The sequence below is a fragment of the Metabacillus flavus genome, from assembly GCF_018283675.1.
Taxonomy (GTDB): domain Bacteria; phylum Bacillota; class Bacilli; order Bacillales; family Bacillaceae; genus Metabacillus_B; species Metabacillus_B flavus.
On the sequence record NZ_JAGVRK010000001.1, the window covers coordinates 1146507 to 1204177 of the forward strand.

Below are 57671 nucleotides of genomic sequence, written 5' to 3' on the forward strand. Positions count from 1 at the left end.
CAGCGAGGCAGAAGGTTTGAAAGGAGCGGCAGCTAAAGCACTCGAGCTGCTCAAGGAAAAGCATGAGCGCTTTGAGAAGCTTGAAGAGCAGCGCCTTGATCTATCCGGTAAAATTGCTGATCTTGAAAAATTGCAGGCTGTTTTTAAGGGGAACAGCTTCGTCGAATATATTGCAGAAGAACAGCTTCATCATGTAACAAGAGCTGCTTCGGAGCGTCTCGGACTGCTTACAAGGCAGCGCTACGCTATTGAAGTGGATTCCCAAGGCGGCTTTATTATGAGAGATGATGCGAATGGAGGAGTCAGAAGACCTGTATCAAGTCTTTCCGGCGGAGAAACGTTCTTAACCTCCTTAGCACTGGCATTATCGCTTTCCACTCAAATTCAGCTGCGGGGAGAATACCCGCTGCAATTTTTCTTCCTTGATGAAGGATTCGGAACGCTTGATGCCGACCTGCTTGATACGGTTGTGACCGCCCTTGAAAAGCTGCAGTCCAATAACCTTTCTGTCGGTGTAATCAGCCATGTTCCGGAGCTCCGGGCAAGGCTTTCAAAAAAGCTGGTAGTAACACCTGCTGATCCGGCAGGGAGGGGAACGGCGGTCGCACTGGAAACTTTGTAAACGAGGTGACTGGATGTGGGGAAAAAACTCGTAGGGAAATGCAGGCTGTGCCGCAGAAATGACGTGGAAATAACCATTCATCACCTCATTCCGAAAGAAATGGGGGGAGCTTTTTTAGAAACCGCCAATTTGTGCATCCCATGCCATAAACAGATTCATGCTCTTTACACAAACGAAGAGCTGGCAGCCAGACTTTCAACAATTGAAGATCTCCAGAGAGATGAGAAGCTTTCCAGGTTTATTAAATGGATTCGCAAACAGCCATCCACTAAGCTTATTCAGACTAGAAAATCAAATGAACGGAAAAAAAAGAGGTAACTCTGGCGGAGTTTCCTAAAGGCAGGATTCCGATTCAAATACACTGAAAAAGAAAGAGCACCAGCAGCGGTGCTCTTTTTTTCAGTTATTCGCAACAATATTCTGATCTGCCACATCCGGATCAATCATATTGGTTGCACTGATTCCGTTATTTAAAATCCAGAAGTCACCCGTGTTTCCTCCGCCAGAGCCTGCAGCTGATTTGGAAGAACTTTTTGGAGATAAATAGAACGTATCACCAAAGTTCACGACTCCGCCGGAAACGGTATTGATCTTGATAGGGCCGACGATGGCTGGCATGGCAAACACCCTTTATTATCTAAGTCATATGACTAGTATATTCAGTCTTCGCCGGATTGTTCTTCAGGATCCAAAGCGCCGCTCGGCCGGAAGAGCTGGCGGGTGTGCTTAACGCGTGCTTCCATGTCAATCAGATCGGTTGAACCGATATGAAAAACAGCGGACGTTGAGACGGCTATTATTTTTACAAATTTGGTGCGGATAAACGGTTTTTCATGAATATAGGAGGTCACAACATTCTCTGACTTGATGGGCCTGGGGATAGGCAGCTGAAAAAGATCGTACTTACTGAAGTCCCCCTCATTATCATAAAACACTTCCGCTTCCCGCTGTACAGCAAATACGTTTGCTTTTGGCAAAATCTCTCTGGAATCTCCTATATTAAATATAGAGGAAAACCCAAGAATGTTTACATAGGCGGCATCAACGATTGAGTTTCGATTGTACATAAATTACTGCGGCGCCAAAGGAACGAATGGTCCGATAATCAATGATTCCGGAGGAGTATCAAACACGGCAGAAGCACCAACATTATTCACATCTCCAATTAAAAAAACGGAAGAAGTGGCGACAGCGGTCACCCGGCAAAACACAACGTTGATATCCTTGTTTATAACCGTAAAATTCATGGCTGTTCTCCTTTCACTTCTACAGGAAGATATTTAATAAAGTGGTCAACGGATTGCGCAATTTCCTCTTTTACCCTTTGAGTAATTTGATCAGCTTGAGAATCCGGATCGCCCTCATGGAAATTTGCGGTTTTCATATAATACTGAACCCTGGTATCGATCTGTTTGCGGATGTCTTCGATAACCATTTTTCTCTGTTCATCATTCAGCTTTCTTGAGTGACGCTGCTCCTGGGCTTCGAGCATGTTAAGGCACTCTTCGCTTAAGTACGTATTCAGCTGGTCAAGCGCAAGCGCATAGGTTTCGCCGTTATATTCACGTTCGAGCTTCCCTACCTGTTGGCCTTTTTGAATAACTTCAAAGTTTTCAATCGGTTCAGGATCTGTTGGGTTTAATCCGATATTCAATGTTCCTTCCAATGTTTCCACTTTCAGCTGGTCAAATTTATATTCGATTTTTTCGATGGTAGTGGACGGTTTATCCTTCAATGCCTGGAGGTCGGTGGACATTTGCTGAATCATCGATTCAAGCTGCTGAATTTTGTTCTGCTGTGATTGAATACAAGCACACAGCTGCTGCAAATAAGTCCCGACATCATTTCCGTAGTACAAGACAAACACCTCGCAATCCCGATCTATCGTTACTGCATCCTATGACGGAATGACAAATTGGGTGAATGCCTATTTTTATCTGGATGGCGGAGGAGCGAGCGGGACAACCGGGCGTGAAAGAGCCTGAGATAATTCAGCCCGCCGTGTTGCGGGAGGTGCCGCTTCAAAAAATCCGCCTGTATTGTATAAATTCGAAAGAGATTTTATATACCCGGCACTGCCGATTTGAAGGACGGAGGAGTTATTGACGGCGCCAACGCGAAGATAGTTGATACATATGGTTTGATTGATATAAAAATTCATGAAGTCCCCCCTATGCATTTCCGGCAATCGGCTGATCTACGATATCCTGGTCAAACGTGTTCGTCACACTGTTCTGATTGAAGATGGTCATCCCATCGCCTGTATTAAACGAACCGGCTCCGGAAAAGGTTTTAACACTGCTGACAGGAGCAATTGTAAATACGTCTCCGATATGAAGAACACTGCTTGTTCCGACACTGTTGACTTTAAATACACCGACAATTGCTGGCATGGCTAACATCCTTTTCATTTTCTTGAAGGGTTGCAGGCGTACATGTAGAATTTCATGGAGTACGAATTTAATTCATCATATGACAGCGGCGGAATCTTGTGATAAACGCGGAGGAGGAACCTAATTTGACGAATATGAAAGCAGCCTCCATTTCAAAGGGCGAGCGGATTCAATCGCTGGACGTTCTGAGAGGATTTGCTCTATTAGGTATATTAATGGTGAACATTTTTGATTTTTCAGGACCGCAGCTTTATCGCTCCTCATTGGTTCAGAGCAGCGGGGGTCTGGACAGGCTCGTTGAAATTCTCGTCTTTGTCCTGGCGCAGGCAAGTTTCTACCCTCTTTTTTCATTTCTCTTTGGTGCAGGGGGAGTTATGTTTTACAAACGGATCGGAGGGAAGGGGCTGTCTCCGGAGAGGTTTTTTGCCAGAAGGATGACGGCGCTTCTGTTTATAGGGGTGCTGCATGCGTTCTTTATATGGCACGGGGATATTCTTATCAGTTATGCTTTGATCGGTTTTTTATTTATGCTTTTTATTGGGAAGTCCGCTAAGGCGCTCGCTGTATGGAGCTTGTCGCTTATTTTTATTCCGAACATCCTTTTTAGCCTTTTGCTTGCTGGATCGGGAAATGTTCCTGAAACAGATATGAATACCGAAAGAATAACAGCTGTATACCAAAATGGAAGTTTTTCAGAACTTATGGTTCAGAGAGCGGCAGACTGGTTTTATGTAAATAATCCGATTATGGCCCCATTCCTGGTCCTCTCTATTTTGCCGATGTTCCTGCTTGGCGGCTATGCAATGAAACGTGGATGGTTTGAACGGAGTCCATCTGAGGAAACCATAAAGAAGTGGTTAGTTACTGCGGTCATTACAGGTCCATCCGGGATCCTTTTGAAACTGATGCCTGTTCTCTTTCCTCAGTCTGGATTATGGAGCTATCTTCATCAGTCAATTGGCGGCCCGTTGCTCACGATGTTTTACATTACAGCTATTCTGGCTATGGTTCATAAATTTGGATTTAAAAAGGTTTACAGCCCTTTTGCTTATGCAGGGAGGGCGTCGATGTCTAATTACCTGCTGCAGTCACTGATCTGCACCTTGCTTTTTTATTCATATGGATTTGGATTATACGGTACTGTGACTTCTTTCCAGGCAATTTTAATCGGTGCCGGGGTTTATATCATCCTTATGACGGCCAGTTATTTTTGGTTTAAGCGGTTTGAGCAGGGGCCGGCAGAAAGATGGTGGAGATGGTTCGTGTATCGGAAATCATGAACAGGAAAGTACATTGCCATCATTAAGAGAAAACTTTCAGCGTGCTTGAGATTTCCGGTGACCGCTTCGCTGAAGGTTCGAGTGCCGCTGTTTGATTTCCTGCAAAAGAAGATGATCGAGCTCTTGACTGCATTTAAGCGTCACATCGGAATTCAGTCCAAACTTTTGAGCAAGGTCAATTAATGTTTTTCTTTTGGATTCAATTTCATTAAAGGCCATTTCGTCTCCAACTTTCAAAGGTACTTTTCCGTTTATTCCAAAGCTGCTGGCAAGCCGTCCTTTTAAAAGCAGGGAAACCGGTTGCAGAAACGTCATTTCATGACCAAACAGCCTGTCCTAAAAAATGGATAAGCCTATTATACAATGGAAAATGAATAAGGGGTCAGTTTCGATAAAAAAACATAAAATGTTACAAAAATTTACAAGGAGGTCTTGAATGTGCATCTTTCATCAAAGACTCCTAAATCGTTTTTAACGAAGACCGGGGGATTCTTAAAGGACTATGACTATTCGTTAAATCCTTATACGGGCTGTGCGTTTGGCTGCTCTTATTGCTATGTAAGAAGACTGCCGGTTTCCTTATTCAGAAAAGAAGAATGGGGTACGTGGGTGGATGTAAAAAAGGCAGGCAGGGAGAGTTTTGCCAAAGAGCTGAAAAGGGCTAAGAGCAAAGGGCCCGTCCGGATTTTTATGTCATCCAGCACAGACCCCTATCAGGGGGAAGAAGCGAAAGAGGAAATAACGAGAACACTGCTTTCGGCGATGGCTGATGAGAAACCGGACTTTTTATTTGTTCAGACGAGAAGTCCGCTTGTGACGAGGGACATTGATTTGTTCCAAGAGCTTAAATCCCGCATACTGGTCAGCATAACCATCGAAACAGACAGGGATGAGATTCGTAAAGCATTTGCCCCCTCTTCACCTCCTTTGGCAGCCAGGCTGAAGGCGCTCAAGCAATTATCGGATGCAGGAATACCCGCTCAGGCCGCCGTTGCTCCGATGCTTCCCTTTACTGATCGTTTTCCTGATAGGGTAAAGCAAGTAACAGGCCTTGTAACGCTTGACGATTTTTTCCAGGGTGATGGTGCAGGGGGGAAACGTTCAGCCTCTCTGGGTGCGCGAGACATCCTGGTTCAGCTGGGGGAAGAGGATTGGTTTGATCCAGAGCGGATTGAAATGGAACGGAAAAAGTTTGAGGGGGTTTTCGGCAAAAAGAACGTGCGGATCAGCCAGGATGGGTTCGCGCCGTTCCGCTGAAGCTTGACTGAAATAGTTTCTCACCTTCTTTATAAAAGACGTCTGTTAGAAAGCAGGAAGGATTCAAGCTAAGGAATGTCGAAATGGTAATAAAGAATGAATAATATGTCTGCTGAAACAAATGTCAGCTAACTAAAATTTGTGTTCGCGGGATAGTGGATTTTGAGAAGAAAGAATGGCAATGGGGGGTTTTTATAATGAAATTTGCAGCAGCCAGACTGAATGGCAGAACGTTTATCGGGCTAATCCGGGAAGAGAATCAAATTTTTGATCTCCAAAGAGCAGAAAAGAAATTTTTTGAAATGGAAACCATCCCTGCAAATCTCGAAGACTGTATTAAGGAAGGGGACAAATTCATCAGTCAGGTTCAGCATTTGGAACAAAGACTTCAGAAGTCTGAAGATCATCAGGAGCTTGTTTATTCTCTGTCTGATGTAGACTTGCTTCCTCCTATACCGCGCCCGAAGAAAAATGTCTTTTGCGTTGGGAAAAATTACAGAGACCACGCAGTAGAGATGGGAAGCGAAGCAGATATTCCGAAATTTGTGATGCTCTTCTCTAAAGCGCCTACATCTGTAATCGGACATGGAGATTTAGTCGATCCGCATATCCATCTCACTCAGGAACTTGACTATGAAGGTGAGCTCGCTGTGATTATCGGGAAAAAAGGAAAACAGATTCCGGTTGAAGAGGCGCTTGATTATGTATTTGGCTACTCCATTGTGAACGATATTACGGCTAGAGATTTGCAGGCCAATCATAAGCAATTCCTGCTCGGCAAAAGTCTGGATACATCGTGTCCTTTTGGACCATTCGCTGTACATAAATCAGCTATACCGGATCCTCATGATCTTCAGATTGAAACGCGCGTTAACGGGGAAGTCCGTCAAACCGGACATACCGGAGATATGATTTTTTCCATCGCATCCATCATCTCTACCATATCCCAGGGGACGACGCTTGAACCTGGAGATATCATTGCTACCGGTACACCGAGCGGAGTGGGCAAAGGATTTAATCCGCCGAAATTCCTGAAGTCAGGCGATATGATTGAAATTTCCATCAGCGGCATCGGAACGTTGCAAAATGGTGTGAATTAATTAGAAAACTCCCTCGTGGCACAAAGCCTAAGAGGGAGTTTTTCATTTTGAACAAGCTCCCCGGTGCCGGAGAGCTTCGCCTATTAGGAAAGAACGTTGAATACCTTTTCGATTGCCCAATCCAAATCTTCTTTAGAAATGGTAAGAGGAGGGGCAAAGCGGATGACAGTGTCATGCGTTTCTTTGCAAAGGAGGCCTTCTTCCTTCAGTTTTTCGCAATAAGGACGCGCTTCTTCATGAAGTTCCACGCCGATGAAAAGTCCTTTGCCGCGTACATCTTTAATAAGAGGGTTTTTAATCTCGCGTAATTTTTCCTGGAAATAGTTTCCTAGTTCAAGAGACCGGTCAGCGAGCTTTTCGTCGATCAATACGTCAAGGGCTGCTATGGAGACTGCGCAGGCAAGCGGGTTGCCTCCGAATGTAGAGCCATGGGAACCAGGATTGAAAACACCAAGAATGTCCTTATTAGCTGCAACACAGGAAATAGGGAAAACCCCTCCGCCTAATGCTTTACCGAGAATATACATATCCGGCTCGATTTGTTCCCAATTGCACGTGAACATTTTTCCTGAACGGCCCAGACCGCACTGGATTTCATCTGCCACAAACAAAACGTTGCTTTCTTTGCAGATCTGCAGCGCTTTTGTAAGGAAGCCCTCTTCCGGAATATTGATCCCAGCCTCACCTTGAATCGGCTCAATGATGAAGGCTGCCGTATTTGGAGTGATAGCTGCTTCAAGAGCATCCAAATCGCCGTAAGGAATAACCTTAATTCCTGGAAGCATCGGTCCGAACCCGCGCTTATATTCCTCGCTTGAGGACATGGAAACAGCAGCCATTGTCCGGCCGTGGAAATTATCTTCGCAGACGATGATTTCAGCTTGATCTGTAACGACGCCTTTTACATCATATGCCCAGCGGCGTGCTGTTTTAACAGCTGTTTCGACCGCTTCCGCTCCTGTATTCATTGGCAGGACCATATCTTTTCCTGTAAGCTGAGCTACTTTCTCATACCAGGGTCCGAGCTGATCATTATGGAAGGCGCGGGATGTTAGAGTAATGCGGTCAGCCTGATCCTTCAGTGCCTGAATGATTTTCGGATGGCGGTGCCCCTGGTTAACGGCAGAATAAGCACTTAGCATGTCCATATATTTATTGCCTTCAGGATCCTCAACCCAAACACCTTCTGCTTTTGATATGACGATCGGAAGCGGATGGTAGTTGTTGGCTCCAAATTTTTCGGTTTGTTCAATTACATGTGAAGTTTTAGTCGTCATGAGTTTCCCTCCGTTTTGTAAGAATAGAAGTTACAGCGCTTTCAATTATTAGAAAATTACTATCTATCTATACAATATCTTAGTAGTGGCTGGATGACAATAGACGTGATTTTCGAGCAAATAAAGCCATTCAGCAGGATTGAATAATTATCCGATTTATCCCTTAATTATTGCTGGTTTACAGTTCGTTGGTCGAATATTTATCCAATTTTGATGCCAAGGACTTTTTCAATCTGATAGTATTTAATATAGAATAGAAGACATTTTTATCCTGATTATCAAGTGCTTCTTTGCCTGTATGTTTCATGGTAAAATAAAAAGTGTAGAATTTTGACAGAACAGGAGGGGATTAGAATGATTCATTTGCACATTACATCGTGGATACTTGGACTCGTTTTATTTTTTGCGGCTTACTTTTTACATACTTCCGGAAGCGCGAAGCCATTTAAAATCGTTCATATGATTTTAAGAGTGTTCTATATTTTGATTATTATTTCCGGAGTGACAGTCCTTTTAAGTGTATCGGTACTGAATGCGGAATACATCATTAAGGGGCTATCCGGGCTATGGCTTATTGCTTCGATGGAAATGATCCTTGTGCGCTTAAACAAAGGCAAGCCTGTCCGCGGATTTTGGATTCAATTCATCATTGCGCTTGTACTTGTTCTGCTGCTTGGCTGGCGTCTGCCTCTTGGCTTTCTTCATATGTAAAATAAAAAGTCTGCTCCTGCAAAATCCAGGGGGCAGACTTTTTATTTTTTTAGCATTAAGATTGATCGCTTTCCGTGGCTGGTTGTAAATTCGAACCTGTCCAAAATTTCGTCAGTGGGCATACAATGATGCTGGACACCGCAGATGCTGTCTTCGTTATCAAATTGATAAAAAGAGGTACAGGCGGTTTTCAATTTCTTGTTCGTAAACAGCAGATGATTATAACAGTATATACAATCATATATAGAGTAGCCGAGCTGGTTCAGTTCACCTGTAAACCGAATGAACGAGTCATCGTCAAGCGAACGCAGCAGTTGTTCAAAAGCAAATGGCAGTCTGCGTCTAATCCGGATCATGTGGCTGTCCGTTAAATATAATTCCTCAGTTTCAGCCTTTATTTTTCCCTCTGAAAGCCAGATCGCCTGTGTCCATTTCCCATCATGAAATACGTGCATTTCACTTAAATCCATTACATCGACAAGCTTGCCTTCATCTGCGTCTTCTTCGAAAAACAGCCATTCTCCTTCAAAGCAGCAGATGGTGCCGGTCATACAAGACCTTTCCTGTGTATGGAGCAGTTTTTTTCTTAATGAAGAAGCCACTTCGTTACCTCCAAGAGCATAATATCTTTCCCGCATTAACGGGCAGTAAAAATCCATAGACCTTAAAAAACCAAGAGGGACAGGTGATAAACTGCCCGTAAAAGCCCGATTGGTTCAACTAACCATGAGGGGGATAAAGAAAATCCCCCTCATGGAAGTTTCACTGTATCCCGCATTAACGGGCAGTAAAAATCCATAGACCTTAAAAAACCAAGAGGGAAAGGTGATAAACTGCCCGTAAAAGCCCGATTGGTTCAACTAACCATGAGGGGGATAAAGAAAATCCCCCCTCATGGAAGTTTCACTGTATGTACTAACCTTTTTACCCTTATTCGGCTATCTTTATGCAACAAGTTCTTCATGAGGACAATTCAATCATTCATACACTGTGAATAGAATAGGTACATCGCAGAAGCAATCAGTGAAAAATGCTTGGAGGAGATGACGGATATGTGCGGTATTACGGGTTGGGCTGATCAGAAAAATAGTCTTGCAGGGGAACGAAGTGTTGTATCGGCCATGACGGAAACTCTCTCAAAAAGAGGGCCGGATGACACGAATTTATGGTGGCAGCCGAATATATGGTTTGGTCATAAACGGCTGACCGTAGTGGATCCCGCGAGCGGTGTCCAGCCAATGAGCAAGGAAAGGGACGGGAAAGAGTACACCATCTGCTACAACGGTGAGCTATATAATACAGAAGATATCCGCAAGGTTTTGCTCAGCAAAGGCTATACATTCAGAGGGCACTCCGACACAGAGGTTTTACTTGCTTCCTATATGGAATGGGAGGAAAACTGTTTAGAGTATCTTAATGGTATTTTTGCTTTCGGTATATGGGATACAACAAAAAACCGTCTTTTTCTCGCAAGGGACCGTATGGGGGTTAAACCGCTTTTTTACAGATATGAAGACGGTTCGCTTCAGTTTGGATCTGAATTAAAAGCGATTCTTGCCCACCCTGATGTGAAAGCTTCTATTAATAGGGAGGGACTCTCGGAAATAATGGGACTTGGTCCATCGAGGACGCCCGGGCATGGGGTTTATGAAGGAATTAAAGAACTAAGACCTGCCCATGCAATTGTTTACAGCCGGGATGGATTGAAAACCTGGCGCTACTGGAACGTGAAAAGCAAGCCGCATACTGATTCTTTTGGGGAAACCGTTGAAAAGGTAAGGTTCCTTTTGACTGACGCTGTTACCCGCCAGCTTGTATCCGATGTTCCGCTATGCACGTTTTTGTCGGGAGGACTGGATTCAAGTGCGATAACAGCCATTGCAGCGGAATCCTATAAAAAAGAAGGAAAAGGCCGGCTTCATACATTTTCTATTGATTACGAGGAAAACGAGAAATTTTTTAAAGCCAATGATTTTCAGCCAAATTCAGATGGTCCATGGATTCAAAAAATGACCGATACGTTTCATACGGAGCATCACCGCAGCGTGATCAGTCAGGAAACGCTGGCTCACTTTTTAACGGAAGCGGTAGAGGTAAGGGATTTGCCTGGAATGGCAGATATTGATTCCTCGCTTCTCTGGTTCTGCAGAGAGATTAAAAGTGATTTTACGGTGGGCCTTTCCGGAGAATGTGCAGATGAAATTTTTGGAGGGTACCCATGGTTTCACCGGCCTGGAGAATCCGATGTGTTTCCGTGGATGAGATCCACTGCGGCAAGAACGGATTTGCTCAATGATAAATGGAAAAACAAGCTCAATCTTGCTGAGTACGTGAAAGCAAGATTTGATGAGACCGTCGCTGAAACACCTGCACTTGAAGGAGAGAGTGAAACGGACGCGAAACGGCGCGAGTTATTTTACTTAAATATGCTATGGTTTATGACCACTCTGCTTGATCGCAAGGACCGGATGAGCATGGGAGCAAGCCTTGAAGTGAGGGTACCGTTCGCGGACCACAGGCTTGTGGAGTATGTGTGGAATATCCCATGGGAAATGAAAATGCACGGGGACCGGGAAAAGGGAATTTTAAGAAAAGCACTTGAGGGGGTGCTGCCGGAAGAGGTTCTGTACCGGAAGAAAAGCCCGTATCCGAAAACATACCACCCTGCCTATACAAAAGCAGTCCGAAACATGCTTGAAGAGAGCTTGAAGCATAAGAATTCAATCCTGCACGAATTGTTCCAAAGAGAGAAGCTCGACAGGCTAATTGAAACAAACGGGAGCGACTTTGGCACACCTTGGTTCGGCCAGCTGATGAGCGGACCCCAGCTTCTTGCACACCTTGGGCAGATTCATGTATGGGCAGAACGGTATAGAGTGAATATTAACGTATAGATTCAATTGAAACGCCTTGCCGGTCTCTCAGCATGGCGTTTTTTTGTTTCTAAATCAGTTATCTAATGCAAATTCTTCCATATTTATAACATTTAAAGGTACATTCACCTGAATGCACTCAATTGTGCAAGGGAAGCATGGTACTGGATGGATATTCGTTGTGTTTTTTTGGGTTAATTCGTATAATGTTTGTATAACTAATGTACAATTCAGGGGGACGACCCATAATGGCTAGGAAAATCATCGTAATCGGCGCAGGTCCAGGCGGAATGGCTGCCGCTCTTCAGCTGGCAGGAAGAGGCTATGACGTTCATGTTTACGAGAAGCAAAAATACATAGGAGGCCGCAACTCATCATTTGAAATGAATGGGTTCACCTTCGATTTGGGACCAACCTTTTTAAGCATGGTACACCTCGCAGAAGAAATATTCGAAGAGTCGGGAAAGAATTTATATGACTATCTTGATCTTAAAGAGATCGATGATATGTATGAACTGATATTTGATGACAAGAGCCTCCATATGACAAGGAATCCTGAGGAAATGAAGCGCAGAATTGAGGCTTTTGCTCCTGGAGACGGGGACGGCTATCTTTCCTTTATAAAGGATACGGAAAAAAAGATGGACCGGCTCACACCTATTTTGCAAAGCAGGATGGACCGCTTCCGTCATTATTTGAGCTGGAGAGTTCTGAGAGCGATTCCGAAATTGACGCTGACCAAAAGTCTGTATGATGTACTCTCTAAATACTTTCATGATGAAAGGGTGAAGCTTGCCTTTACCTTTCAGTCCAAATATTTAGGCATGTCGCCGTGGGAATGTCCCGGAGCATTCTCCATCCTTTCTTATATGGAGCATGCCTATGGAGTTTTTCATCCGATCGGCGGTGTGAATCAGCTTCCAAAGGCAATGGCAAAAGCATTTGAAGAGCTCGGCGGAACGATCCATCTAGGGCAGGGAGTTGACAAGCTCATGATGGACGGCCGCAAAGTAAAAGGAGTGAAGCTCCAATCGGGTGAAGAAGTTCCGGCGGATGAAGTGGTGATTAACGGAGATTTCGGCCACGCGGTTACAAACTTAGTGGAAGAAGGGTCTTTGAAAAAATATGCGAGACAAAAGCTCGATAAAAAGAAATTCTCTTGTTCTACTTTTATGATCTACCTTGGAGTGGATAAGAAATTTGATCTTCCGCATCATACGATTCTTTTTTCGGAAGACTATAAGAAATATGTAGAAGAAATAACCAAAAGCTATTCGCTGCCTGAGGATCTTTCCATCTACGTCCAGAACGCGAGCGTAACGGACCCAACCCTTGCTCCTGAAGGTAAATCTGCTCTTTATATTCTTGCCCCTGTTCCAAGCAACATGAGCGGAATCGACTGGGATAAAGAGAAAGGGGCATTCCGGGATCTTATGCTGAAAACCCTGCATGAGCGGACGGAATTTAAGAATTTGGAAATGCATATTGAAGCGGAAAGAATTCTGACTCCGAAGGATTGGGAGAACGAAATTTTTGTATATAAAGGAGCAACCTTTAATCTGGCTCATAATTTGACTCAAATGATGGTTTTAAGACCACACAATGAGTTTGAAGAGCTTGAGCACGCCTGGCTGGTAGGAGGCGGGACCCATCCGGGAAGCGGTCTTCCAACCATTCTGGAATCGGCAAGAATAACCGCAAACATGATTCATAAAAAGCATGGAGGAAAACCGGTTTCCTTCAAATCTGAGAAAAGGCTGGGGAAAGCACTATGAAGGCAGCAATAGCAGGCGGCGGCATAGGCGGCCTCATAACAGCTTTATTGATGAAAAAGAACGGGTTTAATGTTACTATATTTGAAAAGAGTGACAGGCTTGGAGGCAGGCTCGCCTATGTAAGAGAAGGAGAGTACAAGGTGGATGAAGGACCAACGATTGTTCTTCTGCCTGAAATGCTTCAAAGCATTCTCAGGGAAGCGGGCATAACCGATCAGGAGTATGAGCTTGTTTCGCTCGATCCTCTTTATAAACTCCATTTCGCAGACGGAAGCACCTACTCAAAATTTTCAGATTTCGAAAAACAGATGACGGAATTAAAAACGAACTTTCCAGGAGAAGAAAATGGCTTCAGACGGTTCATGCAGGACATGGATACCCGATTCCGGCTTGGCCAGGATCAATTTCTTGAAAAAACGTTTGTGGACCGCCGATCCTTTTGGACTCAAAATAACGTTCGAACACTTGTAAAGCTGAAGGCTTACCGGAATGTTCATCAGTCTTTGAAGGCGTATTATTCGGATGAACGGCTGAGACAAGCCTACTCTCTGCAAACCTTATATATCGGAGGGAATCCGTTTGATACACCAGCGATCTATTCGCTCGTTTCCTACAGTGAGCATAAACACGGTGTGTATTATATGAAGGGCGGATATGCACGCCTTGTTGAGGTGCTGGAAGAGGCACTAATTCGAACAGGAGTAATCATACGGAAAAATGCACTTGTGCAGTCCGTGAAGTCTAACGGTGTGAGAGCTGAAGGCCTATACGTGAATGGGGAATTCCATGAAGCAGACTACTTGATCATGAATGGGGATTTTCCTTCCATATCCCATATGCTCGAGCCTCATACTCCAAAAAAAGACTATGTCCCATCTTCCGGATGTCTGCTCCTTTACATGGGTCTGGACAAAGTATATACCGAAGCGAATGTTCATCAGTTTTTCATGGGTTCGGATTTTCAGGAGCATATGCGCCAGATTTTCGTTTCGAAAGAAGTGCCTTCTGATCCGTCGATTTATGCGTTCCATCCTTCTATTATCGATCCAACTCTTGCACCAGAAGGGAAAAGCGTTCTGTACGCTTTGATTCCTGTTCCATCAGGGGGCCATATTGACTGGGAGCAGCAAACTGAATTCACGGAAAGCATCATCCAAAAGCTGGAGGCAAGAGGGTTTCCTGGATTAAGAAATCATATAGTCTGGAAGAAAGTAAAGACTCCGAATGACGCGAAAAGAGAAGGACTGTTTGAAGGCGGCAGCTTTGGGCTTGCTCCATCACTTTTCCAGTCTGGCGTATTCAGGCCTCAGGTCAAGCCTTCCAAATTGGAAAATGTGTACGCAGCAGGCGCTTCCATTCACCCGGGGGGAGGCATACCGCTCGTCATGCAGGGAGCAAAAATGATGGTCTCCGTATTATTAGAGGATGCGAACAAACATAAAGGGGTGAACTTAAGTGGAAAAGCTGAAAGCAGCGTACGCACAATGTGAAGAACTCATAAAGATTCATTCCAAATCTTTTCATAAAGCATTTTCTCTGCTCCCCGCAGAAAAGAAAAAAGCGGTCTGGGCTGTTTATGCTTTTTGCAGGACGGTTGATGACATCGTTGACGAAGGAACAGAACCTGAAAAAGAACTTCTTGCCTTTGAAGAAGATTTTAAACGCTTTTTAAATGGCGAGCATGACCGCAGCCACTACATATGGCTTGCTCTCGAAGATACGTTCAGCCGTTTTGATATGGATGAAGAAGCATTCTGGGACATGATCAAAGGGCAGCGGATGGATTTAACGAAGACACGATATGAAACACTTGAGGAAGTATTTCAGTATTCCTATCATGTAGCAAGTACAGTCGGTCTCATGATTTTACCGATTATTGCCCCAAGAAAAAAGAGCACGCTTCGTAACGGTGCAATCGCTCTTGGAATAGCAATGCAGCTGACCAATATTCTAAGGGACATCGGAGAAGACCTCGATCGCGACCGCATTTATCTCCCGAAGGAAGTAATGGATCAGTTCGGCTATACGAAAGCTGAATTGGAGTCCGGTGTCATTAATGAATCCTTCATATCTGTATGGGAGTATCTTGCGTTTGAAGCGGAAGCCTATTATGAGGAAGCAATGGACACAATTGATGAGTATCCGCTTCATTCCAGAACACCGGTTAAAGCAGCGGCTTTCTTCTACAGAGCTATTTTGAACAAGGTGCGCAGCAATAACTACAGGGTGTTTGGAGAGCGCAACTACGTTACACAGGATGAGAAAATCTCCATATTGTCACAAATGTAAAGGAAGCGTACAGGAGACGCTTCCTTTTCTGTGCTAAAATCAAACGGATTATATTGGCTGCAGGAGGTATCTTTCATGACCCACTATCACATTACGAGCTGGCTGATTGCTGTGCTTCTCTTTTTTGCTGTCTATTATTTACATAAGCATGGCAAGGTTAAACTTGCGTCCATCCTGCATGTATTTCTAAGAATCACATACTTCTTTGTACTTGCAACCGGATTTTTTCTGGTGTCGCAAATCAGTATTTCTTTCGGTCATCTGGTGAAAACGGCAATTGGCGCCCTGACTGTCGGCTTCATGGAAATCATTCTTGTTCACCAGAAAAAAGGAGAGACGTATAAACCGCTTTGGGTAATCTGTATGTTTCTGCTAGGGGCAGCTTTGCTGCTTGGATTTTATTTGCCGCTTGGAATTCATTTGTAGCCTCTTCCAATGCTATGGGATTAAAACCTAATAAAAACAAAGGAATAATCAATCTAACGACAGAATATGAAAATTTAAGAAGAATAAAGGGGGCTGCATATATGATCCGCAATAAATCCAGCTGCTGATTTTGACCCTATTCGCGCGGTCCGCCTTAATCCTCCTTGTAATAAGGAAAAAAAGAGGAGGGCGGAGCGATGAAAAATACCGGAAAACTGCTTGCTGTTTCGATTTGCGAGGGACTGGTTTTTGCCTATGTAATTGAGCGGCTTTTTGCCGAGTCACGGGGATTGTCCGTTCTGGAAATGCAAAACCTGATTATATTTTACGCGGTAATCAGTGCATTGCTGGAAATACCGTGCGGAGCTTTAGCGGATATTTGGAAAAAGAAGTATGTGCTCGCAGCCGGTCTTTTTATCTGCTATTTTGAGTTTGTGGCTTCTATTTTTGCATATGATCTATTCGGGTTCAGCTTAGCTTACTTAGCAGCTGCAATTGGCGGTTCTCTAAAGTCAGGGGTCATGGAGTCTATTCTTTACATGTCATTGAAGGAACATGGCAGGGAAGAGGAGTATGTGAAGTGGAACGGCCGCTATCAATTTGCGGGAAACACCGTTCTTGGTTTTTCGGGAATAGCTGGAGGCTACTTAGCTTATTATACATCGTATGAAATAACATACTGGCTATCCCTAATCAGCTTTCCGCTTTGTATATATTATGCACTCACTTTGGATGAACCCAAAAATGAGCGGACAGATGAAAAACCGATTCGTCAAGATATTTGGATTCACCTGAAAGCTGGAATTTCCTATACGTTTAAAAGCAGGCGTCTGCTGGTGATTTTGCTTGTCAGCGGTATTTCCGGCACGGTGCTGCACAGTGAGCTCTATGAAATGAGCATGCTTGTTTATCCGGAGATCGGTATTTCGGTTATTTATTTCGGGTACATCAGTTTTGCGATTACCGGCTCAAGTGCAACGGCTAATCTATTGGCTGAAACCTATCAAAAAAATGGATTTGGATTGAAACCAGTTTTTGCTGCTGCGGCTCTTGCTATATTTCTTTTTGGATTTGTAGAGCATTGGAGTGCTGTCGTGTTAGTCATAGCTGCAATTTCGATATTGGAATTGGCAAGCCCAATTCTATCCGGAATGGTTCAGAGCCGAGCAGCTGATGAGTTCAGGGTGACTATTACATCCATAGATGCATTTGTCTGCAATATGCTGAGCATAGCAATCGGCCTGGGGTTTGGCTATGCTGCGGAGTTCTATGGTATTGGGATTGCTTTTCAGTTTTTATCTGTCACTTTGCTTATGCTGCTCATTTTTAAGGTTGAACCCTAGAACAGCTGATTTTCGCTGCATGGTGCGTGCTTTAAGCCTTTCGCAAAAGCCTGAGTTTAAGGCTTTGACTTTCACGCTCTGCTGCGTATTTTACTGTTGATTGCAGCTAGCAGGCGTTCTCTTATACTTGGGCGGGCTGATTGAGCCTCCTCGCCGCTTTGCGCATGCCGGGTCTCACTGTCCCGCTACTCCAATCAACAGGTGTTAAAAATCCACACCAGGCTTTAACAGAGCCAAAATCAAAAAAATAACCCAAGTGCACTTATACCTCGAGTGTTCTTGGGTTATGTATGTAAGCTCATTTCTAATTAGAGAGTAAATCTGTACCGTATGAATTATCAATGGCACAAAGCCATTCAGCATTTGAATTTTTCTTAAAAACATAGGTTGCCTTTCGCTCCATGGAAAATTCCGAGTCCTCTTTATCGGCATCAAGCAGGGTTTGGGAGAGGACTAACGCCGTGTCTCCAGCTTCCAGAATAATCATTTCCCCCTGTGCGGGCACGATACTATTGTTGAAATATTTGGAAATCTCAATAAAGGCTTTTTTAATCTCGTTTTTTCCCCGTGCAATTCTACCGGGCTTCACTACAAGAATGGCATCCTCCGTATAATAATTCATCAAAGTATCAAAGTCTTCCTCTTTTATAGCAGTATCACATTTTTTGATGATTTCTTTTAATTCATGTTCCATTTTATCGTCTCCTCATTTCCTCTTTGCAATCTCTTCAGCAACGTTCATTCCGCTGATGGTTACCATCGGCGAACCGCCTCCTGGATGGGTGCTGCCTCCTGCAAAGGAAAGGTTCTGAATATCAGCCGGGAAGTTGCCCGGCCTCATAAAGGCATCCCACTTTTTATTAGCGGAAATGCCGTATAAAGCACCGCGGTAGGCACCGAACTGATCCTGAATATCGATAGGTGTGAAGAGCTGTTCCTCTTTAATTTTTCCAGATAGAGATATGCCGGCCTCCTCTAATTTTTTATAAATAAGAGCTTTATAGGCTTGCGGCGAAATCTTCAGCCTGCCATCTTCGGTAAGAGGCGGTGCATTTACAAGGATAAATAGATTGCTTCCATCTGGAGCTTGAGATGGGTCCGTCATGGAAGAATTGCTTATATAGATGGTTGGATCCTCACTGTAGTCCTGATTTTTGAAAATCTCTTCAAATTCTTTACGGTAGTTTTTTGAAAAAAAGACACTATGATGTGCGAGCGTTTCGATTTTTCCTTCTATTCCAGCAAGGATCACAAATGCTGAGATGGAGGGAGCATATCCATTTCGTTTTTTATCAGGAAAATGAGGACGTTCAGTTTCGGCTACAAGCTCTGGAAAAGCCTTTAGCAGATCAGCATTTAATATAACCTCATCAGCTGTCAGCTCCTGGCCGTTTTCAAGCAGCACCGTATTAATGCGTTTGTTCGAAATCTGCAGCTCCTGAACCTTTGTATTCATCATAAACTGTACGCCCATTTCCTGGGCAATTTCATAAAAGGCTTCTGCAATTTTTGTATTTCCGCCTTTAACATAAAATACTCCTTGCACAAGCTCCAGATAAGCAATCATCGCAAACGTTGCGGGAGATTGATAGGGCGATGAACCGATATAGGTCGCATACCTGTTAAATGCCTGTATCACCTGTTCATTGCCGAAGTATCTTCTGAAAAAATGGTCCATCGTCTCAAGTGGACGGACCCGCACGAACGCATAGCTGAGGCTTGGTGAGGTGTAATCCAGCACACTTTTAAACATTCTGGGGAAAAAGTGCTTTTCTGATAAGTGGTACAATCTTGAAATCTCCGCAATGAACCGATCGTAATTCCTGTAACCCTTTGGATCCAGATTAAGAAGCTGCTGCTTCATGGCCGTTCTATCACTGCTTAGGAAAAAGGCGGTCCCATCCGAAAAGTAATTTATGGTGTGTTTTTGCAGCTTCACCATGTCCAAGTAATCTTGCATTTTTTTGCCGGCCTTATGAAAAACCTCTTCAAAAACCTGAGGCATTGTAATTGTATTCGGTCCAAAATCAAAGTGGAACGATCCAAGTTTCACCGGCATCATTTTTCCGCCCGGATGACTGTTTTTTTCAGCCACGGTGACGTCCCAGCCTTTACTGGCAAGGGTGATTGCTGCAGAAAGACCGCCAAGGCCCGCTCCGATCACTACGGCTTTTTTCATCGCTTTCCTTCTCCTTTAAAGAACGTTTAGAAAATCGTTTGTATCACGCGAAATGACCTTTCTTTTCAGCTCGTCAAGCCCAGCGGTAAACAGATCTTCAAGAATTCTTGTTTTTTCTTTCCGGCTGCCGCCCAAATCTAAATAGGAAATCGGCTCGCCGATGGCAATATAAAGCTCCTGTTTCTTTTCGGATCCAAATGAATAGTAAAGGGCAATCGGCAGAATCGGTGTTTCCGGACTGATCTCAGCCATGGCTATGATACCTGATAGGAATTCTAAAGGCCGCTGTTCTAGATGTCTTTCGTCTCCCTGCGGGAAAATGGCGACACTCTTGCCCTCTTTAAGGAGCGATCCTCCATATTTAATTGATTGAATAATATCTCTCGGGTTTTCCCGGTTCACAGAAAACGCTCCTAGCCGGCGGAAGTAGGGGAAATCCTTAAGGCCCTTCTCATGCATCATTATATTGAAATCCTGTCTAAGCACCGTCCTGTTTATATAATGAAGGACAAGGCCATCCCACCAGGTGCTGTGATTTGCACACCACAGTGCTTTCAAGGGCAGGTTTTCTTCAGTATGTATATAGATTCCTTTAAAATGATGTTTGAACAGCCTTTTGGTATATTGGGAAAATCCAAAATCAAACCACTTGCTTTTGCTGGCTTCGATCATGTGAACCCCTCTTTACTGAGAAAATATAGCATGCCAGTACAAGTACTGCAGGAATCATGGAGAAGCCGACAGCAAGCCAGAGGGAATGAAGCGCCGCCAGCAGTACGAACATAAACAGCACTAAAAAGTACACAGCCGTAATCCGGTTTTGCCATAGCGGAACGTGTGTGTATCGCTCTTTTTCCGCCAGCCCAATAATCAAATGGAGAACAAACGCCGTAATGAACCATCCTGAAAAATTTGAAAACGGGATGTTGTAATAAAAACTTTCCGCTGTCCAAACCCAGTATTCCTTTACTTCAGCTGCGACGGGGTCGATGATTAAGTCAATCATTACTGCCAGCAGCCCGCCGATTGCACTGAAAACGATTATGGGAGCATGGGGGAAAAAGGCTTTTAAAATAGCATGTGAACCGCCAATCACCATGAGCCATGCAAAGCCGATCGCAATGGGAACACCCAGAATTTGAGGACCGAAATCCTTTGTATAATAGTAGTCGCCGAAAAGGATTCCGTATTCCACACCCAGATGCTCAGCGAAAATAGAAAGAAGGATGACCGTCAATGATAAGCCAATCCCCATTTTCGGGCCGTATGTATGATAGAAATATACTCCTCCAAGAATTCCGGCCACTATGAGAAAAACAACGTTGGCCCATTCCAGCCAAACTGGCAGAATGTCAAACCCAAGCAAAATAACACCGCAGCCGTACCAAATAAGAAAAAAAACATAAAGCCAATGATCCGCCTTCAAATTCTTCACCTCTTTATCGTCATTATAGGCAAAGGGAGGCAGACTGCACAAGAAAAGAGTGGTTGCATGGCTGATTTTGAAACTTTTACCATCCGAAGTCGACTAATTTGATAATGTAACGCTTTTTCCATACCCCTGTTGCTGCTATGGAAGGGATTCGACTACTAAATAAGGGAGAGAATTCATGAAGCTAAAAAAAATCATGGCATTTTTCATGCTCGCAGCATTGGCACTTTCCGCTTGTTCAAAAGAGGAAGCTCAAACATCAGGTTATGCTGATGGCGAGCTGCCTTCTCAAATCGGAGCTCCAGGCAAGGAAGATGAATATTTTGTATGGCCGTTAAACATTCACAAGCAAACAGAATATAGTCCCCATACGGGAAAGTATTTCAAGAGAAGGGGAGGCTTCCACTTTGATACCTCAGGGTACTATATGTCTGCGAAATCCCCTGTACATGCTGTGATAAAAGTGGCTTCTGCTGAGAAAACCATCCGCTATCAGCTGACAGAAAGAGACCGCCATTACAAAAAACTGAAACTGGTTGCGGAAAAGACGGCAAAAATGGAAAACTTCTCTGCGGTTTTGCCTGATAAAGAAAATGCTCTGTATTTGATTAGCATTGAAATTCTGGATGAAGCCGGACAGGTAGAGGATACAGCCGTTGAGCTCATTTACGTTCCAACAGCTGAAATTAACGCAAAGGTATATCTAAATAAAAACAAGATATCAAAATCGGACAGTCTTCAACTAACGCTGGAAAATTACGGTCCTCAGGAATTATTAACCGGAGAATCGTATCATTTCGAAAAATGGACGGCAGGTAAATGGAAACAGTTAAATCTGGATATGGCATTTAAGAGTATAGGAATTACCGTACTTCCTGGAAAATCCCAAACATTAAAGCTTGATACATCGAGATTACATTCCGGAAAATACAGAGTTGTAAAGGACGTTCATAATGAATTAAGAATGAAGACTGATCTGGCAGCAGAATTTGAAATAAAATAATATGGTATTAGTAAAGAGAGCATCTCCTCCTGATGCTCTTTTTTATTGATCAGCCAGTGCGCCCTCTGAAGGAATCTCATTTTCCTCAATTGATTGAACTCCGTATAGATCCGAGATCTCCTTTTCTACAGCGTCTAAGAATTCATCAGTTAATAACGGTTTCTTTTCTTTTAACATGGTCTTTCCTCCAATCTTTTTATGATTTATTGTTTCCGATTCGGAACGATTTTATCTCTATTTAGCCATTCGAAAATAAAGCGAAAATTTTTATTTACATTTCCTATTGAGGGGAGTATGATAATCAACGGTTTCATGTTTCTAAATCGCTTAAATCGTGTGATACGGGGGACCCGTTAGAAATGGATTTTTACATAATGAATCCTTGGGGTGAATCCTTAACAGGTAGGGCTACTCAATGGCCCGAATCCGGCAGCTAACCTCGTCAGCGTTATATGAGAAGGAAGGTGGAGCTTGTGAGACAGGAATTTACATGTCTGCAAGTCTGTTAAACATGACTTGCAGGCATTTTTATTGTTAGGATTTTAATTTTTACGGGTAAAAAAGGGCAACTTAAGTTTACTACTATATGGCGGTGAAAAATTTGATTCATTCATTAAAAAGGCTTCTAATCGGGCGGCCATTAAAGTCAGGTGAGCTCGGTGAACAGAAGCTTAACAAAAAGAAGGCGCTGGCCATCCTCTCCTCTGATGCACTGTCCTCGGTTGCATATGGTCCGGAGCAGATCTTAATTGTCCTGGTGACAATTAGCGCGGCAGCTTTCTGGTATTCGATTCCGATTGCATTGGGCGTATTGGTGCTGCTGACAGCTCTTATATTATCCTATCGTCAAATTATATTCGCGTATCCTCACGGAGGAGGAGCATACGTTGTTTCGAAAAACAACCTTGGTGTCAATCCGGGGTTGATTGCCGGCGGTTCCTTGCTGGTTGATTATATATTAACGGTTGCGGTAAGTGTCTCTGCAGGTACGGATGCCATTACATCTGCGTTTCCAGCTTTGCATCCCTACAATGTTGAGATTGCCATTGTCTTTGTGATCCTTTTGACTATTTTAAACTTAAGGGGAGTAACGGAGTCTGCTTCTGTTTTGGCTTATCCTGTTTATTTGTTCGTTTTTGCCTTATTCATTTTGATTGGCGCTGGAATATACAATATATTAACAGGTCATGTATCACCTGATCTCCATACACCGGTCGGTACTCCTGTTGCAGGGATCAGTTTATTCATTTTATTAAGAGCATTCGCATCAGGAAGTTCAGCCCTGACAGGGGTTGAAGCAATTTCCAATGCGATTCCCAATTTTAAGAATCCGGCGCCTAATAATGCGGCTAAAACTCTCATAGCTATGGGAACCCTGCTCGCTATTCTGTTTACTGGAATTGTGTATCTGGCCTACTACTATGGAATTATTCCAAATGCAGAGGTAACGGTCGTATCTCAAATTGCGGAAGAAACCTTCGGCCGGAACTTCATGTATTACTTTATTCAGGGGACAACTGCCCTGATCTTAATTTTAGCGGCGAATACGGGCTACACCGCTTTCCCGCTTCTTGCAGTGAATCTTGCGAAGGATAAGTTTATCCCTAGAATGTTTACGGTTCGCGGTGACCGGTTAGGGTATTCAAATGGAATTATCATTCTGTCCATTTTGTCTATTATCCTTATTATCGCATTTAAAGGGCAGACAGAGCACCTGATTCCGCTTTATGCAGTTGGAGTATTTATTCCATTTACTCTTTCCCAAACAGGAATGATGGTAAAATGGCTGCGTGAAAAACCGGCAGGCTGGATGCCTAAATTTATTATCAATACAACGGGGGCAGTGATCTGCTTCATTGTAACCATCATATTCTTTTTAACAAAATTCGGGCAGGTTTGGTCCATCTTGGTCTTCCTGCCAATCATTATTGTGCTGTTTCACCAGATCAGGAAGCATTATGACGCAGTCGGAGATCAGCTTAGAATTACGACATGCGAGCCGGCAATTCCGATTGAAGGAAACGTCATCATCGTACCTGTTGCGGGTATTACACACGTCGTCGAAAATTCATTAAACTATGCTAAATCTCTCTCACCTGATCAAATCATTGCTGTTTATATTTCATTTGAACGCGAGGATGAGAGGAAGTTTGAAGAAAAATGGAAAAAATGGCAGCCGGATGTTCGGATTGTTACCCTGCAATCCCATTACCGCAGCATCATTAATCCATTAACGAAATTCGTCGATACGGTGGAGAAAAAAGCGAGGGAATCCAACTACAAGGTTACAGTGGTCATCCCGCAATTTATCCCGAAAAAAGGCTGGCACAATATTCTTCACAATCAATCCAGCTTATTGATTCGTGCATTCCTCCTTTATAGAAGGAACGTAATTATTACAACCGTACCTTATCATTTGAAAAAATAAAGAGGAAAGGGCCGATTAGGAACAATGATCGGCTCTTTGCTTTTTAAGAGGAGAGGCTTCAATGCTGGCAACTGTTCAGGGGCATTACAATATAGGCGATATTATTTTTCAGCTTGCTGCCTTTTTAATCCTTATCGTTTTCGCTGCAGCTGTCATTGTGTTTGCAGTAAAGGGTGTTAAAGGAATGAAAAGCAGAAATGTTAGACTTCAGAGGATAGAAGAGAAGGTAGATGAATTGGCACCAGAGAGCAATGAACCAGTGGGATTTTGGTAAAGCCGGGTTTCAATTAGTATTGGCGCTGGCTGATTGGAACTGCAGCTTGCTCACGCAGGAGTCGCGCAGATTCCGCTCCAATCAGCCTAACCATAATTGTTCAAAGTACCTATATAAAAAATACCCCCCTGGAATCTATCATTGCCTCAGGGGGGAGGGGGTCAATCTAGATGCACTTATTCTCAGCAAGTCTGCTAGACAGCCAATATCTATTTGTTAGGCAGAAATCCGTGCCTTCCTGCTAACCCTGCAAACAAGACGCATTAGGGATGTATGTGCAGCAGGGAAAAGGGTGAAGAAGATATCCAATGTTTTTCTAAGGGGCAAGGGGCAAATAATCGGCTTATTCTTGTGTATACCTCTTAAAGCAATTTTTGCAAATTTTTCAGGGGACATCATTTTTTGTTTTTTGAACTGCTCCATGATGATGGATTTATCCAGATTAACAGCTTCTGCTTTGCTGAGAATTGGGGTGTCCACAAAGGCGGGGCAGAGGGTGGTCACCTTCACTCCGAAGGCTGCAGCTTCATAATGCAGCGAAGTCGTTAATCCTACAACGGTATGCTTGGTTGCCGAATAAACAGCTGAAACAGGGGATGGACCGAGTCCTGCAGCGGAAGCTGTGTTTGCGATATGGCCGAATCCCTGTTTTTTCATTATGGCATACGCAATCTGTGTTCCGTGTATCACTCCCCATACATTCACGTTCATTGTTTTCTTCCAGTGGTCAAGGTTCATATCCGAGAACTCCCCATACAGGGCAATTCCTGCATTATTAAATAAGTAGTCAAGTTTTCCATATTCCGTACATACTCCATTAATAATTTGCTCCATGCTGCTGAAATCGGTTACGTCGCAATAAACAAATGCCGAATGGGGTATTGATGCTTGAGCGGCCATTCCCTCCTCTTCATTAATATCTGCAATAATGACAGCAGCTCCTTGCCTGGATAATTCCATGCATAGTGCTTTTCCAATTCCCGAGGCTCCGCCGGTTACAATTGCGACCTTTTTGTCTTCCATCCCATCATCCCCTGACTGAAAGAGTTATAATGCTGCCTTCTTATTTTCCGTTTCGATAAGTTGTGCATATTCACTGGCAGCGATTTGGGCACCTAGGCTGTTCAAATGTACGCCATCCAGCGTTAAATGGAGACCTCTTTTTTTGGATAGTTCATCAATTCTTGAAGGTTTTCTGTAAAAAAGAGCATCCGCCATAATCCGAGTAACCTTCACAGAGATATAATCTGAGCTTGTTGTATGGGCAAGGTGGTTTTTAAAAATTGTGTGCAGGTCTAGACAGAGGAGTTTTGGATGATTTTCTGCTGTTGACAGGATGATGGAGGATAAAGCTCTAAGCTGCTTGTTTGCCTGATTGTCAACATGTTCACCAATTAGGGCTGGTGTGGCAAGAACAACCCGTTTCGATGAGGCAAGTATGATTTCCACGCATTTTTTGTACACCTCCTCAAATTCCTTCTCATCTTTGGCAGGAATCTGAGCTTGGGCATTCAGCATTTTCGTGTATACATCGTTCACACCAATCCAAAGAAAGGTGAGATCATATGGAGCGGGAAGCTTCTTTTTGGATAGTCTGGCATACAGGCTCAAGACTGTGTCTCCTCCTTTTCCCAGGTTATCAAACCGGAAACCGGGAAACTGTTCTTTTAACAGCCGGGAAAAAGGAATACCGGGTCTTCCTTCAGTTAAACTGTCGCCGATCAGTGCGATGTTCATCTTTTTTCCTCCTAACTGGATTGGATGGACTTTAGAAATATCGATGTTGCTTCATGAAATAACGGTTCCAGGGAAGCTGGCTCCTGAGTGTTTGTAAGCTGGCACAGTCCACCGAGCCAGGTTCCGTAAAGAGCCGTCCATTGGTCTGCGCTCCCATGAGCAGCAAATTCCCCATTTTTGATTCCCTCTGTGAAAATAGCCCTGTAGGCAGCCATGGGGACCACTGCTAATTCGTATAGCTGTTTAACAGATTCAGGGCTGGACTGCGGATTGGATGCAAGCTCCTGTCCGGAACGGAGCAGCGGAGTTTGGTAATGATAAAGCACGTGTTTAGCCATTCCGTAAAGCTTTTCGCTGGCAGTTTGATAGATTTGTTCTTTTTTCATCCACTTATCATTCCATTCCTTCATCGTTCTCTGTGCAAGCAGCACAAAAAGCTTTTCTTTATTTTCAAAATGATAATAAATGTGCCCTTTGCTGTAGCCGGATGCTTTGGCTAAATCAGCAACTGATGTTTGATTATAGCCTTTTTGAGAAAATAAGGTTCGAGCATGCTCTAAGATTTCTTTTCTCGTATTCCCGCTGTCATAGCGGCGTGTGCCTGGCATGAAATGAAATCTCCTCTCTTGAATTGAACGGCCGTTCTATTTTTATTATACATAAATTTCCTTTAGTAAGTCAGCATTTTTGAAGTGTTCATTAAATTGTAAAGAAGATTTTTATCGGTATTGGGAATAAGAGGTTAATCAGAACGGAGACAGAGAAAGGCAATGGTATTTAAGTAGAAGAGAAAGGACTATCAGGTCCTATCCATTTCTGTTCAATCTATTTATGTATATGGATACATTATGATGTTTTAATTATTGATTCGAAGGAAGGCGTTAAAAGGATGAAGAAGAACCAAAAGTCTTTCAAAATGCTTATCGGGATTGTCAGTTCTTAAACGTTTGCCGGGGATTCTGGCACATCATGTTTATACAAGAAGTATCTAATAAAAAGGCTCTGTTAAAGCCCGGTATTGATTTTTAACACCTGTTGATTGGAGTGGAAGGCGCGAGACTCCGAGCTTAGAGCAGCGGGACAGGTGAGACCCCGCAGTCGCGAAGCGAGGAGGAGGCTCACCGCCCGCCCCGCGGAAAGCGAGCGCCTGCTAGCTGCAATCAACAACCAAGTTTAACAGAGGTAATAAAAAAGTAAAAAAGCGCCGGCATCAACCGGCGCTCTCCCTGTTAAACCGTCTGCTCCTGCAAGGCGGTTTTTTCCTTTTCTACAAATCCTTTTGATACCCACTTCCTTGATTTCCATCTGATGTACATCATAATTCCTCTTGTCCACTCATCGAGAATAAAGGCAATCCATACGCCTGCAAGACCGTATCCGAAGTGAACACCAAGCAGGTAGGCGACAGGGACGCTGATCCCCCACATTGAAATCAGCCCCATATAAACAGGGAATTTCACATCCCCGGCTGCTCTAAGTGCTCCAATGATCACGAGATTAAAGGCTCTTCCGGGCTCAAGTAAAATGGTTAGCAGAATCAGCATACTGCCGGTTTGAATGATTTGCTCGTTGTTCGTGAATAAATCAAACAGGTTATCCGAGAAGGTGCTTACAATGACTGCCATCAATAAAGATGCGCCAATCGCAAGATAAAGACTTTTCATGCAGCGATTAAATGCTTCTTCATATTTCTTTGCTCCCACCATCCGGCCAACAAGGATTTGCGTACCCTGGCTGACGGAGATGCTGAAGAGGAAGATAAACATCATTAAGTTTTGAGCATAGATTTTGGTAGTTAGTGCTTCAGTCCCAATCATAGCCACAAAGAAGGTGATGGCCATCTGGGACATGTTATAGGCAAGCTGTTCCCCTGCTGAGGGAATGCCTATTTTTAGCAGATTTTTCAGGTGGATCCACTTAAGGTCCATGATTGTTTTTAGAGCCGGAATCCGTTTTACAAGGAGAATTCCCACAGCCATCAGCCCTAAAACCCTTGAAAACACGGTTGAAACGGCTGCCCCTTGAATCCCCATTTCAGGAAAGCCAAAAGCTCCAAAAATCAGTAAATAGTTCCCGAAAATATTCAGTACATTCATGCAGACTGTAACGAACATGGTATCTTTCGTATAGCCGTAGCTCCGCAGGATAGAGGAGCCTGTCATGATCAAAGCTTGAATAAAGATAAAGGTGCCGACAATTCCTAAATATTTGTTTCCTTCTTCCAAGAGGGAAGGGGAAAGGTTCATGATTTGAAGAATGGGTTTACTAAACGCAAAAAGAACGACGCTGACCAGCAGTCCTATCATTAAATTGGCAATTACCGACATGATCGCCACATCTTTAGCAGCTTGTTCTTTCCCTGCTCCAATATTCTGTGTTATTAAGATGACTGACCCTGTTGCAATAAATCCGAACATGACAATCACCAGGTTTAAAATCTGATTAGCCACGCCCGCTGCTGCCACTGAATCATCTGTATATTGGCTGAGCATAAATGTGTCGGCGTTTCCCATTAGCATATGAAGAAAAATTTCAATGAAAATCGGCCATGTTAAAGCAAATAAAGTTAATTGTTTTTTATCTATATTTTTAGTCAATCTGTATTCCTCCCCTGCTGTATGTAATACAGCGATTCCTAGTTTACAGCGGCTGGATTATAATAGAAAGAGAGCAAACCGATTAAACTTGGAAAAATACGACCTGAGAGGGGCTTGCTATTGTATGTCTTTTCTGACTTTTCATGTTCCGCCATTCCCAACCTTTATTAAAGGGGGCCAATTTTCTTTTAAAGCAGGAAACCGCCATTTTAAAAGAACATTCAGTGTATTTGACATGCTGTATGTGAAGCGGGGTGAACTGTATATGACGGAAAACGGAGTTCCGTATAGTGTGAGGGATGGAGAATACTTAATGCTGATACCGGGCCGGGAGCATTATGGCCATCGGGAAAGTACAGTGAATACGGAGGTTTTTTGGCTGCATTTTAAAGCCGAAGGGGAATTTGGTGTCCACACTGAGGGGCACGACAACTGGCTTGATGCACAAAAAAAAGAGGCTGATTTTGAACAGCCTGCTGAATATCAATTTCGGATTAGACAAAAAGCTCGGCTTGAGCATCCGATGGCAGCGGAAAAATTACTTGAAAACCTGCTGAGTATTACAAGCCAGTCAGCTGATTTCCCTCTAAGACAGCAGCTGTATTTTCAGGAATTGATGGTTCATCTGCAAAAAGAGGCACTCAATATCCCTACTGCTGCTGAACAGGTGACAAATGAAGCCATTCGGTTTTTACAGGCACATTATCATGAGGAAATCAGGATGGAGGACCTGTCGAGGAACATTCTTTTTCATCAGGATTACATCACTCGCTGCATGCAAAAAACTCTTGGGCTTACTCCGTCACAGTATTTAAACCAATACCGGCTTTCACAGGCCAAGAGGCTTTTAGCTACCACAGATGATAAAATTGCATTCATTGCAGCAGAAACGGGAATCAATGATGCTACCTATTTTTCAAAGCTGTTTCGCAAAACGGAGGGCATGACACCGAATGAGTATCGAAAGGTGATAAACAGGCTGCGTGATTGAGAGTTCATACACTGTCGAGGAATCGAGACTGCAGGAGAAACGCCGATCCCGCAAATATCAGTGGATTGATAATTCAAAAATAAAAAACGCCCGGACAATGGTTTAGTCCGGGCGTTTTCTATTTACACCAGTTCAACCAGGTGTTTTTTCGGTTCATAAGGGGTTAATTCTTTTCCTTCTTTTACTTTTTGCAAGTAATCAGGGTTGGCGATCAGCGGGCGTCCAAATGCTGCAACATCCATAACGCCTTTTTCAAGCATTGCTTCTGCTTTATCAGCATTGAGGCTGCCGACTCCGATGATTGGACCGTCCCAATATTTTCTGGCCAAGTCATACAGTGTTTGATTTTCTGCGATGTGTTCTTCTGCATCCATAATAGATGGGTGAATGATTTGAATGCCCGTTTCTTTGAAAGCCTCGGTATACGTTCTCATCGCTTCATCTGCGTCTTCCCAGCGATAGTCGGGAGCGTCTACTTTATGAGCGGAGAAGCGGATAATGGTGCGGTCCGCACCAACTTCATCAATAACAGCACGGATGACCTGTTTCATGAATGAAAGCCTTTGTGCAAGCTCTCCGCCGTATTCGTCATCACGCTTATTGGATTGATAGCTATTGAACTGATCAATCAGATAACCGTGGGCTCCATGAATTTCAACTCCGTCAAAGCCCGCTTCTATCGCATTGCGCGCTGCTTGCGCATATTGTCCAATGACCTTTTGAACATCGTCCTTTGACAGTTCTTCAGGAACAGCATATGGCTTGCGGAAGCGAGGTACCTGACCTTCAGCAGCAATCGCTGATGGAGCTTCAGGAGTTTGGCCGACGATTAGCTCTGGATGGCTAAGGCGTCCAACGTGCCAGATTTGGGCAGCGATTGTTCCGCCCTCTTTATGAACGGCTTCCGTTACTTTTTTCCAGCCTTCGATTTGTTCTTGAGTAAAGATTCCTGGTACGCCGGGGTTCCCCTTTGCACGGCTGCTGATCACAACGCCTTCTGTAATGATAAGGCCAATGCCGTCTTCTGCACGTTTTCGGTAATATTCCGCTACTTCCGGACCCGGCACCCCAGTTTCATCATCAGAGAAAGAACGGGTCATCGGTGCCATAGCGGAGCGGGTTTTTAATTCAAATGCTCCAATTTTTACAGGTTCGAACAATTTATTATAAGAAGCCATTAATATTACATCTCCCTTTTAAAAAGAATTACTCAATTAGTGTAGCAGGGAGATATCTCTAATCCAAATATTTTGATTTTAGAGGGAACATCGGGGAGGCTGGAGAAATAAAGGGGGAGGTGATGGATCATGATTGCTGCAGGGAAAAAAGTAAAGCTTAGCTGGATTGACGAACAGGATTATGAAGAGCTGTATCTTTTAAAATATGGGGAAGCGAATCCTGAATGGAAGAAGTGGGATGCACCGTATTTTCACCTTGAAAGAAAAACATTTGAGGTTTATAAACGGAAAATGGCTGAAAAGCCTGCAGGTATGGAAGCTAAAATAACAGCAGACATGCAGCTGATAGGAACTGTAGCATACTATTGGGAGTATGAGCCTTCAAATTGGCTGGAGGCTGGTATTGTTATCTATCATCCGGATTTCTGGAGCGGAGGGTACGGATCGGAAGCTTTAGCCCTTTGGATTGAACATTTATTTACATCAATGCCGATTCCAAGGGTCGGTATCACGACGTGGTCAGGCAACGAACGCATGATGCGCACCGCTGCCAAACAGGGGATGAAGCTAGAGGGCAGGATGAGAAAATGCAGACTGTATAATGGCGAATATTACGATTCCATTAGAATGGGTATATTAAGAGAGGAATGGGACGTCAGAAAAAGCAGAAGTCTTCCATAGGCTTCTTTTTTTCTATTATTCTGGAATAACCTTGCAAGGAAGGAGCATCACATCTTCAATTATCCATAAATGTCCAGATGGCGCACCTGAATGACTGAATAGAAATGGGGTTGAGTCTGTTTTTGGAAAAAAATAAATTTTCATATAATACTAAATAATGATAAAATAGGAGAGATTTATTTAGAATGTTATCGCTTACATAGAAGGAGGATCCCATGTCAGAACAGCGTCATGAACTAAAAAAAGAATTAAAAGACAGACATATTTTAATGATTGCCCTTGGAGGGGTAATCGGTACAGGATTATTCTTGAGTACCGGCTTTACAATTGGCGAGGCTGGTCCCGGTGGAGCTATTCTTGCTTACCTGATTGGCGGATTTGTCATGTACTTGACAATGCTTTGCCTTGGTGAATTGGCGGTTGCACTTCCCCATGTTGGATCCTATCAAAAATATGCAACAAAGTTTATATCACCCGGAGCAGGCTATGTAGTGGGATGGATGGGCTGGCTGAACTGGTCGGTCACCGTCGGTTTAGAATTGCTTACCGTGAGTATATTAATGAAACGGTGGTTTCCGGATGTTCCGGCATGGATTTGGTGCGTCGTATTTGCTGTGCTGCTATTTAGCATTAACGCCTTATCCTCAAAAAGCTTTGCAGAAGTAGAATTCTGGTTTGCAAGTATTAAAGTCATAACTGTTCTTGCATTTATTTTGTTAGGCGGAGCCGCTATGTTTGGATTGCTTCAGATGGGGGGCGGCAATCCTGCACCATTTTTCAGCAATTATACCGGCCAAGGGGGGCTCTTTCCGAACGGATTGACCGCCGTTTTAATCACCATGATCAGTGTTAACTTTGCCTTTCAGGGCACTGAGCTCGTGGGGATTGCAGCGGGAGAAAGTGAAAATCCAGAAAAAACGATCCCAAAAGCTATTAATAACACAGCATGGAGGATCTTGATATTCTTTATTCTTTCTGTTTTTGTATTGGCAGGACTGTTTCCGTGGAAAGAAGCAGGCGTTATGGAAAGCCCGTTTGTCGTTGTATTTGATAAAATCGGGATCCCATATGCTGCCGATATTATGAACTTTGTTATTATTACCGCTGTCTTATCAGTTGCAAATTCCGGATTATATGCCACATCACGTATGCTTTGGTCAATGTCCCAAGAAGGGATGATCAATAAAAGATTCGGGAAACTGAGTAAAAGAGGAGTTCCAATCAATGCTTTGATTGCAAGCATGGTAGTTGGCTGTCTATGCCTGCTATGCGGATTTTTTGCAGAAGATACGGTGTACTTGTGGCTGCTATCAATAGCAGGATTTGGAGCGGTATTTGTTTGGGCATCGATTGCGCTTTCCAATTACATGGGAAGAAAATCATTTTTAAAAAAAGGCGGGAATATTGAGGATTTAAAATTCAAAACCCCACTATATCCAATTGTTCCGCTGACAGCACTCGCAGCGAATGTTCTAGTCATGATCAGTCTTGCCTTTATCCCTGATCAAAGAATGGCTCTTTACTGCGGAATTCCTTTCTTAGTCGCCTGTGCATTATATTATCGTTTTTACGCAAAGGGCAAAATGGAGAGGAAAGGTTTCGGAGAAGGAGAAAATCTATAGAATAAAAGCCCTGATGGAAGAAGGTGCTTCTCTATCAATAAGATTCTATTGGCTGTATCCATAGCAGTAATCGGCTTGGCAATTTCACCGCGCCGGAGAAACAGCAAAAGCTTCGGACAAACTGTCTATAAGCCAACCGGAATACAAACGAAATTTACTCTTATCGATTTAGAAAAGCAGCAGGCTGCAGGAATAGGAACCTGCAAAGGGAAAAGGGTTCTTACGGTTCATGTTGACTTAATCGCGGACAAGGTAAAGACAAAAGAGCGGATTAGCAGAAAAATCGAACGAAAAGCTGGCGGGACGGATGCTTTGCTGAACTTTATTAGAATTTAAGCCGAATTTTTAATTATCAACCGCATTTCCGATCCAGAAGCATTTTACCGCTCAATATCATAAATAAAGGAAAAAGGACCCATCGTGGGTCCTTTTTCCTTTAATCAAACAAATACCCCAAAATCTTAGGAAGCCTTGCTCTCCAGGCAGATTCATGATGAATCCCGTCATGAATAAGCTCAAACCGGCAATCTCTTACTTTCCTCTTCATGATTTCATAAACCGGAATGCTTGAATCTATATAGGTTTGAGCGTTAATAATCGATGTTTCTTCAGCTGTTCCAACGTCCATATAAAATTTTTCTGCGGCGCTTAAATCGCTGCTGCGGATTTTTTCTTCCATCTCAGGCTGGTTAAACCAATAAGCAGAGGAGAGGGAAGCCGCTCTTTTGAAAATTTCCGGATACTCGCAAATGGCATAAGTTGTAATGTGACCGCCCATTGAGCTTCCCATCATGATGGATTCTTCCGGAATCGTTGGATAGTTCGCATCAATCATCGGCTTGAATTCTTCAGCTAAAAACCGAATATACTCCTTGCCTTCTCCACCCAGCTCTTCATCTAACTTAAACAGGCGCTGACCAAGACCAGGGCTGACCCACGGACCGTATTCATTAAACCGTCCAAAGCGTTCCTCATTGCAGTCGATTCCAGCTACGATGATCTCCAGACCTATTTCAGCGAGCACATCAGCCATTCCCCATGACACACCATACCCTGCATCCTCATCCCGGAACAGATTTTGCCCGTCATGCATATACAGCACAGGATAACTTTTACCGGATGTCTTGCAGTCATCAGGCAAATACATACGAACCTTTCTTTTTCTATTAAAGGGAGTGAGGGTAATTTCAAATGTTTCGAGCATCACTTATCCCTCCTTGCTGAATAAGAAAAATTGAGTGCTCATCGGTTCTGCATGGATGGAATCGGCCGTCAGCGCTGTGCCTTTCAGCAGATCCTCAGCTTCTTTTCCTGCAAGTTCAGCAGGGAATGAAATGGCTAAAGGAACTTCGGATTGATTGACAACTGCAGCCAGAAGCTGCTTGTCATTTTCCTTCGCGTAAATCAGTGTATTATCTTCACTTTTTGCTTGCAAAATCCTAAATTCACCATCATTCGCAAAAAGAGGATAGGTTTTGCGGAGCTCAAGCAATTTTTTTACAAAACGATGCAGCTCTCTGTCCTGTTCATTCTCATCCCACACCATGCATGCGCGGCAGCCGGGATCGTTCCCGCCGGCCATGCCGATTTCATCTCCATAGTAGATACATGGAGACCCCCCGAAGCTAAGCTGAAAAGCGAAAAGCTGCTTAACTCGGTCCTTGCTTTCGCCGGCCAAAGTTAGAATGCGGTCTGTGTCATGGCTGCCAAGCAGATTAAAGGCAACTTCGTTTATATTTTTAGGATAAGCATGCAGTCCGTTCACGATGACGGATGCAAATTCTTCAGCACGTATTTTGCCTTTAGCAAAGAAATTCAGGGCACCGTTTGTAAACGGGTAGTTCATCACGGCGTCAAACTGGTCTCCTAAAAGCCACGGCATGCTGTCGTGCCAGATTTCTCCTAATATATAGACATCTTCTTTCACTTCTTTTACAGCTGTTCTGAAGTCTCTCCAAAATGCATGATCTACTTCATTGGCAACATCTAAGCGCCAGCCGTCAATATCAAATTCTTTAATCCAATATTGGCCGACATCAAGTAAATATTTTTTCACGTCCGGATGCTGGGTGTTCAGCTTCGGCATGCTCTTTTCATAAGCGAATGTATCATAGCCTGGAGGATTCTCCTTGATCGGAAGCTCATATATATGGAACCAATCTTTAAACTGAGAAGCCTCGCCTTTTTCTATGACATCCTGGAAGGGGCCGAATAAATAGCCGCTGTGATTGAAAACTGCGTCCAGCATCACTTTGATTCCTTTTGCGTGAGCTTCCTTCACGAGACGGCGGAACGTTTCTTTGTCACCAAATTGGGGGTCAATCTCCATATAATCAATCGTATCGTATTTATGATTCGAGAAGGCTCTAAAAATAGGAGTGAAGTAAATGCCGGTAATACCAAGGTCCTTTAAATAATCAAGATGCTCAATGACCCCTTCAAAATCTCCTCCAAAAAAATTGGAAGGAGTCGGGTCCGCGCTGCCCCAGGGAAGAGCACCTTCCGGATCGATATTCGGATTGCCGTTGCCAAACCGTTCAGGGAATATTTGATACCAAACCGTATCCTTTACCCAATCAGGTGCTTTAAAGCGGTCTGCTGCATGCAAATACGGGAAACAAAAGAAGTTTGCAATATCCTCTAACGGAGCTTCTTCAAAGAATCCTTTTTCAGCATAAATTAATTTTTCGGCACCAGAAACAATTTCAAATCCATATCGCATGCGGCGGAAGGGTGGCTGAACGGCAATAAACCAGTAATCGAACAGCTGATCACTCCCCGACTTTTCCATTGGGCTTAAAGAAGCAATCCATTTTCCGTCTTTCCAGTCATAAGGATCTCCGTGTATTAGTCTGACTGCTTCTGCATCGTCTTTTTTAGTCCGCATCCGGATATGTAAGGTTTGATCATCATAAATGTAGGCAAATTCATTTTTGGGCCGGTGATAGATGGCTTCTTTTAGCATAAAAGACTCACTCCTATATTCATAGAACGCAAACGTTTGCATTCATTTAAGATATTTAAAGAGTAGGTGAAAGCGTTATTAAAGTCAATGATGCGATTTTTTCAAAATGTGCAAAAATATCAAAAAAAATGCTTGTCAAAACACAAATAGGCGCTATAATAAGATTTAGGTTGTGCAATCGTTTTCACAGAAATGCAAGCGCTTAAGTGAAAGCGTTATATTTTGAACAGTCCGTGCAAACGCTTGTACATACTGCTACTACTTTTTTACTAGACAACAATATTAGGAGGGGTCAGAATGAAGAAAGTCATGTCCTTATTCATGATGGTAATTCTTCTTATCGGCGTATTGGCTGCATGCGGACCAGACGCGAAAAAGGGAGCATCAACTGATGGAAGTAACGAGAAATCCGGAGAAGCAGCAAAACCGGAAAAACTAATTGTTTGGGAAGATAAAGATAAATCCAAATGGCTAGAAAAAGCCGCTGCTGACTTTGAAAAAGAAAACGGTATCAAAATTGAGTTTAAAGAAGTTGAAATGGCAACAAAAATGCGTGATCAGCTTCGTCTTGACGGACCGGCTGGAACAGGTCCGGACGTAGTAACACTTCCGCATGACCAAATCGGCCAGGTTGCAATCGAAGGTCTGATTGCAGAACTTAAAGTTGACAAAGCAGTAACAGATACATTCACTGAATCTTCAATTGAATCTCAAACATACGACGGCAAGCTATACGGACTTCCAAAGTCTACTGAAACGCCTGTCCTTATTTATAACAAAGCTCTAGCAACAGAAGTTCCAGCTACAATGGAAGATCTTCAAGCAAAAGCAAAAGAACTTACAACTGGCGGCAAATACGGCTTCCTTGCTCTATTCGATAACTTCTACTTTGCAAACGCTGTTATCGGCGGTATGGGCGGCTATGTATTCGGTGATGAAGGCGGCAAGCCAAATCCGAAAGATCTTGGACTTAACAATGATGGCGCTGTCAAAGGTGCAGAATTCATTCAAACTTTCTACAAAGACGGTCTTTTCCCTAAAGGAATCATCGGTGAAAACGGCGGATCTGCTATGGACGGACTTTTCAATGAAGGCAAAGCAGCTTACGTTATGAACGGACCATGGGCTTTCCAATCTTATAAAGATGCTGGAATTGATATTGGTGTAGCACCGCTTCCTAAATTCGCAAACGGCGAAGCAATGAAAACATTCGTTGGAGTTAAAGGATGGCATGTAAGTGCATTCTCTAAAAACCAGGAATGGGCAACTAAATTTGTTGAGTATGTAACAAGCGAAGACGTTGCAAAAGCACGTTATGAGCAAACATTTGAAATTCCACCGGTAAAAGCTCTTGCTGAGGATCCAATCATTGCTGAAAATCCGGAAGCAAAAGCAGTAGCAGAACAATCTGCTGTAGGTATCCCAATGCCGAACATCCCTGAAATGGGTGAAGTATGGAAGCCTATGGCTGACAACCTTCAAACACTTGTAACAGGCAAAACAGAGCCTAAAGCTTCTCTTGATGCTGCAACAAAAGCAATCGAGCAGAACATTACAGCTAACCACTCTAAATAAGAACTACCTGTGAAGTAGTACCTCTAATAAGGGGTACTGCTTCCTTTCCTAAAAAGGATATTGAAAGCGGAGCAGGCTTTTAAGAAGCGGTAAATCAGCAAGGATTACTGTTTCCTAAGAGCCTGGCTCTTCCAAAGAATGATCAGTCAGCAGCAGGCAACCGTGTTCTGCTAGAAAGAAAGGGGAATACCGACATGGCAGATTTAGCTTACAAGCCAAACCAAGAACCAGCAGAGCTCGTTCATCAGTCCAGCCACAGAAAAAAAGCAGCAGCCCTTTCCATCATCCCTGGATTAGGTCAAGTTTATAACAAGCAATATGTGAAAGCGGCAGCGTTCCTGGTGATTGCGGCATCCTTCCTATTTGTGACATGGGATATGCTCGACATTGGAGTATGGGGCCTCATGACCCTTGGAACGGAAACACCGAGAGATCATTCTATTTTCCTGTTAGTCTACGGAATCATCGCTCTTTTTATCTTAGCGTTTGGATTAGCATTTTATTTTATCAATATACGCGATGCTTATAAAAATGGAGAGAAGAGGGACCTGAATATTCCTTTAAGCTCCATTAAAGAACAGTATAGAAATCTTGTAGATAACGGATTTCCATATTTAATTATGACACCCGGCTTTATGCTTCTCGCCTTTGTGGTCATTCTGCCGATCATTTTCATCGTTCTGCTTTCCTTTACAAACTATGATCTTTACCACTCTCCGCCCGCTAAGCTTGTAGACTGGGTTGGATTCCAGAACTTTGTCGATATTTTCAAAATTGATATTTGGCGTCAGACCTTCTTCTCCGTATTTGCATGGACGATTGTCTGGACTTTCGGTGCAACCACATTGCAAGTAGCGCTCGGTATTTTCCTCGCTATTCTTGTAAACCAAAAGGATTTAAAAGGAAAAGCAATTATCCGTACTGTTTTCATTTTGCCTTGGGCAGTACCATCATTCGTTTCAATCCTAATCTTTGCAGGCCTGTTCAATGAGTCATTCGGAGCAATCAATGTAGATATCCTATCAATGTTTGGAATCGATCCCATTCCTTGGATGACAGAGCCGATGTACGCAAGAATCGCTCTGATCTTCATTCAGTGCTGGCTTGGATTCCCATTCATCTTCGCTATGACGACAGGGGTTCTTCAATCCATACCGGATGAGCTTTATGAAGCAGCAACAGTAGATGGAGCCAACACTTGGCAGAAGTTCAAAGGCATTACACTTCCGCTTGTGTTATTCTCAACGGCACCAATCATCATCACTCAATACACGTTTAACTTTAATAACTTTAACGTAATCTATCTATTCAATGGCGGGGGACCTGCAGTAGCTGAACAAAATGCGGGATCAACCGATATCCTGATTTCATGGATCTACCGCTTGACGATGTCATCTGCCCAGTATTCAAAAGCAGCTGCTATTACTTTAATGCTTTCAGCCATTGTAATAATTGTAGCCATCTGGCAATTTAGAAGAACGAAATCATTCCAAGAGGAGGATATGATGTAATGAGCTCAAAACAGCAGAAATTAGTCAGATTAACATTATCCTACCTCGTCATCCTGTTTATGTTTGCGGTCATTCTTTATCCTGTAGCTTGGGTAGTTGGTTCTTCCTTCAACCCGGGTAACAGCTTATCGGGGTCAACGATTATCCCGAAAAATCCTTCTTTGAAACATTATCAATTCCTGTTTGATATAAAAGAGAGCAACTATTTGTTTTGGTACTGGAACTCATTGAAAATCAGCGTGCTCACTATGCTTTTGACGCTCATTATGGTTTCCTTAACTGCCTATTCTTTTTCCCGCTACCGCTTCGTCGGCCGGAAAAATGGATTAATGACGTTCCTTATTCTTCAAATGATTCCAAACTTCGCAGCACTTATTGCGATTTACGTGCTTGCTCTTGTTACAGGACTTCTTGATTCCCACTTTGGTTTAATTCTTGTGTATGTGGGCGGTCAAATTCCGATGAATACGTATTTGATGAAGGGATATCTTGATACAATCCCGAAAGAATTAGATGAGTCAGCAAGAATGGACGGCGCTGGCCACCTTCGGATCTTCTTCCAGATTGTCATGCCGCTTGCAAAGCCAATCATAGCGGTTGTCGGATTATTCTCATTCATCGCACCGCTGACAGATTTTATTATTGCGAGCGTGCTGCTTCGTTCAGAGAAAAACTTTACATTGGCAGTCGGACTTTATGACATGGTTGCAAAGCAATTTGGAGCAGAATTCACAAAGTTCGCAGCAGGTTCTGTGTTAATTGCCGTACCAATCGCCATTCTGTTCCTGTCATTGCAAAGATTTTTCGTTTCCGGACTTACAGCTGGAGGAACAAAAGGATAAGCATTTAAAGAAAGGTTCGGAGAAAAGGGCGCAGGCCCGTGCTTTCCCCGAGCCTTTTTTTGAAGAAAAAACAAAGGGGTAAGGCATGTTTATGATGAAAAAGCAGATAATTCTATGCTTCGCACTGCTGCTGATTCTGCCGTTTCAAACGGTTTCTGCGGCAGACAGCAATGCTTCAGGCTGGCAGGATGAACGGATTTATTTTCTCATGGTAGACCGGTTTGCAAATGGAGATCCGGCAAATGATCTCGACGCGGACCGCAGTAATCCATCTGCCTATCATGGGGGAGACTTTAAAGGAATTACAAATAAACTCGACTATTTGAAAGAGATGGGGTTTACGGCTATCTGGCTCACTCCTGTGTTTGAGAACGAAGGACAGGGCTACCACGGCTACTGGATTTCTGATTTCAGAAACACGGAAGAGCATTTCGGAACGATGGAAGAGTTTAAAACCCTTGTGAAGGAAGCCCATAAAAGGGACATAAAGGTTTTGCTCGATTTTGTCGTCAACCATACAGGCTATCAGCATGAATGGCTAAACGATCCGAAAAAGAAAAACTGGTTCCATGAAAAACAGGAACTAACCAACTGGGAAAGCCAGAAGGATCTCGAAAACAATTGGCTCTATGGGCTTCCGGATTTAAATCAGGAAAATCCCGAAACGAGAAAGTACCTTCTTGATACGGCAAAATGGTGGATAAATGAGACAGACATTGATGGATACCGACTGGACACGGTCCGCCACGTACCAAAAGACTTTTGGACTGATTTTGCGGAAGAGGTGAAATCAGTAAAAAAGGATTTCTTCCTGCTCGGTGAGGTATGGTCGGATGATCCAGCCTATTTAGCAGAATATGAAAAGACAGGGATTGATTCATTCGTTGACTATCCGTTCTACGAAGAAGCCTCTGAAATTTTCTCGAAATCCGGTCAATCAGCAGCTCCTCTAATTGATGTATGGAAACGGAATGAGCATTATTATCAATCTCCCTATCTGCTCGGTACCTTCCTCGACAATCATGATAACATTCGATTTACGAGAAAAGCGCTGATTAATCAGGAACCCCCAGGCGTCAGATGGAAGCTTGGACTAACTTATTTGTTCACAGCACCAGGGATACCAATCGTTTATTACGGCAGTGAAATTGCCCTTGACGGAGCAGCGGATCCGGACAATCGCAGAATGATGGATTTCAGGGCAGATAAAGAACTGATAACGTATATAACGAAGCTAAACAGCATCCGCGGTCATGAATCTGCACTCTTAAAAGGAAACATGGAAAAACTGTATGATGATAAGGGGCTGACAGTCTTCAAACGTTCCTACAAGGGAGACACCGTTGTTGTAGCCATTAACAATTCAGACAAAACAGGTAAGGCAACTCTCTCAGCAGATGTTCTGGCAAAAGGGAAAGAGCTGAATGGATATCTGACTGGTGAAGCGGTGAAGGAATCAGACGGCGGATACGAGCTTGTCCTTGATCGAGAGACATCCGAAATTTATAAGCTTGAGGAGAAATCGGGTCCTCATTGGGGATTAATCAGTGCAACTGTATTTGTACCAGTCCTGTTTGCTGGATTTATTTATGGGGCAGGCAGAAGAAGAAAGGCAAATTCATAAGCGCTTTTGTTTCTCTGGGCTGAATATGATATAACAAAATGATAGAGTCATGTACGGAACAATAGAATGTAAGCATTTTCTTTTTGTTGAAATGGATTGGGTGGGAGAGAGGAAGTGGGAAAATGGCGACAATTAAAGACGTGGCAAAACTGGCAAAAGTGGCGCCATCTACAGTGTCGAGGGTCATTGCGAACAACCCTCGCATCAGTGACCGAACGAAAGAACGCGTACGCGAGGCAATGAAAAACCTTGGGTATCATCCGAATTTTATTGCAAGAAGCCTTGCAAATCAGTCTACGCAGGCAATTGGCATCGTGCTGCCAAGCTCTGCAGACAAAGCATTTCAAAATCCATTTTTTCCGGAAGTCATCAGAGGAATAAGCAAAGCTGCTCATCAAAAGCAGTATGCCCTATATATGTCAACAGGTGAAACAGAAGAAGAAATATATGAAGGCGTTGTCCATATGGTTGAAGGGAAAAGAGTAGATGGAATTGTTCTGCTTTATTCCAGCGTCAATGATAAGCTCACTCATTTTCTCAGGAAAAAAGAGTTTCCTTTCGTTATAGTCGGCAAGCCCTTCAAGGATGTCAATGAAATCACCCATGTTGATAATGACAACTATCGTGCTTCTAAAGAAGTAACCGAGCACTTAATTGAGATAGGCCATGAGCAAATTGCCTTTATCGGAGGAGATTTGAACCTGGTGGTCACCATTGATCGCTTGCTGGGCTATGAAAAAGCCGTTCGAAACGCCGGACTGCCATATAAAGATGAATACATTGTCCACGAGGAATTTCTGAAAGAAGGCGGACAGGAAGCGGTTAAGGAGCTGTTCGGACTGAACGAACCGCCAACAGCCCTGGTCGTGGCCGATGACCTCATGGCAGTCGGCGTCCTGAAAATGCTTTTCAAAATGGGAATCCGCGTACCTGAAGATGTATCCGTCGTCTCATTCAATAACATCATGATGGCCGAGCTGTCGCAGCCGCCGCTTACTACCGTAGACATTAACATCTTCCAGCTCGGGTGCGAATCAGCAAGAAGCATCATTCAAACGATTGAGCATCCGATGGAACCGGCAAGACGAATTATCATTCCGCATAAAGTCATCAAACGCCAATCCTGTAAAGCCAAGGATACGGCAGAATTGAAGGAAGCTTAATAAGGAAAAGCCCGCTGCAGTTATAGTACAGCGGGCTTATTGTGTGCGCACTCAGAAGCAGGAGATTGACTGGGTACATACAGGGTAACTAATGGGGAGAAACAGACAAACAATGGAACGGACAAATTCTGGTCTTGATCGGCTAAAAAAGGGGGAGAAACAGCTAAAATGTAAAGCAGAACGGCTAGATTAAATGCACGGCCGGACAAATAAATTAAGATTCCAGGCAACAAAAAATTCTCCCGCTGCTCAGAGCGGAAGAATTTTCTAAGTTTTTATCCGTTTACAACTTTCCCGCCATTTACATGCAGGACTTGTCCCGTTACATAAGTAGAGTCTGCGCTTGCAAGGTATACATAGCTTGGTGCCAATTCTTCAGGCTGTCCTGGTCTTTGCATTGGAGTATCCGCACCGAACTCGGCAACTTTATCTTCCGGGAAAGTGGATGGAATCAGCGGCGTCCATATTGGACCCGGTGCAACGCCGTTCACGCGGATCCCTTTTTTTATCAGGTTACCTGATAAGGATCGGGTAAAGGAAGTGATGGCCCCTTTAGTTGCGGAATAGTCGATTAGCCCTGGGGAGCCGGCATATGCTGTAATCGATGTTGTATTTATGATGGAGCTGCCTTCCTTCAGATGCGGAAGGGCTGCCTTTGTTAGATGAAACATAGAGAAAATGTTTGTTTTGAAGGTCCGCTCAAGCTGCCCGGCTGTAATGTCTTCGAAGTTTTCCTGTGGATGCTGTTCTGCTGCATTGTTTACGAGAATATCGAGTTTGCCGAACTTGACGATTGTCTCTCGGACAACCTGTTTGCAAAACCCTTCATCGCCTATATCTCCGGCAATCAGAAAGCAGCTGCGGCCTTCTTTCTCCACTAATCGCTTCGTTTCGGATGCATCATCATGTTCATTTAAGTAAGCGATGGTGACGTCAGCGCCTTCTCTTGCAAAAAAGACGGCCACGGCGCGTCCGATTCCGCTGTCTCCGCCAGTAATAATAGCTGTTTTTCCTTCCAGCTTCCCGCTGCCTTTATAGAAATCACCTGCAAATTTGGGTGCTGGATTCATCAAGGTTTCCTGCCCCGGCTGTACATCCTGTTCCTGTGCCGGCATCGTTTGCTTTTGTTCATTTTGTCCGCTCATATTTTCCACTCCTGACTTATCATTAATTCGCTCATACTTGATGATTCCCCAAGAATGGAAAATAAAACATACTAGGACTGACAAAAACAGAACCGGCAAATGCCGGCTCTGTTACATCACATTGAAATATCTTGCATCGGGATGGGAGACGACGATCGCTGAAACGGACGCTTCCGGTTCCATCATAAATCCGTCTGTCAACTCTATGCCTATCGTTTCAGGGCGTATCAGTCTGAATAGTTTAGCCTGATCATCTAGATCCGGGCAGGCAGGATAGCCGAATGAGTAGCGCTGTCCCTGATACTTGGCGGAGAACCGCTGATCCATTGTAAAGTCCGTTGCGTCCGGGAACCCCCATCGGTCACGGATGAGCTGATGAGTGCGCTCAGCGAGGCCCTCTGCCATTTCAAGCGCCAGTGCCTGGACCGCATGGCTCTTCAGGTAATCACCCTGTTCTTTAAAGCGATTTGCTGCTTCGCGAACATTTCGTCCCGCTGTAACGGCAAAGAAGGATACATAATCCTCACCCTCGCTTTCTTCGCGGACGTAGTCCGATATACAGCGGTTTGGAAGCTTGGCCTGACGCGGGAAATCAAAGGTTTCGAGCGGAGCGCCGACTCCTTCAGAAAAAATGTGGAGCTTGTTGCCTTCGCTTTGAGCCCTGAAAAACTGGTACACAAATGCGGGTTCAAACCAATTTTCTTTTTTTCCCTGAACAATCAGGTCTTCAATCAGCTGCTTCAGCGCCAGCGTTTTTTCATCTTTACTCGCAATAAGTTCTTTAATCTTTCCTTTTACCCCCAGATGGTGGCCAAGGAGCATCTGCATGTTAATGTACGGCAGGATATGCTCAAGACTGATGGATTTTACCACATGCCGTTTACAGTCGGCCGGCTTGAGAAGCTCCGCCGCCGTAATGGTTTTTCTTTTTTCCAGAAGTGTTGCCACTGCGGAGGATGGCTCTCTTGTAACCGTAATGGTTTCCGGAATTTCTTTTTTAACAAATTGAGCAGGGTCTTGTCTCAGTCTGTTAGCCAGAGAGAGGCCATCCATGGCATCTTTTGCATACAGCACGGTACCTTGATATTCAGGAGAAATTTTATAATCTGTGAATTTTCTTGATAGAGCCGCACCACCGACCATAATCGGAGTTTCAATTTCAGCCTGCTTTAAATCCTGTGCCGTCAAAACCATTTGCTGGGCTGATTTAACAAGAAGGCCGGACAATCCGATTACATCTGGTTTTTCCCTGCGGACGGCTTCGATGATTTCCTGCGGTGTGACTTTGATACCGAGATCGACAACTCGAAACCCGTTATTGCTTAAAATAATCTCCACTAGATTTTTGCCGATATCATGAACATCGCCTTTTACGGTGGCCAGCAGGATTTTTCCTTTCCCGCTGTCATCCTTGATTTCCATATGCGGCTCAAGGTAGGAGACGGACGTCTTCATAACCTCTGCACTTTGCAGAACCTCGGCGACAATGAGCTGATTCGTGTTAAACAGCACGCCAACCTCCGCCATTCCATCCATTAGCGGGCCGTTAATAATATCAAGTGGGTCCGGATATTTCTGAAGAGCTTTTTCCAAATCCGGAATCAGTCCTTCTTTTGTTCCTTCTACTACATAAGTTGCAAGCCGCTCTTCAAGTGTCAGTGTTTCAGCCGGTTTTTTGACCGTTTTTTTCTTTTCTCTGTAAAAATTTGTGAACAAAGCCAGGTTTTCATCGGTTGTATGGAAAAGCAGGTCTTCAGCCATTTTAATTTCCTCTGCCGGAATGCTTGCGAAACGCTCCAGTTTTTCTGTATTCACGATCGCGTAGTCGAGACCTGCCTTTGTACAGTAATACAGGTAGACGGCGTTTAATATTTCTCTTCCGACCGGAGGGAGACCGAAAGATACGTTGCTGACACCTAGGATGGTCAAACAATCAGGCAATTCTTTTTTTATCAGTTCAAGGCCCTTAACTGTCTCAGCAGCTGAGCCGATGTATTGTTCATCCCCTGTTCCAACTGGGAAAACAAGCGGATCGAAAATGATGTCAGAGGATTTCAATCCATGCTTGTTCACTAGCAGGTCGTGAGAACGTTTGGCGATTTCAAGTTTCTTTTCTGCTGTTGTAGCCATGCCAATCTCATCAATTGTACCAACTACAATGGCAGCGCCGTATTTTTTAACGAGAGGAAGGACGGCTTCAAACCGTTCCTCTCCATCCTCAAGATTGATGGAGTTAATGATGGCTTTCCCCTGTGAATATTTCAAAGCCGTCTCAATGACGATATGATCGGTTGAATCGATTACGAGCGGCACTTTAACCTTCTTCGTGATTTCCTGGATAAACTGCTCCATATCCTCGTTTTCTTCCCTGTCCGGATCAGCGAGACAAATATCAATGACGTGGGCTCCATTTTTTACTTGAAGACGGGCAATTTCAGCGGCCTCTTCAAATTTCTGTTCGGAGATGAGGCGCTTAAATTTACGTGAACCGATCACATTTGTTCGTTCTCCAACAAACAGCGGTCTCATGGAATCGTCATAAACGAGCGGCTCAATCCCGGAAACGGTATGCTGCTTAAGCTGCTCCCTTACTGGACGAGGCGGAAGGTCTTTAACGGCTTCAGCTAATGCTTCAATATGTGCGGGGGTTGTTCCGCAGCAGCCTCCGACAATGTTCAGCCAGCCTTTTTCCGCAAATCCCCTGATTTTAGCTGCAAGGGTGGAAGGGGATTCGTGATAATTGCCTTCTTCATCAGGAAGCCCGGCGTTTGGGTAACAGCTGACCGCCGTTCCCGCCATATCCGAGAGAGTACGAATGTGATCGGTCATGAATTCCGGTCCTGTTGCACAGTTCAGACCGACAGAGATTGGATTCATGTGCTCTAATGAGATATAGAAGGAATCGATTGTCTGGCCGGCAAGCGTGGTACCCATTGGTTCGATGGTTCCGGATACCATCAGCGGAATCTCCTTGCCTGTTTTCGCAAAGGCTTCTTTAATTCCAAGAAAGCCCGCTTTCACATTGAGCATATCCTGGCTCGTTTCAAGCAAAAGCAAATCTGAGCCGCCGTCAATCAGTCCCCGCGCCTGTTCTTCATAATTGTCGATTAACCGGTCAAACGTCGTGCCTCCTGTGACGGATAATGTTTTGGTCGTCGGTCCCATGGAGCCGGCGACATACCGCGGACGCTCATCTGTCGAAAAAGCTTCCGCAGCCTGTTTGGCAAGCTGTGCCCCCTTGAAATTGATTTCATAGGCAAGGTGCCCGAGCTCGTATTCATCTAAAACAATGGCGGTTCCGCCGAAGGTATTCGTTTCAATAATATCGGCCCCAGCCTGCAAATACGTTTCATGGATTCGGGAAATGACGTCAGGCATGGTTAAGGTCAAATATTCATTACACCCGTCATAAGCCTCTCCGCCAAAATCATCTGCCGTTAAATTAGCGTCTTGAATCATCGTTCCCATTGCGCCGTCTAGTACTAGAATTCTTTTTGCGATTTGTTCACGAATGCTGGACATGTGAAAACTCCCTTTCTGAACGCTGCTTCTCTTTTTCCCGGATGTACTCTGCCAGTTCGACTGAGTATTCGTATTTTAAAAACGGCGTAATCAGATAAATGCCGTTAAATAAGTCAAATGCCGCATCAATCAGGTCTTTTGCAATCGCAATGCCTTCTTTTTTTGATTGAATAGGATCCCCGCCCGCTTTTGCCATCGTTTCACGAATGCTGTCAGAAAGCTTGATGCCTGGGATTTCATGATGAATAAATTCTGCGTTCCGGCTGCTTGTCAGCGGCATGATGCCGATATACAGCGGTGCAGTCAGATGCTTGACCGCTTCATGCACCTCTTCCATCTGCTGGATGGAATAAATCGGCTGAGAGATAAAATAATCCGCTCCGCAGGCAATTTTTTTCTCCAGGCGTTCGGCCGCTTTATTTAAATGCCGGACATTTGGATTGAATGCTCCTGCCACAGTGAAATTCGTTTTGCCGCCAAGTGCTTTTCCTGAGTAGGATAACCCTTCATTGAACTGCTTGATCAGTGAAATCAAGTCGAAGGAGGACAGGTCATACACGGAGGTAGCACCTGGGAAATCGCCAATTTTAGAGGGATCACCTGTAATCGCCAGCACGTCCGTCAATCCAAGGGAATGAAGTCCCATTAGATGAGATTGAAGGCCAATCAAATTCCGGTCGCGGCAGGTGAGGTGAATAAGCGGCCTCATATCATGTTTTTCCTTCAGCTGGGTTCCGACAGCTGCATTGCTTACTCTCGGTGAAGCGAGAGAGTTGTCAGCAAGCGTGATGCTGTCAATACCGGTCTTTTTCAGTTCTTCGGCCCCTTTAAAAAACTTTTCCAAACCGAGCGTTTTTGGGGGATCCAGTTCGACAATAACGGACCTGCGCTCCTTAACAATTTGGTGGAGCGGGGGATAGGCAGGCTCGAGCCGTTCATGAACGGTGACGGGCTTTCGCTGCTTTACGGATTTTTCCTTGATTGGTGCAAGTCCTCTTAATGCATCAGCCATTGCCTTTATGTGTTTAGGCGTCGTCCCGCAGCAGCCGCCGATCAGCCTGGCACCTTGATTGCGGAAGGCTAGGGCGCTCTCTGCAAAGTACCCTTCATCCGATTCATACACAAGTCTTCCTTCTTCAACAGATGGAAGACTGCCATTTGGATAGACAGAGAGAAATGCTTTTTCAAGCAGCGGAACCTCTTCAAGCGATTCGAGCATGTGATACGGGCCAAGCCGGCAGTTCAGGCCGACAACATCTGCGCCGAGTGCTTCTAAGTCCTTTAAGCCTTTTTCAAGAGGTGTCCCATCCTGCAGCACACCGGTTTCATGCAGCGACACATTGGCGACAATCGGCTTATTGGTTTCTTTTCTCGCTATCTCAAGAATTGTTTTCAGCTCTTCCAAATCGTAAAATGTTTCGAGCAGAAGTCCATCGATGTCTTCATTAAGGAGTACATAAAGCTGCTCGCGGAAGCTGCGTTTCAGCTCATCCAGCGTGTGAGAGCTTTTTTTGAAAGCACGGACTCCGCCCATTGTGGCAAGAACATAAGCCTGGCTGCCTGCAGCTTTTCTCGCAAGCCGTGCCGCTTTCGAATTGATAGCCCGGATATCATCTTCCAGTCCATAGCGGGACAGTTTAATATGATTTCCGCCATATGTGTTCGTTTGAATAACCCGTGCACCAGCGTTAATGTATGCCTCATGAATGCTCTGGACCTGATCAGGGTTTGACAGATTCAACTCTTCAAAACATCGGTCAATGCCATGGGAGTATAAAAGTGTCCCCATTGCCCCGTCTGCTATTAAAATTTCATTTTGTAAATCTTCTAGAAAGCCCACCTGCTGATCCCCCCTCTAAAAAATAAAAAGCCTTCTTGTAGAAGAAGGCTTTAACATTCGGACTTCTTCTTATCTTCCAAGCACAATGCTTAGCTGGATTTAGCACCTTGGCACGCGCACTTGCATGACCGGTTGCTGAAGCGTCATCGGGCCAGTCCCTCAGCTTCTCTTGATAAGAACGATATGGAGTTGTTTAAAAATAGATTACTCCCAATTTACCTAATTTTTCGAAAACATTCAAGGGGGAAGGGGAGGTTTTTTACAATGGTACACTCATTTTCTAGGCTGAGAGCCTTCGTGAATGGCTGTTTATCAATTTATGCGTACACTTTCCAGTTTTATGATGAATTTTTGACGTTTATGATGAATTTTTCCAACTTATGATGAATTTTAGAGATATATGATGAATTTTAGAGATATATGATGAAAATTTAGAATTTATGCTGAATTGGAGGACAGTTCCGAAAAAAGACCGCTCACCCAAAGCGGTCCACGACAAAAATTATCGGTAATTAATAAATTGCACATCGATTGGAAGTTCAGCCTGTCTGATCGCCGCGATCACCTGCTGCAAATCATCACGGTTTTTTCCGGTGACGCGCACCTGGTCATCCTGAACCTGGGATTTCACTTTCAAGCCGGAGTTTTTAATTATCGTGTTAATACGCTTTGCATTGTCCTTATCGATCCCTTGAACGAGCTTGCCGCGCTGGCGTACTGTGCCGCCTGATGCACCTTCTACTTTTCCATACTGAATGTTCTTTACCGGTACTTCACGGCGAATCAGTTTGCTGATTAGCACATCTTTCAGCTGTTCAAGTTTATAATCATCGTCAGATACAAGAACAAGCTCTTCTTTTTCAAGTTTAATGTCGCTTTTGCTTCCTTTGAAGTCATAGCGGTTCTGAACTTCCTTTAACGCCACCACGATTGCATTCTGCACTTCCGGCAATTCGACCTTTGAAACGATGTCAAATGAGTTCTCCTTAGACATGTCATTCCTCCCGCGTTTTCATACTTGCACTTTACTCCACTAACCTTAAGCGAGATTCCCCTGCTGAAGGAAGTTTCACTTTATCCCGCACTAACGGGCAGTAGGGGACCGAGCCTTGGACTGGTTCACCTGCCAAATATGGAGCGTTCAATCTCATAACTGCCCGTAAGTGCCCGATTCTGTTCCACTAACCTTCAGCGAACCCCCCCGCTGAAGGAAGTTTCACTTTATCCCGCACTAACGGGCAGTAGGGGACCGAGCCTTGGACTGGTTCACCTACCAAATATGGAGCGTTCAATCTCATAACTGCCCGTAAGTGCCCGATTCTGTTCCACTAACCTTCAGCGAACCCCCCACTGAAGGAAGTTTCACTTTATCCCGCACTAACGGGCAGTAGGGGACCGAGCCTTGGACTGGTTCACCTGCCAAATATGGAGCGTTCAATCTCATAACTGCCCGTAAGTGCCCGATTCTGTTCCACTAACCTTCAGCGAACCCCCCCGCTGAAGGAAGTTTCACTTTATCCTTTGATTATAGTAGAATTAAACATGCCATACAACATGTACGCGGTACAGAAAGGTTAGGTGACTTGTGAGAGCAGGCACGTATGAACGACTGGAAATTGATGAGCGTTTGGAATTTGGCTATTTCCTGACGGATGGGGAGACGAGAGTTCTTCTTCATGACAGTGAAATAACGGAGCCAATTGAAGATAAAGAGTTTGTAGATGTTTTCCTTTACCTGGATTATGAGAGCAGATTGGCTGCAACAATGAAAATGCCGACTCTACGGGAAGGAGAATACGGCTGGGTGGAAGCGATGGATGCGGTTGATCACATGGGTGTATTTGTGAATATTGGTCTTTCCAAGGATGCCCTTATCGCAAATGATATTCTGCCTGAAGATCGGCTGATTTGGCCTGAAAAGGGAGATCAGCTCTACTGTACGATGAGAATTACTGAAAATGGCCGCTTTTTTGCTAGACTGGCATCAGAGGATATCATTAGCGAAAAATTTGTGCCGGCGACACGCGAGGTGTTTAATAAAAGTGTTTCTGGGCATGTATACCGCCATATCGAAGCGGGGTGTTTCTTTATTTCGGTAGAAGGCTATAAAGGGTTTATTCACTCCAGCCAGATGACAAGGGAACCCCGTCTTGGAGAACTCGTCGAAGGCAGAGTAATTGATGTAAAAGAAGATGGGTCCATTAACGTTTCTCTTCTTCCGAGGAAGCAGGATGCGATGAGTGCGGATGCAGAAAAAATTCTGGATTATATGGGTCTTCGAAACGGTGCTATGCCTTATTGGGATAAATCAGATCCAGAGGATATTAAAGAACGGTTTGGAATGAGCAAGGCTGCATTTAAACGGGCACTTGGACATCTTATGAAGGAAAGAAGAGCCTATCAGGAGAATGGATGGACGTATTTCACGAAAGAGCAATAAGCCGACCCGGCTTTTGCTCTTTTTATTGTACATATTAATTCCTGTTTAAAATCGCCGATAAAGAAGGTGTAGTCATAAATAGATAAAAGGGGAGTACCATTTTGAGAAAATATATATCCATCCTCTTTAGCCTGATCCTTCTGGCGGGATGCATGCAGCAGCCTGTTCAAAGTACTCAGGAAAAGAAAACGAAAGTGGGAATCATGCTATCAGATGTGGGGCTTGGAGATCAATCTTTCAGTGACTCTGCGTTCAGAGGGCTGCAGAAATCAAGAGATGAGCTCGGCATTCAGTTTGATTATAAGGAATTAAAAGATTCGAAAACCTATGAAAAAGGTATCGAGGACTTAGTTAAAGCAGGAAATGATGTGGTGGTCGGTCTAGGGTTTATGGTCCAGGAGGATCTGGAAAAAGTGGCTAAGAAGTATCCGAAACAGCGCTTTATTCTGATTGATGCGGTATCGGAGCTGAAAAATATTACTTCCCTTACATTTAAGGAAGATGAGGGAAGCTATTTAGCCGGAGCGCTTGCAGCCATGAAATCTAAGTCTGCTGTAATTGGCTTCGTTGGAGGAGCGGATGTGCCGCTGATCCGAAAGTTTTTGGATGGTTTTCAAAAAGGAGCCCTGGCGATTAATCCGGAAGTTCAAGTGAAATCCGTTTTTGCTGAAAATTTCGGGGACGATAAACTAGGAGCAGAGCTTGCTTCAAATCTGATTAAAGAGGATGCAGATCTATTGTATGCTGCCGCTGGATTTACAGGGGTAGGGGTGCTGAAAGAGGCACAAAAGCAAGGCGTTTATGGAATCGGAGTGGACAGTGATCAATATTTCTATGCAGAAAAAGCAGTCATTACCTCGATGCTGAAAAACGTGGATGTTGCCCTTTATGAAATCGTAAAGGATTACAAAAAAAGCGGGAAACTGCCTGAGGGACATGTAGAATTCGGCATAGCGGAAAATGGTGTCGCACTTGCTCCAGTTCGTATTTTGGAACTCTCTCCGGATGAACAAAGCAAGCTTGACAGCATGATTAAAGAATTCGGAGGGACAGCGAAATGACCATACGCAAACGTTTGCTTATCAATATTTTGGGCATGATGGGTCTTGCTGCCGGCCTGATCATGTTCATTATCATTAGTATGCTTTCCATTCAATCCTCCAACCAGGATTATGTTCCGATTATGATGGATGTTCAGCAGCTCGATGCCGATATGAACGGTCTAAAGCAAAGCATCAGCAACTTTTCGTTTTCTTTAACAGATGCGCAAAAGGATGAATCAATATTGGGAATGAAAAATGTAGAAAATCGAATTTCAAGCTTGGACAAAAGACTGGGGAAGAATGCAGACGCAGTATTTTTCGCCCGTGCCAAGCAAAAATATGAAGCATGGAAGCCGGAAGCAATGGCGGCGCTTGAATCCAGGAATTCAGCTGAGGCCAAGCGCCAATCCATCCGGATTGAAGGAATTCAAAATGACGTCTATATGCTGAATGATCAATCCAAAGCTTATTATGATACTCTTCAAACAGAATTGAAGAACCAAATTACGTTCGTTATTTTTTCAGGCATTGCCGGGAGTCTTCTTCTTTTAATTGTTTCGGTGGTAATTGCCATCCGGATTACTTCCCGGATTACGAAGCCGCTTAAAAAGCTTTCAGAAAATGCGAAGCAGATTACAGAAGGAAATCTTTTAGTGGAAGAGGTTTCATACAAAGGGAAGGATGAAATTGGCGTTTTAAACGAGGCGTTTGGCCAAATGACCAATCAGCTAAAAGCACTCCTTTTTTCAATCGACAGTGTCAGCAAGGATGTCGAGGGGTTTGCGAAGCAGCTTGAGACAGATAACCGTTCCCTCACCGAAATCAGCAACCAGGTGGCGGTGTCTACGGATGAACTGTCTGCAGGCTCGCAATCCATTTCTGAGGATCTGCAGGATGCTGTAAATCTGATTGATGAAATGGACCGCAGTTTCCAAAAGAACGTAGAGACAAGCGGTCAAGTGCTTAATCATGGAAAGCTTGCACAGGCAGCCGTACACGGAGGAAAGGCAGCCCTTGAAAATCAGAAATCCCTTATTAAGAGCAATTTGGAAGCAAGTGAATACATCCAGAAAACCACAATGGACTTTGCAGGCTACACAGCAAAAATTGAAGACATGGCGAAAATTGTATCAGGCATTGCCGATCAGACCAATCTGCTTGCCCTGAATGCAGCCATCGAAGCAGCAAGAGCGGGTGAAGCTGGAAAAGGCTTTGCTGTCGTGGCAGAAGAGGTGAGGAAGCTCGCTGAACAATCTGCCAACTCGACTCATCATATTTTTGATATGGCAGCGATGATTAAAAGAGGAATCACTGAAGTTTCAGCAGCTGTAGACAGAGGCATGAATCTTGCACACAAGCAGGAGGATTCCATGATGGAGACAACCCAGACCTTTATGGATATCGAAAAGGCTATGAATGATATATCCGAAGAGCTGAATGTTCTAAGCACAGGTCTGGTGAATTCAAAGGATTTGGGCGGAAAAGTGCTGTACAATGTTGAAAGCATCAGTGCGGTTGTAGAGGAGACAGCAGCGGGCAGCGAGGAAATTTCCGCTTCCACTACAGAACAGCTTGCGGCTTTTGAAAAACTGACGGCAAAAGTAACTGAGCTTAGAGTGCTGACAGATGATCTGAATGTTACACTTGCTCAATTTACGATTAAATAAGTATGAGAGCTCTCCTTTTTGGGGGGGCTTTTTTTGTCGGAAACCCTCTAATTCCCAGATTAACAAGGTTGAATTCAGGGAAAAAGTATCGATATCTGCATCTTAAGGAGATGTCCAACTGTGTTGATCAACTTTATTCTTGGCATCGCATCAAAAGCTCTAAGCAAACTGTTCAGCTTTGCGACTGCCTCTTTTCTTGGCAGGGTACCTTCAAAAGACGATTCCAAAGTGAGCCTAATTGGAGTGCTCTCTTTTTATTGGCTGCTGGTCGCTATCACATTTATTTTTCCGAAAGCATCCCGAAGCCTTATTCCGCTTGCACCCGATGATCCCAACCTAGTACGGCTTATGGCCGCCGTTCTGCTGATTGGCATCCCGTTTTTCAATGGCTGGCTGACTACTAGGGTTGAAAATTATTCGAGTAATCAGCGTTCCTTCTTCATGCAATTGCTAATGGGATTCCCTGTTACCATAATTATGAGTTTTTTGGTGGTTTCGCTTGTCATAACGATTCCCATTATAAAAGCACCTTATTTTATCAACATGTATTATCTGGACACCATTAAAATCATGATTAAAAAGGGCCAATTCGATCACGTGTATGACCAAATGAAAGAGAGTTTGTCTGATTTCACTTATAAAGAAGAAGATCCTCCAAAAATTATGCAATATCAATTCAACTTTTTAACATGGGTTCAAAGCAAAATTTTTCATAAGCATATGTCAAAGGATATGCGGGTTTTAAAGGGAGAGGATGATGGTGAGCATTTTCAGATAATCCTTCATGCTACGGATATTGCGATTACGGCTAAAAGAAAAACGGCGACGAAGCTCCGTTCGATTCTTGCTGAAAGCTTAAATGAAGAGTATGTATACTTCTCATGGGACGATCCTTCCCATGAAATTGAGGACGAGATCCTTGAATATAAGCATATGCTTACAAACAACGAACACGTCAGCGAAGAGAACATTACGCGTTTAGCGGAGAAAATTAAAGAAACTGGCCTTTCCCAGGAGGAATGGAACTCGATCCGCAGACAGATTTATAAGCTGCAAATCGCGTATTATGACCGGAACACCGGTGATTTGCCCAGCCAGATTACCGTTGTACCTGATTACTTAATGGCATCAAAAGAGCGATAAAAAAGAGACAGCGGATGAATTCCCGCTGTCTCTTTTATAAATGATCCGTTTTTTTGGAAAACTGTTTTTTCCCGGCCTTGCGGTTTTGATCTTCGAGCATATTTTTTTTATGCTCTTTTGCGTTATTATCTTTAGCCTTTTTATCGTTATCGCTTGTATGCGGCATCTGTCATCCCGCTCCTTTCGAATGGAGATGGTGTTAGGATAACCGCCAGGCTTTCAGATTATGTCACAGATCCTTGTTTAAGAAAAAGAGTGCAATCGTTCCCGGGCCTGAATGGGATCCGACAGCTGAACCAATCATATTGATAACGACTTCCTTTGGGGAAAACTCCTCCAGGATCATGGCCTTCAGCTCTTCAGCGGTTTCGAGGTCATCTCCATGGCTTATTGCAATGACTTGGTTATCAATTCCCTGGCCCCGTTCTTTCATGAGCTCCACCATCCGGCGGAAAACCTTTTTGCGCCCTCTTATTTTTTCAATTGGGATGAGTTTGCCGTCCTCAACATGCAGAAGCGGCTTAATATTCAGCAGGCCGCCGACAAACGCAGAAGCCTTGCTTACCCGTCCGCCTCGTGCCAAATACTCAAGGTCATCTACTGTAAAAAGGTGTTCCATATGCTCGGCATAGTTTTTTACAGAGGCCTCAATTTCTTCAAGAGAGTGACCATCATTGGAAAGCTCAAGTGCCCGCCTTACAGCAAGTCCGCATCCGAGAGATGCACACTTTGTATCGATAATGGCAAGCCTGAAGTCTGGATATTCCTCCTTTACTTCATTTGCAACCATCACTGCTGTCTGATAGGTCCCCGATAGTTCAGAAGAAAAAGCAACGTAGAGCGCCGTCCGGCCTTTTTCTGCCAGCCCTGTAAAGACTTCTTTCACCGTCATCGGGCTGCATTGGGATGTTTTAGCTGTATGTCCCGCTTTCATTTCATTGAAAATATCTTTTGAATGAATGGTCAGCAAATCTTCATAGTCTTCGCCTTTAAGATGAACTCCAAGAGGAAGGAGGATCACACCGGTATTCTCAAAAAAATCCAATGGCAGATCGCTTGCACTGTCCGCTATTATTTGAACGTTCATATGTACACCTCAGTTTTTTCAATTATTTTCTATATTTTACTTGATATTAAATAAAAAGAATACGAATAAATTCAATACACATTGTATAGCAAGGAGCAAGCCTTGACAAACAATGTATTCGGAAACGCATAAATGGGGTAAACCAACAATATGAACAACGTCTCGGGAGGTATCCAATTATGATCAAAGAAGAAACCAGAAAAATCATCGTTGTCATTTTCGGGGCGCTGCTGAATGCAATTGCGCTGAATCTGTTCCTAATCCCTGCAAAAGTATACGCGAGCGGTTTTACCGGAGTCGCCCAGCTCATTTCCAACGTGCTGACCCGTTATACACCGTTTAGCATCTCTACGGGTGTGCTGCTGCTCCTGCTCAATATTCCGGTATTCTTTTTAGGCTGGAAGATGGTCGGCAAGTCTTTTACCGTTTACAGTATAATAAGTGTTGCAGCGACAACCGTTTTTCTCGGGTTCATTCCGCTTCAGGAAATCTCGGAGGACATTTTGCTTAATGCTGTATTTGGAGGAGTCATTGCTGCAGTAGGTGTCGGTTTGACACTGAAATACGGTGCTTCAACCGGAGGGCTGGATATTGTCGCCATGGTATTATCCAGGATGAAGGACAAGCCTGTCGGTA

At 43.9% G+C, this 57671-nt stretch carries 56 protein-coding genes, 1 pseudogene and 2 riboswitches (2 of these 59 cut by a window edge); of the genes and pseudogenes, 30 read left to right on the plus strand and 27 right to left on the minus strand.

The genetic code is table 11. From position 1 onward, the window contains the following. Both J9317_RS05940 and J9317_RS05945 read left to right on the plus strand, forming a co-directional pair. Positions 1–622, plus strand: the final stretch of a protein-coding gene (locus J9317_RS05940) for an AAA family ATPase (RefSeq protein ID WP_211556997.1). 2744 nt of this gene lie to the left of the window's left edge; the window shows 622 of its 3366 coding nt (coding positions 2745–3366); the start codon falls outside the window, past its left edge; it ends in the stop codon at positions 620–622. A gap of 15 nt (positions 623–637) precedes the next feature. Continuing rightward, on the plus strand, positions 638–940 hold the full coding sequence (locus J9317_RS05945) for an HNH nuclease-like protein HlpB (protein WP_211556998.1): 303 nt from the start codon (positions 638–640) through the stop codon (positions 938–940). 81 nt (positions 941–1021) lie between these two features. On the opposite strand, the gene J9317_RS05950 is transcribed toward J9317_RS05945, so the two are convergent. The 6 genes from J9317_RS05950 to J9317_RS05975 form a co-directional block, all read right to left on the minus strand. Further along, positions 1022–1240 (minus strand): spore germination protein, encoded by a 219-nt coding sequence (locus J9317_RS05950; RefSeq protein ID WP_035413745.1) that lies wholly within the window; start codon positions 1238–1240, stop codon positions 1022–1024. Positions 1241–1281: 41 nt separating this feature from the next. Further along, the gene (locus J9317_RS05955; protein WP_211556999.1) at positions 1282–1689 is read right to left on the minus strand and encodes a spore germination protein GerPE; all 408 of its coding nucleotides are present in this window, start codon (positions 1687–1689) and stop codon (positions 1282–1284) included. Positions 1690–1692: 3 nt separating this feature from the next. After that, positions 1693–1869: a spore gernimation protein GerPD gene (locus J9317_RS05960; RefSeq protein ID WP_211557002.1), complete on the minus strand. Its 177-nt coding sequence runs from the start codon at positions 1867–1869 to the stop codon at positions 1693–1695. Further along, entirely contained in the window at positions 1866–2480 is a 615-nt protein-coding gene (gene gerPC, locus J9317_RS05965; RefSeq protein WP_211557004.1) for a spore germination protein GerPC, read from the minus strand. The genes J9317_RS05960 and gerPC overlap by 4 nt, the downstream gene beginning before the upstream one ends. A gap of 75 nt (positions 2481–2555) precedes the next feature. Beyond that, a complete protein-coding gene (locus J9317_RS05970; protein ID WP_035413753.1) occupies positions 2556–2783 on the minus strand; it encodes a spore germination protein GerPB in 228 nt (75 codons plus the stop codon). A 10-nt stretch (positions 2784–2793) separates the two neighbouring features. Then, positions 2794–3015: a spore germination protein gene (locus tag J9317_RS05975; RefSeq protein WP_211557006.1), complete on the minus strand. Its 222-nt coding sequence runs from the start codon at positions 3013–3015 to the stop codon at positions 2794–2796. 134 nt (positions 3016–3149) lie between these two features. Between J9317_RS05975 and J9317_RS05980 the strand changes: the two genes are divergently transcribed. Continuing rightward, positions 3150–4295 carry a DUF418 domain-containing protein gene (locus J9317_RS05980; RefSeq protein WP_249292382.1) on the plus strand — a complete coding sequence of 382 codons (1146 nt, stop codon included), beginning with the start codon at positions 3150–3152 and terminating at the stop codon, positions 4293–4295. Between the two features lie 36 nt (positions 4296–4331). Here the strand turns inward: J9317_RS05980 and J9317_RS05985 are convergent, their stop codons facing one another. Beyond that, positions 4332–4610, minus strand: coding sequence for an aspartyl-phosphate phosphatase Spo0E family protein (locus tag J9317_RS05985; protein WP_431190672.1), 279 nt, complete (start codon positions 4608–4610; stop codon positions 4332–4334). Between the two features lie 117 nt (positions 4611–4727). Here J9317_RS05985 and J9317_RS05990 point away from each other — a divergent pair, with 117 nt between their 5' ends. Further along, a complete protein-coding gene (locus J9317_RS05990) occupies positions 4728–5552 on the plus strand; it encodes an SPL family radical SAM protein (protein WP_211557011.1) in 825 nt (274 codons plus the stop codon). Between the two features lie 197 nt (positions 5553–5749). Continuing rightward, complete coding sequence (locus tag J9317_RS05995) at positions 5750–6652, plus strand: fumarylacetoacetate hydrolase family protein (RefSeq protein WP_211557013.1); 903 nt, start codon at positions 5750–5752, stop codon at positions 6650–6652. Between the two features lie 83 nt (positions 6653–6735). Here the strand turns inward: J9317_RS05995 and J9317_RS06000 are convergent, their stop codons facing one another. Continuing rightward, positions 6736–7929, minus strand: coding sequence for an ornithine--oxo-acid transaminase (locus J9317_RS06000; RefSeq protein WP_211557015.1), 1194 nt, complete (start codon positions 7927–7929; stop codon positions 6736–6738). 354 nt (positions 7930–8283) lie between these two features. Here J9317_RS06000 and J9317_RS06005 point away from each other — a divergent pair, with 354 nt between their 5' ends. Then, positions 8284–8640: a YisL family protein gene (locus J9317_RS06005; protein ID WP_211557017.1), complete on the plus strand. Its 357-nt coding sequence runs from the start codon at positions 8284–8286 to the stop codon at positions 8638–8640. A gap of 41 nt (positions 8641–8681) precedes the next feature. Here J9317_RS06005 and J9317_RS06010 read toward each other — a convergent pair whose 3' ends face one another. Continuing rightward, positions 8682–9242, minus strand: a complete 561-nt coding sequence (locus tag J9317_RS06010) for a DUF2777 family protein (protein ID WP_211557018.1) — start codon at positions 9240–9242, stop codon at positions 8682–8684. Positions 9243–9692: 450 nt separating this feature from the next. Between J9317_RS06010 and asnB the strand changes: the two genes are divergently transcribed. The 6 genes from asnB to J9317_RS06040 all read left to right on the plus strand — a co-directional run bounded on the left by asnB (position 9693) and on the right by J9317_RS06040 (position 17346). Further along, entirely contained in the window at positions 9693–11534 is a 1842-nt protein-coding gene (asnB, locus tag J9317_RS06015) for an asparagine synthase (glutamine-hydrolyzing) (RefSeq protein ID WP_211557020.1), read from the plus strand. Between the two features lie 227 nt (positions 11535–11761). Continuing rightward, a complete protein-coding gene (locus tag J9317_RS06020) occupies positions 11762–13288 on the plus strand; it encodes a phytoene desaturase family protein (protein WP_211557021.1) in 1527 nt (508 codons plus the stop codon). Further along, entirely contained in the window at positions 13285–14778 is a 1494-nt protein-coding gene (locus J9317_RS06025) for a phytoene desaturase family protein (protein WP_211557022.1), read from the plus strand. The genes J9317_RS06020 and J9317_RS06025 overlap by 4 nt, the downstream gene beginning before the upstream one ends. Further along, a complete protein-coding gene (locus tag J9317_RS06030; protein ID WP_211557023.1) occupies positions 14744–15577 on the plus strand; it encodes a phytoene/squalene synthase family protein in 834 nt (277 codons plus the stop codon). The genes J9317_RS06025 and J9317_RS06030 overlap by 35 nt, the downstream gene beginning before the upstream one ends. 75 nt (positions 15578–15652) lie before the next feature. Beyond that, positions 15653–16003 carry a DUF1516 family protein gene (locus J9317_RS06035; protein WP_211557024.1) on the plus strand — a complete coding sequence of 117 codons (351 nt, stop codon included), beginning with the start codon at positions 15653–15655 and terminating at the stop codon, positions 16001–16003. Between the two features lie 197 nt (positions 16004–16200). After that, positions 16201–17346, plus strand: a complete 1146-nt coding sequence (locus tag J9317_RS06040) for an MFS transporter (RefSeq protein ID WP_211557026.1) — start codon at positions 16201–16203, stop codon at positions 17344–17346. A gap of 304 nt (positions 17347–17650) precedes the next feature. Here J9317_RS06040 and J9317_RS06045 read toward each other — a convergent pair whose 3' ends face one another. Genes J9317_RS06045 through J9317_RS06060 form a run of 4 tightly spaced genes read right to left on the minus strand, consistent with a single transcriptional unit; the run spans position 17651 to position 20951 of the window. After that, a complete protein-coding gene (locus J9317_RS06045; protein ID WP_211557027.1) occupies positions 17651–18040 on the minus strand; it encodes a YybH family protein in 390 nt (129 codons plus the stop codon). Between the two features lie 12 nt (positions 18041–18052). Beyond that, positions 18053–19525, minus strand: coding sequence for a phytoene desaturase family protein (locus J9317_RS06050; RefSeq protein WP_211557028.1), 1473 nt, complete (start codon positions 19523–19525; stop codon positions 18053–18055). Between the two features lie 15 nt (positions 19526–19540). Further along, a complete protein-coding gene (locus tag J9317_RS06055; RefSeq protein WP_211557029.1) occupies positions 19541–20197 on the minus strand; it encodes a lysophospholipid acyltransferase family protein in 657 nt (218 codons plus the stop codon). Further along, complete coding sequence (locus J9317_RS06060; RefSeq protein ID WP_211557030.1) at positions 20166–20951, minus strand: carotenoid biosynthesis protein; 786 nt, start codon at positions 20949–20951, stop codon at positions 20166–20168. Before J9317_RS06060 ends, J9317_RS06055 begins: the two co-directional genes overlap by 32 nt. 184 nt (positions 20952–21135) lie before the next feature. On the opposite strand from J9317_RS06060, the gene J9317_RS06065 reads away from it, so the two are divergent. Continuing rightward, a complete protein-coding gene (locus J9317_RS06065) occupies positions 21136–21960 on the plus strand; it encodes an immunoglobulin-like domain-containing protein (protein WP_211557031.1) in 825 nt (274 codons plus the stop codon). A 42-nt stretch (positions 21961–22002) separates the two neighbouring features. Here the strand turns inward: J9317_RS06065 and J9317_RS06070 are convergent, their stop codons facing one another. After that, a complete protein-coding gene (locus tag J9317_RS06070) occupies positions 22003–22137 on the minus strand; it encodes a hypothetical protein (RefSeq protein WP_211557032.1) in 135 nt (44 codons plus the stop codon). Between the two features lie 137 nt (positions 22138–22274). After that, positions 22275–22424: riboswitch (cyclic di-AMP (ydaO/yuaA leader) on the plus strand. Positions 22425–22561: 137 nt separating this feature from the next. Here J9317_RS06070 and J9317_RS06075 point away from each other — a divergent pair. Together J9317_RS06075 and J9317_RS06080 are read left to right on the plus strand one after the other, a co-directional pair. Next, positions 22562–24388 (plus strand): APC family permease, encoded by a 1827-nt coding sequence (locus J9317_RS06075; protein ID WP_211557036.1) that lies wholly within the window; start codon positions 22562–22564, stop codon positions 24386–24388. A 61-nt stretch (positions 24389–24449) separates the two neighbouring features. After that, positions 24450–24662: a hypothetical protein gene (locus J9317_RS06080; RefSeq protein ID WP_211557038.1), complete on the plus strand. Its 213-nt coding sequence runs from the start codon at positions 24450–24452 to the stop codon at positions 24660–24662. Between the two features lie 216 nt (positions 24663–24878). Here the strand turns inward: J9317_RS06080 and J9317_RS06085 are convergent, their stop codons facing one another. The 3 genes from J9317_RS06085 to J9317_RS06095 are packed head-to-tail and all read right to left on the minus strand — an operon-like array spanning position 24879 to position 27007. After that, positions 24879–25685, minus strand: a complete 807-nt coding sequence (locus J9317_RS06085) for an SDR family NAD(P)-dependent oxidoreductase (RefSeq protein WP_211557042.1) — start codon at positions 25683–25685, stop codon at positions 24879–24881. A 24-nt stretch (positions 25686–25709) separates the two neighbouring features. Then, the gene (locus J9317_RS06090; RefSeq protein ID WP_211557045.1) at positions 25710–26399 is read right to left on the minus strand and encodes an SGNH/GDSL hydrolase family protein; all 690 of its coding nucleotides are present in this window, start codon (positions 26397–26399) and stop codon (positions 25710–25712) included. Between the two features lie 11 nt (positions 26400–26410). Then, positions 26411–27007, minus strand: coding sequence for a TetR/AcrR family transcriptional regulator (locus tag J9317_RS06095; protein WP_211557047.1), 597 nt, complete (start codon positions 27005–27007; stop codon positions 26411–26413). A 188-nt stretch (positions 27008–27195) separates the two neighbouring features. On the opposite strand from J9317_RS06095, the pseudogene J9317_RS20545 reads away from it, so the two are divergent. Next, positions 27196–27342 (plus strand): annotated as a pseudogene (locus tag J9317_RS20545) (DUF3977 family protein); the annotation flags it as partial. A 286-nt stretch (positions 27343–27628) separates the two neighbouring features. On the opposite strand, the gene J9317_RS06105 reads toward J9317_RS20545, so the two are convergent. Further along, on the minus strand, positions 27629–28996 hold the full coding sequence (locus tag J9317_RS06105) for an MATE family efflux transporter (RefSeq protein ID WP_211557049.1): 1368 nt from the start codon (positions 28994–28996) through the stop codon (positions 27629–27631). Positions 28997–29120: 124 nt separating this feature from the next. On the opposite strand from J9317_RS06105, the gene J9317_RS06110 reads away from it, so the two are divergent. Further along, positions 29121–29987, plus strand: coding sequence for a helix-turn-helix transcriptional regulator (locus J9317_RS06110; protein ID WP_211557051.1), 867 nt, complete (start codon positions 29121–29123; stop codon positions 29985–29987). Positions 29988–30109: 122 nt separating this feature from the next. On the opposite strand, the gene J9317_RS06115 is transcribed toward J9317_RS06110, so the two are convergent. Continuing rightward, complete coding sequence (locus J9317_RS06115; RefSeq protein ID WP_211557056.1) at positions 30110–31165, minus strand: alkene reductase; 1056 nt, start codon at positions 31163–31165, stop codon at positions 30110–30112. A gap of 129 nt (positions 31166–31294) precedes the next feature. On the opposite strand from J9317_RS06115, the gene J9317_RS06120 reads away from it, so the two are divergent. The 3 genes from J9317_RS06120 to J9317_RS06130 all read left to right on the plus strand — a co-directional run bounded on the left by J9317_RS06120 (position 31295) and on the right by J9317_RS06130 (position 33804). After that, positions 31295–31846, plus strand: coding sequence for a GNAT family N-acetyltransferase (locus J9317_RS06120; protein ID WP_211557057.1), 552 nt, complete (start codon positions 31295–31297; stop codon positions 31844–31846). 215 nt (positions 31847–32061) lie between these two features. Next, positions 32062–33468, plus strand: a complete 1407-nt coding sequence (locus tag J9317_RS06125) for an amino acid permease (protein ID WP_211557058.1) — start codon at positions 32062–32064, stop codon at positions 33466–33468. Between the two features lie 75 nt (positions 33469–33543). Further along, on the plus strand, positions 33544–33804 hold the full coding sequence (locus tag J9317_RS06130; RefSeq protein ID WP_211557059.1) for a hypothetical protein: 261 nt from the start codon (positions 33544–33546) through the stop codon (positions 33802–33804). Between the two features lie 100 nt (positions 33805–33904). Here the strand turns inward: J9317_RS06130 and J9317_RS06135 are convergent, their stop codons facing one another. Together J9317_RS06135 and J9317_RS06140 are read right to left on the minus strand one after the other, a co-directional pair. Continuing rightward, complete coding sequence (locus J9317_RS06135; RefSeq protein WP_211557061.1) at positions 33905–34672, minus strand: alpha/beta hydrolase; 768 nt, start codon at positions 34670–34672, stop codon at positions 33905–33907. Between the two features lie 3 nt (positions 34673–34675). Then, on the minus strand, positions 34676–36433 hold the full coding sequence (locus J9317_RS06140) for a glycoside hydrolase family 13 protein (protein ID WP_211557063.1): 1758 nt from the start codon (positions 36431–36433) through the stop codon (positions 34676–34678). Between the two features lie 297 nt (positions 36434–36730). Between J9317_RS06140 and J9317_RS06145 the strand changes: the two genes are divergently transcribed. The 5 genes from J9317_RS06145 (at position 36731) to J9317_RS06165 (ending at position 43148) form a co-directional block, all read left to right on the plus strand. Continuing rightward, positions 36731–38008 (plus strand): sugar ABC transporter substrate-binding protein, encoded by a 1278-nt coding sequence (locus tag J9317_RS06145; protein ID WP_211557065.1) that lies wholly within the window; start codon positions 36731–36733, stop codon positions 38006–38008. A 194-nt stretch (positions 38009–38202) separates the two neighbouring features. Beyond that, a complete protein-coding gene (locus tag J9317_RS06150; RefSeq protein ID WP_211557070.1) occupies positions 38203–39519 on the plus strand; it encodes a carbohydrate ABC transporter permease in 1317 nt (438 codons plus the stop codon). Continuing rightward, complete coding sequence (locus J9317_RS06155) at positions 39519–40361, plus strand: sugar ABC transporter permease (protein WP_211557073.1); 843 nt, start codon at positions 39519–39521, stop codon at positions 40359–40361. The genes J9317_RS06150 and J9317_RS06155 overlap by 1 nt, the downstream gene beginning before the upstream one ends. Positions 40362–40455: 94 nt before the next feature. Next, entirely contained in the window at positions 40456–41985 is a 1530-nt protein-coding gene (locus J9317_RS06160) for an alpha-amylase family glycosyl hydrolase (protein WP_211562160.1), read from the plus strand. A 122-nt stretch (positions 41986–42107) separates the two neighbouring features. Continuing rightward, positions 42108–43148 carry a LacI family DNA-binding transcriptional regulator gene (locus J9317_RS06165; RefSeq protein ID WP_211557074.1) on the plus strand — a complete coding sequence of 347 codons (1041 nt, stop codon included), beginning with the start codon at positions 42108–42110 and terminating at the stop codon, positions 43146–43148. Positions 43149–43423: 275 nt separating this feature from the next. On the opposite strand, the gene J9317_RS06170 is transcribed toward J9317_RS06165, so the two are convergent. The 4 genes from J9317_RS06170 to J9317_RS06185 all read right to left on the minus strand — a co-directional run bounded on the left by J9317_RS06170 (position 43424) and on the right by J9317_RS06185 (position 50649). Further along, positions 43424–44293, minus strand: coding sequence for an SDR family oxidoreductase (locus J9317_RS06170; RefSeq protein ID WP_211557076.1), 870 nt, complete (start codon positions 44291–44293; stop codon positions 43424–43426). A gap of 111 nt (positions 44294–44404) precedes the next feature. Further along, entirely contained in the window at positions 44405–47815 is a 3411-nt protein-coding gene (metH, locus tag J9317_RS06175; RefSeq protein ID WP_211557079.1) for a methionine synthase, read from the minus strand. After that, positions 47799–49655 (minus strand): bifunctional homocysteine S-methyltransferase/methylenetetrahydrofolate reductase, encoded by a 1857-nt coding sequence (locus J9317_RS06180; protein WP_211557080.1) that lies wholly within the window; start codon positions 49653–49655, stop codon positions 47799–47801. Before J9317_RS06180 ends, metH begins: the two co-directional genes overlap by 17 nt. A gap of 66 nt (positions 49656–49721) precedes the next feature. Next, positions 49722–49834, minus strand: a riboswitch (SAM riboswitch). A gap of 323 nt (positions 49835–50157) precedes the next feature. Continuing rightward, positions 50158–50649 (minus strand): YajQ family cyclic di-GMP-binding protein, encoded by a 492-nt coding sequence (locus J9317_RS06185; RefSeq protein WP_035410702.1) that lies wholly within the window; start codon positions 50647–50649, stop codon positions 50158–50160. A gap of 591 nt (positions 50650–51240) precedes the next feature. On the opposite strand from J9317_RS06185, the gene J9317_RS06190 reads away from it, so the two are divergent. The 4 genes from J9317_RS06190 (at position 51241) to J9317_RS06205 (ending at position 55948) form a co-directional block, all read left to right on the plus strand. Beyond that, positions 51241–52095: a CvfB family protein gene (locus tag J9317_RS06190; RefSeq protein ID WP_211557081.1), complete on the plus strand. Its 855-nt coding sequence runs from the start codon at positions 51241–51243 to the stop codon at positions 52093–52095. A 101-nt stretch (positions 52096–52196) separates the two neighbouring features. After that, positions 52197–53156: a BMP family lipoprotein gene (locus J9317_RS06195; protein WP_211557082.1), complete on the plus strand. Its 960-nt coding sequence runs from the start codon at positions 52197–52199 to the stop codon at positions 53154–53156. Beyond that, positions 53153–54805 carry a methyl-accepting chemotaxis protein gene (locus J9317_RS06200; protein ID WP_211557083.1) on the plus strand — a complete coding sequence of 551 codons (1653 nt, stop codon included), beginning with the start codon at positions 53153–53155 and terminating at the stop codon, positions 54803–54805. The genes J9317_RS06195 and J9317_RS06200 overlap by 4 nt, the downstream gene beginning before the upstream one ends. Positions 54806–54925: 120 nt before the next feature. Then, a complete protein-coding gene (locus J9317_RS06205) occupies positions 54926–55948 on the plus strand; it encodes a hypothetical protein (protein WP_211557085.1) in 1023 nt (340 codons plus the stop codon). A gap of 34 nt (positions 55949–55982) precedes the next feature. Here the strand turns inward: J9317_RS06205 and J9317_RS06210 are convergent, their stop codons facing one another. Then, on the minus strand, positions 55983–56114 hold the full coding sequence (locus tag J9317_RS06210; RefSeq protein ID WP_211557086.1) for a DUF3941 domain-containing protein: 132 nt from the start codon (positions 56112–56114) through the stop codon (positions 55983–55985). A 63-nt stretch (positions 56115–56177) separates the two neighbouring features. Continuing rightward, complete coding sequence (locus J9317_RS06215; RefSeq protein ID WP_211557088.1) at positions 56178–57035, minus strand: DegV family protein; 858 nt, start codon at positions 57033–57035, stop codon at positions 56178–56180. A 179-nt stretch (positions 57036–57214) separates the two neighbouring features. Between J9317_RS06215 and J9317_RS06220 the strand changes: the two genes are divergently transcribed. Continuing rightward, positions 57215–57671, plus strand: partial view of a YitT family protein gene (locus J9317_RS06220; RefSeq protein WP_211557091.1) — the 5' portion only. The gene runs 386 nt beyond the window's last position; only the first 457 of its 843 coding nucleotides appear in the window; its start codon is at positions 57215–57217; its stop codon lies off the right edge, out of view.

Bases quoted from the DNA above. Each gene is read 5' to 3' on its own strand.
- J9317_RS05950 (WP_035413745.1), bottom strand. From the start codon at position 1,240: ATGCCAGCCATCGTCGGCCCTATCAAGATCAATACCGTTTCCGGCGGA.
- J9317_RS05955 (WP_211556999.1), bottom strand. From the start codon at position 1,689: ATGTACAATCGAAACTCAATCGTTGATGCCGCCTATGTAAACATTCTT.
- J9317_RS05960 (WP_211557002.1), bottom strand. From the start codon at position 1,869: ATGAATTTTACGGTTATAAACAAGGATATCAACGTTGTGTTTTGCCGG.
- J9317_RS05970 (WP_035413753.1), bottom strand. From the start codon at position 2,783: ATGAATTTTTATATCAATCAAACCATATGTATCAACTATCTTCGCGTT.
- J9317_RS05975 (WP_211557006.1), bottom strand. From the start codon at position 3,015: ATGCCAGCAATTGTCGGTGTATTTAAAGTCAACAGTGTCGGAACAAGC.
- J9317_RS05980 (WP_249292382.1), top strand. From the start codon at position 3,150: ATGAAAGCAGCCTCCATTTCAAAGGGCGAGCGGATTCAATCGCTGGAC.
- J9317_RS05985 (WP_431190672.1), bottom strand. From the start codon at position 4,610: ATGACGTTTCTGCAACCGGTTTCCCTGCTTTTAAAAGGACGGCTTGCC.
- J9317_RS05995 (WP_211557013.1), top strand. From the start codon at position 5,750: ATGAAATTTGCAGCAGCCAGACTGAATGGCAGAACGTTTATCGGGCTA.
- J9317_RS06000 (WP_211557015.1), bottom strand. From the start codon at position 7,929: ATGACGACTAAAACTTCACATGTAATTGAACAAACCGAAAAATTTGGA.
- J9317_RS06005 (WP_211557017.1), top strand. From the start codon at position 8,284: ATGATTCATTTGCACATTACATCGTGGATACTTGGACTCGTTTTATTT.
- asnB (WP_211557020.1), top strand. From the start codon at position 9,693: ATGTGCGGTATTACGGGTTGGGCTGATCAGAAAAATAGTCTTGCAGGG.
- J9317_RS06020 (WP_211557021.1), top strand. From the start codon at position 11,762: ATGGCTAGGAAAATCATCGTAATCGGCGCAGGTCCAGGCGGAATGGCT.
- J9317_RS06025 (WP_211557022.1), top strand. From the start codon at position 13,285: ATGAAGGCAGCAATAGCAGGCGGCGGCATAGGCGGCCTCATAACAGCT.
- J9317_RS06035 (WP_211557024.1), top strand. From the start codon at position 15,653: ATGACCCACTATCACATTACGAGCTGGCTGATTGCTGTGCTTCTCTTT.
- J9317_RS06040 (WP_211557026.1), top strand. From the start codon at position 16,201: ATGAAAAATACCGGAAAACTGCTTGCTGTTTCGATTTGCGAGGGACTG.
- J9317_RS06045 (WP_211557027.1), bottom strand. From the start codon at position 18,040: ATGGAACATGAATTAAAAGAAATCATCAAAAAATGTGATACTGCTATA.
- J9317_RS06050 (WP_211557028.1), bottom strand. From the start codon at position 19,525: ATGAAAAAAGCCGTAGTGATCGGAGCGGGCCTTGGCGGTCTTTCTGCA.
- J9317_RS06055 (WP_211557029.1), bottom strand. From the start codon at position 20,197: ATGATCGAAGCCAGCAAAAGCAAGTGGTTTGATTTTGGATTTTCCCAA.
- J9317_RS06065 (WP_211557031.1), top strand. From the start codon at position 21,136: ATGAAGCTAAAAAAAATCATGGCATTTTTCATGCTCGCAGCATTGGCA.
- J9317_RS06070 (WP_211557032.1), bottom strand. From the start codon at position 22,137: ATGTTAAAAGAAAAGAAACCGTTATTAACTGATGAATTCTTAGACGCT.
- J9317_RS06080 (WP_211557038.1), top strand. From the start codon at position 24,450: ATGCTGGCAACTGTTCAGGGGCATTACAATATAGGCGATATTATTTTT.
- J9317_RS06085 (WP_211557042.1), bottom strand. From the start codon at position 25,685: ATGGAAGACAAAAAGGTCGCAATTGTAACCGGCGGAGCCTCGGGAATT.
- J9317_RS06090 (WP_211557045.1), bottom strand. From the start codon at position 26,399: ATGAACATCGCACTGATCGGCGACAGTTTAACTGAAGGAAGACCCGGT.
- J9317_RS06095 (WP_211557047.1), bottom strand. From the start codon at position 27,007: ATGCCAGGCACACGCCGCTATGACAGCGGGAATACGAGAAAAGAAATC.
- J9317_RS06110 (WP_211557051.1), top strand. From the start codon at position 29,121: ATGTCTTTTCTGACTTTTCATGTTCCGCCATTCCCAACCTTTATTAAA.
- J9317_RS06115 (WP_211557056.1), bottom strand. From the start codon at position 31,165: ATGGCTTCTTATAATAAATTGTTCGAACCTGTAAAAATTGGAGCATTT.
- J9317_RS06120 (WP_211557057.1), top strand. From the start codon at position 31,295: ATGATTGCTGCAGGGAAAAAAGTAAAGCTTAGCTGGATTGACGAACAG.
- J9317_RS06125 (WP_211557058.1), top strand. From the start codon at position 32,062: ATGTCAGAACAGCGTCATGAACTAAAAAAAGAATTAAAAGACAGACAT.
- J9317_RS06135 (WP_211557061.1), bottom strand. From the start codon at position 34,672: ATGCTCGAAACATTTGAAATTACCCTCACTCCCTTTAATAGAAAAAGA.
- J9317_RS06140 (WP_211557063.1), bottom strand. From the start codon at position 36,433: ATGCTAAAAGAAGCCATCTATCACCGGCCCAAAAATGAATTTGCCTAC.
- J9317_RS06145 (WP_211557065.1), top strand. From the start codon at position 36,731: ATGAAGAAAGTCATGTCCTTATTCATGATGGTAATTCTTCTTATCGGC.
- J9317_RS06150 (WP_211557070.1), top strand. From the start codon at position 38,203: ATGGCAGATTTAGCTTACAAGCCAAACCAAGAACCAGCAGAGCTCGTT.
- J9317_RS06155 (WP_211557073.1), top strand. From the start codon at position 39,519: ATGAGCTCAAAACAGCAGAAATTAGTCAGATTAACATTATCCTACCTC.
- J9317_RS06160 (WP_211562160.1), top strand. From the start codon at position 40,456: ATGAAAAAGCAGATAATTCTATGCTTCGCACTGCTGCTGATTCTGCCG.
- J9317_RS06165 (WP_211557074.1), top strand. From the start codon at position 42,108: ATGGCGACAATTAAAGACGTGGCAAAACTGGCAAAAGTGGCGCCATCT.
- J9317_RS06170 (WP_211557076.1), bottom strand. From the start codon at position 44,293: ATGAGCGGACAAAATGAACAAAAGCAAACGATGCCGGCACAGGAACAG.
- metH (WP_211557079.1), bottom strand. From the start codon at position 47,815: ATGTCCAGCATTCGTGAACAAATCGCAAAAAGAATTCTAGTACTAGAC.
- J9317_RS06185 (WP_035410702.1), bottom strand. From the start codon at position 50,649: ATGTCTAAGGAGAACTCATTTGACATCGTTTCAAAGGTCGAATTGCCG.
- J9317_RS06200 (WP_211557083.1), top strand. From the start codon at position 53,153: ATGACCATACGCAAACGTTTGCTTATCAATATTTTGGGCATGATGGGT.
- J9317_RS06210 (WP_211557086.1), bottom strand. From the start codon at position 56,114: ATGCCGCATACAAGCGATAACGATAAAAAGGCTAAAGATAATAACGCA.
- J9317_RS06215 (WP_211557088.1), bottom strand. From the start codon at position 57,035: ATGAACGTTCAAATAATAGCGGACAGTGCAAGCGATCTGCCATTGGAT.